Here is a 55,481-nt window from a genome sequence, read left to right as displayed (position 1 = left end):
TTTTTATTACTATTACTTCTATATGTAAATAAACATGGCTCATCAGTCAAAGGAGAGTTTGAGTTACTGTTCACTGACAATATTCCGCGAGGTTTTTTTGTGAACAAAGTTCACAGAAAACCCGAGAATTGCAGCGCGAAATCATGCGAATGCATGATTTCTGTGCATCGCGAAGCGTGTTACTGGTCACGGAGTGGACAGTAACGAGTTTGATTTTGGAGGATTTATATATGGATATCAATCTTGAATTATACAAATGCTTTTACTACGTTGCCACCACCTTAAGCTTCTCTGAAGCCTCCCGCCAGCTGTTCATTTCCCAGTCTGCAGTAAGCCAGGGAATCAAGACTCTGGAAAAAAAGCTGGGACGGGAACTGTTTTTCCGAAGCACCAAGAAGGTTTCCCTTACCCCTGAGGGAGAAATACTTTTCCAGCATGTCAAACCGGCCCTGGAAATGCTTTCCCAGGGGGAGGCACAGCTTCTTGAGGAAGACAGACTTCAGGGGCAGCTGCGGATCGGGGCAAGCGATACCATCTGCCGGTACTTTCTGATTGACTACCTGAAGCGATTTCATCAGGATTATCCGGGAGTGCGGATCAAGGTCACAAACAGCACCTCCATGGGCTGCGTGGAGCTTCTGGAAAACCGTCAGGTGGACCTGATCGTAAGCAATCTTCCCAATTCCCGGCTTACCGCACACACAAAAGTACAGGTGGTAAAAGAATTTCGGGATATTTTTGTTGCCAATCCGGACTTCTTTCCACTTGAAGGAAAAGCCCTGGAAATAAAGAAGCTGATGGAATATCCTCTTCTCACCCTTTCGTCCAAAAGCACAACAAGTGAATATCTTCATCAGTTTTTTGCATCCCACAGACAGAATCTGATTCCGGAGGTTGAGCTTAACAGCAATGATCTGCTCATTGATCTGGCACGCATTGGTCTTGGAATTGCCTGTGTTCCGGATTACATGCTGGCTTCTTTGCGGGGACAGGAAACCTCTCTGATAGAGGTCAGCCTGAAGCAGCAGCTTCCCCCCAGACACTTAGCCCTTGTATATCACGAAAGCCTTCCTTTATCCCAGGCTGCCCAGAAGTTTTTTGACTATTTTTCATCAAAAAGCACAAAAACTACTTCTTTTTAGCATATTTTGATAGCTAAATATTACCATATCATGTACAATGTAGATGTATAAAAAAACAATGGGAGGTATTAAATTTTATGGATCTTTCAACTTTGGTAAAAATGTCAAACACTTACGGAAGCAATCCAGCTTACGTTCTTGCAGGCGGTGGAAATACTTCTGTCAAAGATGAAACCACACTGTATGTAAAGGGCTCCGGTACACAGCTTGCCACCATTAAGGCAGAGGAATTCGTTGAGATGAGCCGCGCCCGTCTCAATGAGATCATGAAAACAGAGTATCCGGGAAATGACACTGAGCGTGAAGCTGCCTATCTTGCAGATGTAATGGCGGCAGTAACAGATGCAGATAAGACCAAGCGTCCAAGCGTGGAAGCATTACTCCACAATTTATTTGCATATACCTATGTACTGCATGTTCATCCTACTCTTGTAAACGGTCTGACCTGCGGCAATGGCGCAAAGGCACTTTCCGAACAGCTACTTGGTAAAGAGGTTCTCTGGATCGACATCTGTAAACCAGGATACACACTTGCACGTATCTGTTATGAGAAAATGAACACTTACAAAGAAGAATTTGGAAAAGATGTGCAGGTTCTTCTGCTTCAGAATCACGGTATTTTCGTAGCTGCAAATACCGTAGAAGAAATTGGTGTTTTATTTGATGGCGTAATTTCCACCCTTGAAAAACAGGTAAAACGAACAGCTGACGTCAGTGATGCTGTTACTCCTGAAAAAGAGGCTGCTGCACAGAAGCTTTCCCAGCTGCTCGGACATGCTGTAGAGGTTGTACCGGCTGCTGAAGCAGATAATTTTGTAAAAAATAAAGAAGCTGCCGCACCGCTTCTGAAGCCATTCACCCCTGATCACATTGTATATTGCGGTCCATATCCTTTATTTGTTGAAAACATTGATCAGGCAAAAGAAGCACTGACTGCGTTTATGACTGAAAATGATAAAGAACCAAGACTGATCCTGGTTCAGGGCGTTGGTGCATTTATTATGGAAGATGACAAGGGGAATGCTGCCAAGGCTCAGCTTCTTGCTAAGGATGCCATCAAGCTTGCTGTCTATGCAGAAAGCTTCGGCGGTCCGCTTCAGATGACAGATGAGATCACTTATTTCATTACCCATTGGGAAGCAGAAGCTTACCGCAGTAAGAAATAAAGAAAAGAAAAAGATTCTGGTAAAAACAGGATGTTACAATCTTGTTTTTACACAGAATCTTTTTTTGCAAATTATATGCCACAATTTGTGTGATTTTCTATAGTGTTCTCAGCCTCTTACTGTGGCAGAACCCCATCTGCTGCTTCAATATACGGATTATCGATCTCATCAAAGGCGCCCTCGTCAACCTTGGCTGCATAAGCCGGGTCGATTGGCATTTTGCCAAGAACCGGAACATTCAGGGATGCGGCAATCTCATCAATGTGGCTTTCGCCAAATACTTTCAGTTCTTTGCCACAGTCTGGACATTTCACATAGCTGTAGTTCTCTACAAGGCCCAGAACCGGCACCTTCATCATTCCAGCCATATTGTATGCCTTCTTCACGATCATGCTTACAAGATCCTGTGGAGAGGTTACGATCACGATTCCCTGAATCGGAAGGGACTGGAATACAGTCAGCGGAACGTCTCCTGTTCCTGGTGGCATATCTACGAACAGGTAATCTACATCACCCCAGATAACATCTGTCCAGAACTGTTTTACCATGTTGCCAAGAATCGGTCCCCGCCAGATTACCGGAGTGTCCTCAGTTGGAAGAAGCAGGTTAATGGACATAACCTTGATTCCGTTTTTGGTCTCCATAGGGAAAATACCGCTGTCGTTTGCCTGGGCAGCACCTTTCAGGCCGTACATTTTCGGAATGGATGGTCCGGTAATGTCTGCGTCAAGGATTCCTACTTTATAGCCTTTCTTTGCCATTCTGTTTGCAAGAGATGCTGTCACGAAGGATTTTCCAACGCCGCCTTTACCACTTACAATACCGATCACATGCTTTACATTGGACATTGCATTCATTGCAGCCTGCATGCTCTGCGGATTTTTCTTGCTGGCACAGCCTTCACAGCTTGATTTGTCGCAAGTCTTGCTGTCACATTCTTTTGCCATTTTTATCTATCTCCTTTTTCCTTATTTATTTCATAAACCTGTCAATTGCACGTTCCAGTTCCTTGATGGCGTCCTTGTCTCCATGCTCTACCGCATCCACAATACAGTGTTCAATGTGATCCTGTAAAATAATCTTGCCTGTATTATTAATAGCAGATTTCACTGCGGAAAGCTGGATCAGCACTTCGCTGCAGTCCCGGCCGTCTTCCACCATACGTTTGATGGATTCCAGGTGCCCGATTGCACGGGAAAGCCGGTTCAGTACAGCCTTGGTCTGTGCATGACTGTGGTGATGTCCGTGTTCTCCATGGGAATGCATGACAGTGGTGCCATCTTCCAGAACATGGGTATGCATATGCTCTTCCTCGCCTTCATGCAGGTGGTTCTCTAAATGTTCTTCTATCATGTCATCCTCCTGTATTTGCCAACCATTTCGCATATCCAACAGTGTTCTGTGGATGGTTTCTGACTGGTGTAATTCTTTTGAAGCACGTCCGTTTATTATAACATACTTCCCTTAAATATGCACTATTTCTGATGATTGTATTAAAAAATATGCCTTAGAGCCTGTTTGAAAAATCATTCCCGCAATCTGCACGCCCCACTTTGCGGTATATTTTGTCTGAATTCGGTTGCCGTAGCCCGCTACGGCGCCCTCATCCGGACAAAATCTCCCACAAATTGTGACGCACATCTTGCGGAAAGCCTTTTTCAAACATGCTCTAAGGTCGTTGTTGTAAGCAGTAGCTTAAAATCCGCTTCGTGACCTGCAGCTTATATTTCCGTAAAGGAACATCTCTGTTTGATCTGGGAGGTCTGGATGTCAAATATGATGGTGCCATCTTCCAGAACCGTCTTCTCATAGGTTACTTCTTTTCCCTTAAATTTATTCTTTACATATTCTTCCGGGTCTTCTATCTCCACCTCATCTACAAACACATCCCGCATCTGATTCCTGGGGCATTTGTTGAAAATTTCCCAGATTACTTCATACTCTTTCATATTCTCACCTGCTCTTTTTTGTAAAACTATCTGCTCCTTTGTCATCTCCCGCATTTGCATTACTGTTTATCCGGCTGACTGCAGATGTTTTTCACAATAAAGCTAATCCTTTTTCCATAAATTAATTTCATTATAGATATTTTGTACTTTTTTGTCAAAAATAATTGAACTTCTTCAGAGAATGTCGTATCATAGAAATACTAAAATCGAAACGACATGAAGCGAAAAGGAGATATAGCCATGCAGCTTTTAAAAGAACGTATTCTGAAAGATGGCGTTGTGAAACCAGGCAATATATTAAAGGTAGACAGTTTCCTGAACCACCAGATGGACATTGACCTGATCAATGAGATTGGTAAGGAGTTTAAGGCGCGTTTCTCAGACTGCCCCATCACCAAGATCCTCACTATTGAAGCTTCCGGTATTGGCATTGCCTGTATTGCAGCACAGTATTTTCATGTTCCTGTAGTATTTGCCAAGAAATCCCAGAGTGTAAACCTGGACGGCGAGATGTACTGCACCAAGATTGAATCCTTTACCCATAAGAAGGTTTATGATGTTATTATTTCCAAGAAGTTCCTTAGTCCGGAGGATCACGTACTTCTTATTGATGATTTCCTTGCAAATGGCTGTGCTCTTCTCGGACTGATCGATATTGTAAAGAAATCCGGAGCTACTCTTGAAGGTGCCGGAATCGTAATTGAGAAGGGCTTCCAGCACGGCGGACAGCAGATCCGCGATATGGGTGTCCGTCTGGAATCTCTGGCTATCATTGATTCCATGACAGATGATTCCCTGACCTTCCGCGATTAATTTTTAGGAGCAAAAATACCAGTAATCACCAAACGATTACTGGTATTTTCATTTTACTTACGTATTTTCATTTTACTTCCGTTTTATGCTTTTCCACTACTCTGCAGCTTGCTATTGCTCTCCTGGTTTTCTCCATCCTTTACAGCCGGAACTTCTTCTGTGCTCACTTCAGGCTCATCCTTTGGAATTACCTGGCTCTTTTTCTCAGGCTCACCACCTTCCGGTGTAAGACTCGCCTCCGGCGTCACTGTCACTTCCGGTGTCGGACTTACTTCCTCGGGAACAGGCATAGGAGAGGCTTCCGGCGCGATCATTTCTGCCAGATAGAATCCATTATCCACAAGAATCTGATAATTATCCTTATCGATCAGCTTTCCATCACAGGTAACCGTTCCAATGATCTTCACACCATTATCATACTGGGAATAATTATTGATATCAACGTCATCCCCATTCAGGTAGGTTTCCACCAGCTTCGTCAGGGCTTCTGCCAGATCCCGGCGATCCAACATGACTGTAAAACCGATTTTTTCTTCTGCCACACTTTTAACAGCATCTGCATCTGCATTTACACCTGTGATCAGAGGCCAGTTCTCATCACCAGGCTGGAGCTGCTCTTTTTCCAGAAGCTCCAGAGCTGCCAGAGCAAAATCATCAGAAGCAGTGCAGATAATATCCGGAGTTTTCTCCAGAGAATAAAATTCGTCTATCTCAGATTTCAGCTGCTTCTTCGCAGTATCTGTATTCTGATCCATAATGCTGGTTTCATCAAAAGTCACACGGCCGGAACGGCAGATCAGGGTACCATCGTCAATATACTCCTGCAGAACCTCCATTATTCCGTTAAACAGGAATAACGAGGCGTCATCATCCGGAGAGCCCATAAGAAACTCTATGGTACGGGCACCTCTGTCTTCCCGGACTTTATCCAGTTCTTCTTTCTCTACAATATTTTTGGCAATCTCTTTTCCAATCGCCCGCATATTAAAAGTGACAAAGTATTTCACGTTTGGCGTATCCATGATCAGATTGTCATAGTCAATCACCGGAATTGAGAGCTCAGAAGCCTCTTCCAGTACATCTGTAAGACCATATGGATCAACAGGTGAAATTACCAGTGCTTTCAGTTTCCCATCCTGAAGAAGCTCCCTGATCTGTTCTGCCTGGGTGTCAGAATCGTCCCCGGCAAAATACATAGCAGCTTCATAACCTGCCTCTTCCAGACGTGATTTCAGTTCTGTACGCTCCAGACTGCTGTTGATATCCTCTCCCTCTTCCGGAAGCAGAACCCCCACCTTATCAAGATTTTCCTCCGGGGCTTCCGTTGTCTCACTTTCTTCTGAATTTTCATCACTTTTATCACTGTCCTGTTTATCGGACTTTCTATTCGTATCCTTTTTGCTGTCAGCGTCCTTCGTGTCTCCAGTGCCCTCATTTTCGTCCTCAACGCTCTCTTTTACAGCCTCGGTGGCTTCATTTTTACCACAGCCTGTGAGAAAAGCACTGCACACCAGAAGTCCGGTAAGAAGTCCTGCAATTTGCTTTTTCATAAAAATTCCTTTCTATGTAACTTCATATCATTCTCTATTTTCAAGCTTTTTCAAATAGTATTCTTACTTATATTCTTTCAGGATTCCCTTCAGATAATCACGGTAAGCCTGAACTGACTTCTTAGGCTTCATAAGGATTACATCTTTCCCCATGCCTGTAAGCCATCCGTAAAACTCAGAGGTCTCATCCACCTGCACTGCAGCAACGAAAGTATCCTCTTCTTTCTCCTTGTACTGGGCATAATTTCCAAGTGCTGCCATGACTTCTTTCTTTTTCTTATTTCTGCAAAGAAGCTTCACCGGTTTATCCTCCTCAGAATCTGACGGTGGAAGCAGCCAGGAATTTTTCGCTTTTTTATGAGCCTCGCTGGAAAATACACTCCCCTCAGTCTCTGCTCCAACACTATTTGGAGCAAAGTTTTGCGGATTTGCACCATTCTTTTCGGTAATAGCTGCACTTACGCTTTCTGCGGCTGCCTCTCCGGCAACATAATATCCGGTATACTTTCCTCTTTTAAACTTAATGTCCATGCCAAAGCTTCTCAGCACTTCCATATCGTCATAAATACTTTTTCGCTCAGCACTGACTCCGTTTTCCTGAAGTTTTCCGATAATTTCCTGCATAGTGCACGGATGTGTTTCACTGGTCTCTCTCAATATTTTTTCAAGATAAAGGATTTTCCCTTTTTGATTGATTCCTTTTGCCATATCGTTCCCCTTATTTTTATCTGTACATATCAGAGCATGTTTGAAAAAGGCTCTCTGCAAGGCAGGAATGATTTTCAAACAGGCTTTGGAGCTTGTTTGTATCAGTTCTCTTTTACAAAGCGATGATATACGTAATCATTTGCTGCCTTCTCTTCTGTATCATCCAGCGGCGCAAGCTGGACTTCCTTTCCATATTTCTGCTCAAGAGCATGTGCGATCAGCCAGTCTGCCAGCTGCGGGTTCTTGGGAAGAAGCGGACCGTGAAGGTACGTTCCGATCACATTCTTGTAAACCACACCCTCATAGCCTGTTTTTCCATCATTTCCAGATCCATAGAGTACTTTTCCCAGAGGCTTGCAGTTATTAATACAGGTTCTTCCTCCATGGTTCTCAAATCCAACCACAGGCATATCAAAAAGGTCGCTTTTCAGCACAATATTGCTGATCAGACGTCCCTCTCCCTGTTCAGTGTAAAGGTCTACCAGAGCAAGCCCTGTAATGGTTCCCTGATCTGTCTTATAATATTTTCCAAGAAGCTGGTAACCACCGCAGATAGCGATAACTACGCCTCCATCTTCCACATATTTCTTAAAATCCGGCTGAATTTCCTTCAGCTTCTCACAAACCAGCATCTGCTCCCTGTCGGAACCACCGCCCAGGAGCACAATATCCAATCTGGAAAAATCAATCTTGTCCCCCAGTTCAAAAGCAATGGTCTCTGCCTCAATTCCACGCCACTGACAGCGTCTCATAAGGCACTGGATATTTCCTCTGTCTCCATACAGGTTCAGGAGATCAGGATATAAATGTCCGATTGTCAGTTTCATTCCTTTTCTCCCTCCATTTTCTTAAGAATATTATGAGTGCTGAATAATGCAGTGTAGTTTACCAGAACGTAGAGATTGCCTACGCCGTCTTCAATCCTTTTTCGGATCGCTGTTTCCACATTTTCCTCAAGCATAACCGGAATGTCCACATATTTCATTCGAAGGCGCATATCCTGGCAGCGGATACCGCTGACTGTAATGGAATGAATGCTTGCATCGCCCAGAAGGTCAAAATCCACATCCCAGAGCCAGGAAATATCTGTACCATCCTGTGCATTGTCGTTGATGGTGATAATAATATCTTTCTGGGTTTTATCCTGCATAACTGCAGAAATATTCTGGTTAAAACCGGCAGGATTCTTTGCAAGATTCAGCATAACACCAGTTCCTTTAATGCGGAACTGTTCCATACGTCCATTTTCCGGATTGAATTTCTGAAGCATATTCTGGAAATGCTCACCGGAAAATCCAGCTGTACGGAGTCCGGCATAGGCAGCCAGAATATTGTATACATTATAGAAGCCTTTGTAATTGGCTGTAAGGTGCTTATCCTCCACCTGAAAGGACAGCTGGTCACCAACTTTTACATCGTGGGCATCATATTTGATTTCTGGTCTTGCAAAGCCACAGGATGGGCACTTGTAATCACCCAGCTGACTATAGTGGTAAAAACTGTATTCCAGCCTGGCACCACACTTTTTACAAAAACGACCTTCACGTATCTCGTTTGCCGCGCTCTTCTGGACAGGTTTACTGATTCCATATGTGATATACGAATTGCCGCTGTCCATAGCAAGATACGCAGAAAGCGCATCGTCGGCATTTACGATTACCTGCATTTTCGGTACTGTGCGGATCATTTCTTCCAGAATGTTCATGGTAATATCAATTTCACCGTAGCGGTCCAACTGGTCACGGAACAAATTAGTCAGAAGCATGTAGTCTGGCTTCAAACCTGGAAATACATGGCGGGTAGAAGCCTCGTCTACTTCAATGCAGGCGTAATCTGCATCCAGCCTGCCTGTAGGTCCTGCAGCCAGCACAAAGGCTGCTACAACACCGTTTAACATGTTAGAACCGGTGTGATTGCAGACTACTTTCTGCCCTTCATTTTCAAGGGCTGCGCAGAGCATGTTGTTGGTGGTTGTCTTACCGTTGGTTCCACAGGTCACAAATATTTTCTTTCGCACCTGAGAAGAAAGATCTTCCAGGATGTCAGGATTGATCTTTAATGCGATCTTGCCCGCCCAGGTCACTCCCTGGCGTCCCATTTTCCTGCATATAAAGCCTGCAGATTTCGCTGCAAAAACAGCAGCCATTGTTCTGATTTTCATGTGTATTTAATCCTTTTTCACTACTATTCATAGGGTAAAGCTCAAAAAGCAATTATGAATGAGCCAATGAATGGCAGTCCTTTTCAAGTATTATTTTCGTATGTTATATAATTAGACAGTGCAGCTTAATTCAGGTTATCTGTGATCAGTACATCTGTACAGACACCTTGCGCCCCATTCGCCAGATATCTTCTGGCTTCCTCTTTGTCATTTATGGTATAAATATATACCAAAATGTCCCGTTCGTCAAAAATTTTCTGCACTTCTTCGGACCAATAGTCACGATAAATGGTTACAGCCATGATTTTATTGGTTTGACAGAATTCTGCAATATCGTTCAATTCTTCTGTGGTATATTCCTGCCACAGAGAATAGATATATGCAGGAAATTTATACAAAAGTGCTGTTCCAGGATACATGGCTGAATTGTATATTTCCGGGATGATCTGTTTAAGCGTATGCTCGATACCAGCTTTTATAGAGATTTCCCTGTACTGTGCATAATCCTCAAGAGTACGCTGGTAATTGCGGACAGAATATTGTTTGGAATCTATCATTACAAATGCATCCGGATATTCGTCCAGCAGTTTCAGAAGGTCTTCAAAGGTCATAGGGGTGTATTTCCCATATATAGGCGTATTTAAAAATTCTTCTGAGGATAGAACTTTTCGTTCTTCTCCTTCCCATTGTCCAAGAGACTCTTTCCAGTTATGGCGGCACACCCATACTCCATCACTGGTCTGCGTCAGATCCACCTCAAACAGGCGGCAGCCTTTATCATAATAATTGATAAAGCTTTCTCTGGAATTTAAGTATGTGAGACCGTCAATCCCACCCAGAGCATGCGTTATAATATTGTAATTTTCCCAGTCAAATTCCGGTGTATTCACTGGAATTTCTTTTTTCGCTTCGTACCGGGCGGAGCCTGTCAAAAGCCAGGCTAACAAACAAATTTCTATTAATAAAAGTAACTTTCTCACATTGGTATCCCTAAATTAAGAAAAAAGAGATATCTACGAAACGTAAATATCTCTTTTCTTATAATCAGTAATTCTGTTTCGGATTAAACCAGCTCGATGAGCACTTCCATAGCGCCATCACCTTTACGCTGTCCAATCTTAACGATTCTGGTGTATCCACCGTTACGGTTAGCGTATTTTGGTGCGATTTCCTCGAACATCTTCTTAACCATATCTACATCTTTGGTGTTTTTCTTCTTGCCAGCGCCCTTAGCCGGAACTTCTTTAACCGGGTAGAACACTTTCATCATCTGACGACGAGCGTGAAGTCTGGATGGAGCATCTTTTGTGATCTGCTTCTCAACTTCATCGTAAACAGTTTTCTTCTTACCGTCTACAACTTCTTTCACTCTCTTGCCTTCAGCGTCTTTTCTTGCAACTTTAGCTGTTACAGTAACAGTCTCAAAGTTGTCTTTCTCGCGAACAGCCATAGCTACAAGGCCTTCAGCGATCTTACGGATCTCTTTAGCTTTAGCTTCTGTTGTAACAATTTTTCCATTGTATAACAGATTTGTAACCTGGTTTCTTAACAGAGCTTTTCTCTGGTCAGCTGTTCTGCTTAATTTTCTATATTTTGCCATTTAATTTTCCTCCATCTGTGGGACAGCAGTCCACGCTTGTTCGGTCTTACTGGGCTGCTGCTTAGCAAATCCCCACTCTAATAATCTTACGCGATACCTTTATGGTTATCTTACTCTTCTGTTGGCTGAAGCTGTAAGCCCAGCTCTTTCAACTTGGCAAGTACTTCCTCTAAAGACTTACGTCCAAGGTTACGTACTTTCATCATGTCGTCAGAAGTCTTATTGCAAAGCTCCTCAACAGTATTGATGCCTGCTCTCTTCAGACAGTTGTAAGAACGAACTGAAAGCTCAAGCTCATCAATGCTCATTTCAAGAACTTTCTCTTTCTCATTGTCTTCTTTCTCGATCATAACCTCAGCGGTCTTTGCATTCTCGGAAAGGTCAATGAAAAGGCTCAAATGCTCGCTTAATACCTTTGCTGCAAGGCTTACTGCCTCATCAGGATCCAGCGTGCCGTTTGTGTATACATCAAGTGTCAGTTTATCAAAGTCTGTAACCTGACCCACACGTGTATTCTGCACAACCATATTGACTCTCTCAACCGGGCTGTAGATTGCATCAACTGCAATTACACCGATTGGCATGTCATCTGATTTGCCCTTATCCGCACTCACATATCCGCGGCCTTTTGTAATGGTAAGTTCCATTGCAAGTCTGCAATCCTTACCACCGTTTAAGGTAGCGATTACCTGATCCGGATTCATGATCTCGATATCCTGATCTGCCTGAATATCAGCAGCTGTCACAACACCTTTGCCCTCACACTCAATGTATGCGGTCTTCGGCTCATTGTCAGCACTGTTATTCTTGATTGCAAGACTCTTAAGATTCATGATGATCTCTGTCACGTCTTCTTTTACTCCAGGGATGGAGCTGAATTCATGAAGAACACCATCGATCTTAACCTGACTTACTGCAGCTCCCGGCAGGGAGGACAGCATAATTCTTCTAAGAGAATTGCCAAGTGTAGTACCGTAACCTCTTTCAAGAGGTTCTACAACGAATCTTCCAAATTTTTTATCTTCAGATATCTCGGTAATTTCGATTTTTGGTTTATTAAAATCAAACACTATAAATTTCCCTCCTTCTGGGTTGTATGCAATTGAGGGTATTATCAGGGCTCATTATTTGGAGTACAACTCGACGATAAGCATCTCGTTTACAGGAACGTCGATTTCTTCTCTTGTAGGAAGCTCTTTTACAACGCCCTTAAGATTCTCCTGGTCAGCCTCAAGCCAGTTCGGAACAAGTCTTCCGCCTGTTACCTCAAGGATTCCTTTGTATCTCTCAGAACCTTTGCATTTCTCTTTGATCTCGATGCTGTCGCCAGCTTTTACGAGATAAGAAGGAATGTTAACGCATTTTCCGTTTACAAGAACGTGCTTGTGGTCAACGATCTGACGAGCTTCTTTTCTTGTTCTTGCAAATCCCATACGGAAAAGAACATTGTCAAGTCTTGTCTCAAGCATGATCATCAGGTTCTCACCAGTCTGACCTTTCATTCTGTCGGCTTTCTTGTAGTAGTTACGGAAAGGTTTCTCCAGAACGCCATAAATGAATTTTGCTTTCTGTTTTTCTTTTAACTGAAGACCGTACTCAGATACTTTACGGTTTGCACGTTTTAACTGTCTTGTGGATTTTTTATCAATTCCTAAATAAATTGGATCCATTCCAAGGGATCTACATCTTTTCAGGACCGGTGTTCTATCTACTGCCATCTTGGCTTACCTCCTAATTCAATTAGACTCTTCTACGTTTTGGTGGACGGCATCCGTTGTGCGGAACCGGAGTTACGTCACGGATACTTGTTACTTCAAGACCGCATGCCTGAAGGGCACGGATAGCAGCCTCACGACCTGATCCTGGTCCTTTAACCATTACGTCTACTGTTTTTAATCCATGAATTAAAGCAGCCTTTGTTGCAGTCTCAGCTGCCATCTGTGCTGCATAAGGAGTAGATTTCCTTGAACCTCTAAATCCCAGACCGCCGGCACTTGCCCATGAAAGAGCGTTTCCTTCGTTGTCAGTCAGAGTAACAATTGTGTTGTTAAAAGAAGACTGGATATGTGCCTGTCCGTGTTCAACGTTTTTCTTGACACGACGTTTTGTTGTCGTTTTTTTAGTTGTTTTTGCCATTTTAAAACTAACCTACGCTTTCCTTAATCAATCAAAATTTATAGTTAGGATACTGAATTATTTCTTCTTATTTGCTACTGTTCTCTTCGGACCCTTGCGTGTTCTAGCATTGGTCTTGGTCTTCTGACCACGAACCGGAAGTCCTTTACGATGACGGATTCCTCTGTAGCATCCGATTTCCTGCAGTCTCTTAATGTTCAGGGCGATTTCTCTACGAAGATCACCTTCTACCATCATTGTCTCATCAATGACAGCCTGAAGTCTCTTAACTTCATCATCAGTCAGGTCTCTGACACGTGTGTCAGGATTTACATTTGCCTGAGCAAGGATTTTGTCTGCACTTGGTCTTCCGATACCATAAATATAGGTAAGACCGATTTCGATTCTTTTCTCTCTTGGTAAGTCTACACCAGCTATACGAGCCATGTACTGTTTCCTCCATTTTCTTTACTGAAAGTTCTGCGTCTTCGTACATCACTTGTATCAGATACAAGGTGAAATGGGATGCATCCATACGCACTCTTTCTTAATTCTTAGTTCCTAATTGGGGTGCCTCGGTATAACACCCAGCTGCTTTTGGCGATTCGCAGCCTTTCCGAAATTTGCGGCCAACGGGCCAACGTTGCCTCCGGTATTAGGCAATACATGCTTAGTTCATTATATGTCAGATGATACAACCCGTCCGGGTGTTTCACCTGCAGCCGCATTCACAAACAATGGATCAATCAACCCTGACGCTGTTTGTGCTTTGGATTCTCACAGATAATTCTGATAGAACCTTTTCTCTTAATGACCTTGCATTTCTCGCAGATCGGTTTTACAGATGATCTTACTTTCACTGGAAATCCTCCTTCCGTAAAATATAGCATTAAAATCTGCAGTTTAGGGCGCAGTTATACACACGTACAAGCGCGTCCGCATTGTATTGTAGCATTATGGTCTACAAAATGCAAGCAGTTTTTTAAATTTTTTTTACATTTTTCTAATTTTTTTAGTTTCCTGAAGTTTGAAACATTTTTTCTGTGTTCAGTTTCTTCTATAATAGAAGAAACTCCTGTACCATAGAAGCATTTTCTCAGGCACAGGAGTTTTATATTCATTAATCCGAATTTGCTATTAACGAATCTGAATTACTTATCTCGCCAGATGATTCTTCCCTTGGAAAGATCATATGGGGAAAGCTCCATTGTTACTTTGTCTCCTGGAAGAATACGAATAAAGTTCATGCGCAGCTTGCCGCTGATATGAGCAAGTACAACATGTTTGTTTTCAAGTTCCACTTTAAACATTGCGTTTGGCAGCTTCTCTAAAACAGTGCCTTCTACTTCAAGTACATCTACTTTTGACATTTTATACCTCCTGTATCGCCTTAATGATAATGATTAATACTCTGTGAGTGTCAGAATCTCCGGTTCGCCATCTGTAATCAGTATGGTGTTCTCATAATGTGCGGAAAGGGAACCATCCATGGTCACCACTGTCCATTCGTCATCCAGCCAGCATACATCTGCTCTGCCCATATTGATCATGGGCTCTATGGCAAGTGTCATGCCTGGAAGTAATTTCACTCCCCTGCGTTTCTGAGGGAAGTTGGGAATCTGCGGATCTTCGTGAAGATGAGTACCAATCCCATGTCCCACCAGATCTCGTACAATACCATAACGGTATTTCGCCGCATACGCTCCGATTGCCTTGGAAATATCATTGAGATGATTTCCTGCTTTCGCGAATTTTATTCCTTCAAAGAAGCACTGCCTGGTTACATCCATAAGCTGCTTGGCTTCTTTGGAAACTTCTCCGACTGCATAAGTACGGGCCGCATCAGAATGATATCCTTTATAGATCAGTCCTGCATCAATCTTTACCAGATCACCATCCTGGATAATTTTGTCCTCCGAAGGAATTCCGTGGACCACTTCATCATTCAGGCTGATGCAGAAGGAGCCAGGAAAGCCTCCATAATTCAGAAAATTGGGAATGCATCCCATGGAACGGATCATATCTTCGCCGATACGGTCGATCTCCTTGGTACTCATTCCTGGTTTAATATAAGGGATCAGCCCGTCATGGACTTTTTCCAGAAGATGTCCGGATTCCCTCATAAGTTCAATTTCTTGTGCTGTTTTTATTGAAACTGACATTACTTCTTATCCTCTATTCTATTCGCCAAGGATCTTCACAATATCACCAAATACCTCATCCAGGTTCTTGGTGCCATCTACAGTTTTCAGTACGCCCTGACCAGTATAGTAGTCGATAAGCGGCTGAGTCTGCTCATGATATACATTCAGACGCTTCTGTACAGTCTCCGGCTTGTCATCGTCACGAAGCACAAGATCCTCACCGCATGTATCGCAAACCCCCTCTGTCTTCGGAGCTGCAAATACAACGTGGTAGGTTGCACCACATTTTACGCATGCGCGTCTTCCACCCATACGGTTCACGATATTCTCATCCGGAACATCAACATCAATAGCATAATCAATCTTGCTTCCCAGCTTGCTTAAAGCATCGGTAAGGCATTCAGCCTGTGGGATTGTTCTTGGAAAACCGTCCAGAACATAGCCGTTCTTGGCATCCGGCTGCTGGATTCTGTCCACAACAAGGTCGCAGGTAAGTTCATCCGGTACAAGCAGTCCCTGGTCCATATAAGTTTTTGCTTTTTTCCCAAGTTCTGTGCCATTTTTGATATTGGCACGGAAAATATCGCCTGTAGAGATATGGGGAATACCATATTTCTCAGCAATTTTCTTAGCCTGGGTTCCTTTTCCTGCACCTGGTGCACCTAACATGATAATTCTCATAAAAAGCCCTCCATTTTCTCATACTACGAATTAAGGCTGTGACGCATATAAGCACCACAACCTTTATTCTTTTAGTTGTTCAGGAAGCCTTTGTAATTGCGGACAAGCATCTGTGATTCAATCTGTTTCACAGTCTCCAGGATAACTCCAACAATAATGATGATGGAAGTACCACCGAAGGATACGTTTGCACCGAATACTCCATTGAAGAAGAACGGAATAACCGCAACGATAATCAGGCCTACTGCACCTATAAATATAATATAATTTAAGATTTTAGTCAAATAGTCTGACGTTGGTTTTCCTGGACGGATACCAGGAATGAAACCACCCTGCTTTTTGATATTGTCTGCAACTTCCAGCGGGTTGAATGTGATGGAAGTGTAGAAATATGCAAAGAATACGCAAAGTACAATATACAGAAGCAGTCCCCAGCTATACTGTGGCTGACTTGGATTACACCAGTTATTGGATGATAATCCTCGAATAATCTCACTGCCGATGCCGGTTCCATTAGCTTTTCCTGCAAGCTGTGCGATTACGCCTGGGAAAGACATAATTGAGGAAGCAAAAATAACCGGAATAACACCAGCGGTGTTAACTTTCAGCGGTATATTGGTAGTCTGACCACCCATCAGCTTTCTGCCGACCATTTTTCTGGAATACTGAACAGGAATTCTTCTCTCTGCACCGTTAAGGATCAGTACAAATACCACCATGACAACGATTATTGCAACAATGATAACCCCTGCAAGCAGTCCTTTTGCAATTGTTTTTCCTTTGATGAAGTTCTCATAAAGAAGAGATAAGTCACTTGGAACACGGGAAACGATGTTAATGGTCAGGACGATGGAAATACCATTTCCAACACCCTTCTCAGTAATACGCTCACCGATCCACATCAGCATGGCAGAACCAGCTGTGAGGCAAGCAACTACAGTTAAGCCTTTAAAGAAGTTCATGTTCGGGATCAGACCCTGGCGACCAAAACCGATTGCCATTGCCACAGACTCAAACAACGCAAGACCAACAGTTACATAACGGGTAATGGCAGTAATTTTCTTTCTGCCCTCTTCTCCATCTCTCTGCATCTCCTCCAGAGCCGGAATAGCAATTGTGAGAAGCTGCATGATAATGGATGATGTAATGTATGGCGTGATGTTCAATGCAAAGATTGACATCTGGGTAAATGAGCCACCAGTGAACGCATCAAAGAAATTGAATGCGTCACCAGTGTTTTTAGCAAACCACTCTTTAAAGAAATCGCTATCTACTCCCGGAACAGGAAGCTGTGATCCGATACGGATGACAAGAATCATCCATAATACATAGAGGAGTTTACGTCTCATCTCTTTTACTCTGAAAACGTTTTTGAGAGTTTCAAACATTTGATCACCTCTATTAGATCAGCTCTACTGTACCACCTGCAGCTTCGATTTTAGACTTTGCAGTCTCACTTACAGCATTTACTTTAACTGTAAGCTTCTTGGTAAGCTCGCCGTTTCCAAGGATTTTAACGCCGTCACCAGCTTTGGAAATTGCACTGCTTGCAAGTAAGCTCTCAACTGTAACCTCTGCACCATCCTCAAAACGGTTCAGAACATCAACGTTGATTGCAATGATCTCTTTAGAGTTTCTGTTTGTGAATCCTCTCTTAGGCAGACGTCTGTATAAAGGCATCTGTCCACCTTCAAATCCCGGTTTCTTGTGTCCGGAACGTGCTAACTGTCCTTTATGGCCTTTACCGGCTGTTTTGCCGTTTCCAGAACCATGTCCACGGCCTCTTCTGAAGTTATCGCTGTGCTTAGAACCCTCAGCTGGTCTTAAGTTTGATAATTCCATTATGGCACCTCCTTTTTGTAATTATGCTTCTTCTACTTTTACCAGGTGCTGTACCTGCTGAATCATTCCTCTTGTTGCCGCATTGTCTGGCATCTCAACTGTTTTGTGCATTTTGGTAAGACCCATTGCTTTAACAGTAAGTTTGTGCTTCGGAACTGCGCCAATCGGAGATTTTACTAAAGTAACTTTTAATGTATTTGCCATTTTAATATTCCTCCTTAAGCCAGAATCTCATCAACAGATTTTCCACGAAGTTTTGCAACTTCTTCCGGAGTTTTTAACTGTCTTAAGCCTTCGATGGTTGCAAGAACAACATTCTGCTTATTTCTGGATCCCATACATTTTGTACGGATGTTTTTGATACCAGCTAACTCGATAACGGCACGAGCCGGGCCGCCGGCGATAACTCCAGTACCTTCCGGAGCTCTCTTAAGAAGCATGGAAGCGCTTCCGTAAGAACCTACGAAGTCATGTGTAATGGAACCATTCTCATCTCTTGCTACGGTTACTAATTTCTTAATAGCATCCTCTTTTCCTTTGCGGATTGCTTCCGGAATCTCGGCTGCCTTTCCAAGTCCTGCACCAACGTGTCCATTGCCGTCACCTACAACAACTAAAGCTGTGAAACGGAAGTTACGACCACCTTTAACAACCTTGGTAACACGCTTGATTGATACTACTTTATCTTCTAACTCTAACTGACTAGCATCAATAAGATTACGTTTCATGTGTTTCGCTCCTCCTTATTAGAATTTCAGTCCAGCTTCTCTTGCTGCGTCTGCCAGTGCTTTTACTTTACCGTGGTAAATGTATCCACCTCTGTCAAAAACAACTTCCTCGATGCCGGCTTCCACTGCCTTCTTACCGATTACAGTGCCAAGATATGCTGCTGCTGCAACATCGTCGGTGTTCTCAAGCTGTGCTTTTACGTCTTTCTGAAGAGTAGAAGCAGATACTAAAGTCTTTCCAACGGTGTCATCGATAATCTGTGCATACATGTGTTTATTGGAACGAAATACTGCAAGACGCGGAGTTGTTGCAGTGCCATTTAAATGATGACGTAATCTTCTATGCTTTTTCTCGCGAATTTCCGCTCTAGATGCTTTATTAACCATTTTCTCACTCTCCTTAATTATTTCTTACCAGTCTTACCAACTTTGCGTCTGATAACCTCAGTATCATACTTAATACCTTTACCCTTATATGGCTCAGGTCTTCTCTTATCTCTGATCTCAGCTGCAAACTGTCCAACTTTTTCCTTGCTGATACCGGAAACGATAATCTTGTTACCGTCTACTTTGGTCTCAATACCTTCCGGATCTTCCATTTCTACCGGGTGAGAATATCCAAGGTTTAAAGTAAGCTTCTTGCCCTGCTTAGCGGCTCTATAACCAACACCGTTAACTTCAAGAGTCTTGGTGTATCCTTCGCTTACACCAACAACCATGTTGTGGATAAGGCTTCTTGTTAAGCCGTGAAGGGATTTCATTTTCTTTAAGTCGTTTGGTCTTGCAACAACTACATGACCATCTTCAACTTTGATTTCCATCTCTGTTGGAAGCGCTCTCTCAAGTGTTCCTTTTGGTCCTTTTACGGTTACTACGTTTCCTTCTGCAACAGATACTTCAACTCCTGCCGGAATAGCAACCGGAAGTCTACCGATACGTGACATACTATGTGTCCTCCTTACTTAGATTATCGGAGAGGTTTTCGCAACCTCTCTGTTTTCAGTGTTTCGTCTACTTCTTGAATGAATGGAGCCGAAGCTTACCATACAAATGCAAGAACCTCGCCGCCTACCTGAAGTTTACGAGCTTCTTTATCGGTGATAACACCTTTATTAGTGGAAAGGATTGCGATTCCAAGTCCTCCAAGAACCTTCGGAAGCTCTTCCTTACCAGCATAAACACGAAGACCCGGTTTAGAGATTCTCTTTAAACCTGTGATGATCTTCTCGTTTTTGTCTTCGCCATATTTCAGTGTGATATGGATGTTTTTAGCAACACCATCTTCAACTAAATCGTATTTTGCAATGTATCCCTCATCAACAAGGATGTTTGCAATTGCAATTTTCATCTTGGATGCTGGTACATCTACTGTGTCGTGTTTTGCAGTGTTTGCATTACGAATTCTTGTAAGCATGTCTGCGATTGGATCGCTCATTGTCATGTTAGTTTCCTCCTCATATTCAGACTTTACATGTCATAGTATATTTATATAAATTTACGTGTTACCTGTGTAACATCATCCCGTGCTGAACTGGTACTGCACCTTGCGGCTTGCACTCGTTAAGGTTTGGGATGGACTTTGCACGAAATTCATGTTCGCCTTACGGCTTACATTCATTAAGCGACTTTCAGCTTCGGCTTACCAGGAAGCTTTCTTAACTCCCGGGATCTGTCCTTTGTAAGCTAACTCACGGAAGCAGATTCTGCAGATTCCGTATTTTCTTAAATATGCATGTGGACGTCCACAAATTCTGCAACGGCTATATTCTCTTGTAGAAAATTTAGCTGGACGCTGCTGTTTGATTTTCATTGCTGTCTTAGCCATGAATCGTTCCTCCTATATCAGATCTGCTGACCCCGGCAAGGAGCCGGCGGTCAACTTTGGAATGTTCCTCTACTTATTTCGCAAAAGGCATGTTGAACAGCTTCAGTAACTCACGAGCTTCCTCATCAGTATTTGCTGTTGTAACGAAGATAATGTCCATACCTCTTACTTTGTCAACTTTATCGTACTCAACTTCTGGGAAGATAAGCTGCTCTTTGATACCAAGAGCGTAGTTTCCTCTTCCATCGAATGCGTTAGGATTAACGCCACGGAAGTCACGTACACGTGGAAGTGCCAGGTTGATCAGACGATCAGCGAACTCATACATCTTCTCGCCTCTTAATGTTACTTTACATCCGATCGGCATTCCCTCTCTGATTTTGAAGTTAGCAACAGATTTTTTAGCTTTTGTTGCGATAGCTTTCTGTCCTGTGATCAGCTCCATATCTGCAATAGCTGCATCAAGAAGCTTAGCGTTCTCTTTTGCTTCACCAACACCCATGTTAATTACGATCTTGTCGAGTTTTGGCACTTGCATAACGTTTTTATATCCGAATTTTTTGGTCATGGCATCCATGATCTCATTAGTATAAAGTTCTTTTAATCTACTCACTTATGTCTGCCTCCTCTCTCAATTAATCGATAACCTTACCTGTTGCTTTGGCAACGCGGACTTTTTTGTCACCATCCATCTTAAAGCCAACTCTTGTTGCTTTTCCATCTGCCATAAGCATTACGTTGGAGATGTGAAGCGGAGCTTCTTTTGTGATGATTCCACCATTCTGGTTTGCAGCTGATGGTTTGGTGTGTTTTGTAACCATATTAACGTTCTCTACTAATACGGTATTGTCTTTTACGTTAACGGCAAGGACTTTGCCTTCTTTGCCTTTATCTTTACCAGCGATTACTGTAACAGTATCACCTTTTTTAATCTTCATAGCTGACATTAGGCACCCTCCTATAATACTTCCGGAGCTAAGGAAACGATCTTCATGAATTTTTTCTCACGAAGCTCTCTGGCAACTGGTCCAAAGATACGTGTTCCTCTCGGAGTTAAGTCGTCTTTAATGATTACGGCAGCATTTTCATCGAAACGGATATAGGATCCGTCTTTACGACGAGCGCCTTTTTTGGATCTAACTACAACAGCCTTTACTACGTCACCTTTTTTAACAACGCCGCCTGGTGTTGCATCTTTAACAGTAGCAACGATTGTATCGCCGATGTTTGCATATCTTCTTGTAGAGCCACCCATAACACGGATACAAAGGATTTCTTTTGCACCAGTGTTGTCGGCAACTTTCAGTCTTGTTTCCTGCTGAATCATACTGGTTATCCTCCTTATTTAACTCTCTCTACTACTTCAACCAGTCTCCATCTCTTGTCTTTGGACAGCGGTCTGGTCTCCATAACTTTTACGGTATCACCGATGTTGCACTCATTGTTTTCGTCATGAGCTTTTAATTTATATGTTCTCTTCACGATTTTCTTGTAAAGAGGATGTTTTACATGGTCTTCAATTGCAACTACGATGGTCTTATCCATCTTATTGCTGACAACCTTACCCACGCGGGTTTTTCTCAGATTTCTTTCCACGATTATGTCCTCCTAAATTCACTATTTGGAAGCGTTAGCTTTCGCAGTGATCACTGTCTGGATTCTGGCAATATTTCTGCGAACCTCTTTGATTCGTCCTGTATTGTCTAATTGATTGGTTGCATTCTGAAATCTCAGATTGAAAAGTTCTTTCTTAGCAGCTACTAATTCTTCGTTTAATTCTGCAGCTGATTTTGCCTGTAAATCTTCTACGAATTTATTAATTTTCACTGTTATCACCGCCTTCTAACTCTGCACGAGAAACTATTTTGCATTTACATGGTAACTTGTGCATTGCAAGACGTAATGCCTCACGAGCGATTTCTTCTGAAACGCCTGCGATCTCAAACATAACACGTCCTGGTTTAACAACTGCTACCCAGTATTCCAGGGCACCTTTTCCGGAACCCATACGAGTTTCTGCTGGTTTTGCTGTTACTGGTTTATCTGGGAAAATCTTGATCCAAACCTTACCACCACGTTTGATATAACGGGTCATAGCAACACGGGCTGCCTCGATCTGATTAGATTTGATCCAGCAAGGCTCGGTAGCAACAAGACCGAATTCACCATAATTGATCTGATTACCTCTAAGGGCTTTTCCTCTCATGGAGCCACGGAATTGTTTACGACGTTTAACTCTTTTTGGCATTAACATTATTTATCGCTCCCTTCCTTAGTTCCTTTAGTTGGAAGAATCTCACCATTGTAGATCCATGCCTTTACACCAACTTTGCCATATGTGGTGTCTGCTTCTGCGAAACCATAATCGATGTCTGCACGAAGTGTCTGAAGCGGAATAGTTCCATCGCTGTAGAACTCTGTACGAGCCATATCAGCTCCACCAAGACGTCCGGATACGGATGTTTTGATTCCCTTTGCTCCAGATTTCATTGTACGCTGCATTGTAGATTTCATAGCACGTCTGAAGGAGATACGGTTCTCCAGCTGAAGAGCGATGTTCTCTGCAACAAGCTGAGCGTCTCTGTCTGGTCTCTTAACTTCTTTGATATCAACGATAAGCTTCTTGTCTGTGTATTTAGCAAGTTCAGCTTTCACTTTCTCGATCTCAGCGCCGCCTTTACCGATTACGATACCAGGTTTAGCTGTGTAAATGATAACTTTGACTCTGTCAGATGCTCTCTCGATCTCGATCTTGGAAACACCTGCGCTGTATAATTTCTTTTTGAGGAATGTTCTGATGTTGTAGTCCTCTACCAGATAGTCTGCGAAATCGCTCTCTGCATACCATCTTGAATCCCAATCCTTGATAACACCGACTCTAAGGCCATGTGGGTTAACTTTCTGTCCCATGTCTATCCTCCTTATTTCTCATCCAGCACGATGGTAATATGGCTTGTTCTCTTCTCGATTCTGTAAGCTCTACCCTGTGCTCTTGGCTGGATTCTCTTCATTGTAGGTCCTTTATTTGCATAGCAGGCTGCAACGACGAGATTGTCTGCGTTCATTCCGTTATTGTTCTCAGCGTTAGCAATAGCTGATTCCAGTAACTTTTTGATTACGCTGGAAGCGTATCTTGGGTTGTATGTCAGGATACCAAGTGCTGTCTGCACATCTTTGCCACGGATTGCATCTAAAACGTAGCAGGCTTTCTGAACAGAAATTCTTGCATAAGATAATTTTGCAGACGGTCTTGTCTCTCTATTATTCTCATTTCTGGCTCTCTTAATCTGGCTTCTATGTCCTTTTGCCATTTTAAAGTGCCTCCTTTCGTCATATTCAATATTCAGGTAAACACCTGGGTTGCCCGGACCGCTTCTTGCGATCAGGCAGCCTGGTGAAAAGTACTAACTAGCGAACACCGGATTTCTTTTCGTCTTTTCCGTGTCCTCTGTAGGTTCTGGTAGCAACAAACTCACCAAGTTTGTGACCAACCATATCCTCAGTAATATATACCGGCACATGTTTTCTTCCGTCATGGACAGCGATTGTATGTCCAACAAAAGACGGGAAGATTGTGGAACGGCGTGACCAAGTTTTGATTACGGATTTATCATTTGCAGCGTTTAATGCATCTACTTTTTTAAGTAAGCTCTGATCTGCAAAAGGTCCTTTTTTCAGTGAACGAGACATTCTTAATCCTCCTTATTATTTGCTTAAAGCTTTTCCATCGCGTCTTCTTACGATGAGCTTGTTGGACGCTTTGTTTTTCTTTCTTGTCTTCAGACCAAGAGCAGGTTTGCCCCAAGGTGTACACGGACCTGGACGTCCAACCGGAGCGCGGCCCTCTCCACCACCATGTGGATGGTCATTCGGGTTCATAACAGAACCGCGAACTGTAGGTCTGATTCCCATGTGACGCTTACGACCAGCTTTACCGATGTTGATCAGGTTGTGATCACCATTTCCGATAATACCTACTGTAGCACGGCAGATGATCGGAACCATTCTCATCTCACCAGATGGGAGACGAAGTGTAGCGTATTTGCCTTCTTTAGCCATAAGCTGAGCACCATTACCAGCGGAACGAACCATCTGTCCGCCCTTTCCTGGGTGAAGCTCAATGTTATGAACCATAGTACCAACCGGGATAAGCTCTAACGGTAAGCAGTTACCTACACGGATTTCAGCTTCCGGTCCGTTCATAACTTTCTGTCCAACTTTAAGTCCTTCCGGAGCAAGAATGTATGCTTTCTCGCCATCTGCATAGCAGATAAGTGCGATGTTTGCTGTTCTGTTCGGATCATACTCAACAGATTTAACTACTGCCGGGATTCCATCTTTTCTTCTCTTGAAGTCGATGATTCTATATTTTCTACGGCTTCCGCCTCCCTGATGTCTTACAGTGATCTTACCCTGGTTGTTACGTCCAGCGTTTTTCTTTAAAGACACGGTAAGGGATTTCTCTGGTGTTGCTTTCGTAATCTCAGAGAAGTCGGAACCAGTCATATGTCTTCTAGACGGGGTATATGGGTTATAACTTTTGATTCCCATTTCTTTTCTCCTTTCAAATTTGTTCTCACGCTTTTGAATGCGTATATTCGCGATATTCAGAGTGCCAAGGATTCAGAAGAAGCAGGTCGTCATGCTTGCATGTAAGACCGGATTCTTATGAAGACTTGAAAGCGTGTAACGCGACCGAGGAAGCAAAGCTTCCGAGGTGCACTCGTACGAATCGCAAGCTATCAATTAAAGACCCTCGAAGATCTCGATGTCTTTGCTGTCCTCTGTAAGGGCTACGATAGCTTTTTTGGATTTAGCAGTTTTTCCAACTACCATTCCACGGCGTTTTTTCTTACCATCAAGATTCATGGTATTTACGCTTTTAACTTTTGTTCCATCGAACATTTTCTCAACTGCTTCTTTGATCTGAGCTTTGTTTGCTTCCGGATGAACAAGGAAAGTATATTTCTTCTCACCCATAGCAGCCATGGATTTTTCAGTGATCACTGGTCTTTTGATCACGTCGTAATATTTAATATCTGCCATTATGCGTATACCTCCTCGATGGATGCTACAGCGTCTTTAGTTACTACTACAGTACCGTGGCTCATAACATCATATACGTTGATGCCGTTAGCAGCTACAGTCTGTACGTTCTCGATATTTCTTGCAGAAAGGATTACGTTCTTGTCTTCCTGTGCTGTTACAATAAGAGCTTTCTCTGCTTTCAGGTTTGTAAGGACCTTCTGCATTTCTTTTGTCTTTGCATCAGCAAGTGCAAGGCTATCAACAACTACGAATTTATTGTCCTGAACTTTGGAAGTCAGAGCGGATTTAAGAGCTGCTCTTCTTTCTTTTTTGTTCATTTTTACTTCATAATCTCTTGGAGTTGGTGCGAAAATAATTCCGCCGCCTGTCCACTGTGCAGCACGGATAGATCCCTGTCTAGCATGACCGGTTCCTTTCTGTCTCCAAGGTTTTCTTCCGCCACCGCTTACTTCAGAACGAGTTTTCGCTTTCTGAGTACCCTGGCGTTTATTTGCAAGCTGACGAACAACAGCAAGGTGAACAAGATGCTCATTGACTTCAACGCCAAATACTGCATCGTTCAGCTCCATTGTTCCAACTTCATTGCCTTCCATATTATAAACAGTTACGTTTGCCATTTGTGTGCTCCTCCTTTCTTATTATAAGGACTTTACTGTCTCTTTGATTGTAACCAAGGATTTCTTAGGTCCTGGAACAGCACCTTTAACTAACAGTAAGTTATTCTCTGTATCTACGCGTACGATCTCAAGATTCTGAACAGTTACCTGCTCGCTTCCCATATGACCTGGCATGTGTTTTCCTTTGAATACCTTGCTCGGATCAGAACAAGCACCATTGGAACCTGCATGACGATGATATTTGGAGCCGTGAGCCATAGGTCCTCTGGACTGTCCATGTCTCTTGATTGCGCCCTGGAAGCCTTTACCTTTTGAAACTGCTGTTGCATCGATGTGATCTCCAGCTGCAAAGATATCAGCTTTAATTTCCTGTCCTACCTCATATTCAGCAGCGTTCTCAAAACGGAATTCTTTAACGAATCTCTTAACTGCAACGCCTGCTTTTGCAAAGTGGCCTGTTTCCGGTTTGTTCACCAGTTTCTCTCTGATGTCGCCGAAGCCAACCTGAACTGCTGTATATCCGTCGTTCTCATCTGTTTTAACCTGAGTTACGACACATGGACCAGCCTGTAAAACGGTTACCGGAATTAACATTCCATCTTCGTTGAAGATCTGAGTCATTCCGACTTTGGTAGCTAAAATAGCTTTCTTCATCTTTCTTCCTCCTATAGCGGATTGCCCTTTCGGGTAATCATATAATAAATAGCTAAATGCTTATGCATTTACAAGATTAATTATTTTGCCTTCATCTTGATGTCGATATGAACACCAGCAGGCATTTCCAGTCTGGACAGTGCATCAACTGTCTTCTGGGTCGGAGCAATGATATCAATCAGTCTCTTATGTGTTCTCTGCTCAAACTGTTCTCTGGAATCTTTATATTTGTGAACAGCTCTTAAGATTGTAACAACTTCCTTCTTAGTTGGAAGCGGAACCGGTCCGCTAACTGTTGCACCATTCTTCTTAACAGTGTCGATGATCTTTGCAGCAGATGCATCCACTAACTGATGATCGTAAGCTTTTAATGTGATTCTCATTACCTGATTTGCCATAAAAAAAGTCTCCTCCTATTCGTACTCACTATCAGTACGACAAGCGGCGACTGTACACATCTCCGTGTGTGTCCTAAAACATCTTCCTGCTACGGACATTCTCTCACACGTCCCATCCCAAGATGGCTATTGAACTTGTACAGTGACTTGTCGTCAGTTTCCTAACTTGACATTCGCTCCACGGAAAACCCGCCTTACTCGGCGGCAACCTCGCGCTTCATTGCTATCATGTCACAGCAGTTATTAGTATACACAAAGGTTTTAAAAATTGCAAGTGTTTTTTTCAAAAAATCCAGATGTTTTTTTGTATTATTTTAAATACAATCTAGGGTGTATCTGAAAAAGGCTTTCTGCAAGATGTGAGTGTGTATATTCCAGTTTTTTCTTTCTTCCTATTATATAGTGCTTCTAATAGTTGTCCGTTATACTCCTGCTGGCAACTGTCAATCAGCTTTCATTAACAGTGGTTCTAAAGCCTCGCGAAGTCATTGTCTTTTCCTTAATAAAAAAAGAGAAGAGGCATCATCATCGAATGCCTCTTCTTTCCTATTATAATAATGAATCAATCTTCATCATCATAGTATTCATCTTCGTCCTCATCTTCGTCAGCAAAGATATCAGAATAATCAAACAAAGTAACCTTTGTTATCTCATCCTTCACAATGTCAGGAGCATCTCCTTCTTTCTTTGCTTTCGCAGCAAGCTGCGCCGGTGAATATCTTGGGATTGCCAGTTTCTTGATCTCCACTGGTTTATCCTCTTCTTCCTCATGAATCTCCGGAGCTGCTTTCTTCTTCGGTGCTGCCTTCTTAGTCTGTGTTGCAGGCTTAGCAGACTTCCTGACTGGTTTGGAGTCCTTTGCGGTAGCTGCTGCTACTTCTTTCTTCAGAAGTTCATGTGCTTCACTTGTAGCACTCTGTACAGCTCTTTGTGGCGCTTCCTCTTCCTCTACATCAAAATCGTCTTCATCGATTTCATCCACAAAGCCACCGGTACGGATCTTACGCTTCTCTTTCTTGCTGCGCTTGCCCTGTGCTTTGATCTCACGCTCTTCATCACGGTACTCACGCTCTTTACGCTTTTCTTCTTTCTTCAGCTCTTTACGGCTCTTCACGTATCCTGGTTCTGTATCCTCCGGATAGTCGTCATAATCATCCTGATCTTTTTTCCAGAGTTCTGCGATTACATAAAGAATAATCAGAAACAGAACGGTAAGTCCAAGAACAATCAGCCCCTCAATACTCTTGGTAGCTGCCATCAGATATCCGATAAACGGAATTGTTACAACAATTTTCGGAAGGTAGCTTCCAATTGCCACATTAATCGGCTGTCCCTGAGAAACAGTTGGATCCATAGCAGTACCTGTACCATTTGCGACATCAGCGCTGGCCAGTGTATAACGATACACTGCATTCTCATCATTTACAAGGATCGGTGTACCCAGAGCTGCTTCTTCGGTTTTAACCGAAATTGCATATGTAACAGATCCCATTGCCAGATTTGACTTGACTGTGGAGTCGTCTCTGATTTCAGTCGTCACTCCAAAGAATGGAGGAACCGCTAATGCAACCACACAAAGTATGGTACATATTACAACAAAATGTACTATAAATTTTAAAAACTTAGACATTGGTAACCATCCTCACTTTTTACGGCAGCCTTTACTGGTTGCTCAGATACTGTTCAATACTGCTCATCGCAGCTTCTTCATCTTCACCATTAGCAGAAAGTGTAATCTCCTCACCGGCGTCAAGTCCCAGTGTCATCATACCCATAATACTCTTGGCATTCACTTTCTTCTTACCTACTTCTACGTAGATTTCACTGTTGAACTGACTTGCCACCTGTACCAGCTGTGCAACGGGTCTGGCTTCAAGCCCTGTGGACAGGTGAATGGTGATTGGTTTTTTAATCATAATAACTCCTCCTTGTTTTCCCTCAGGTCATCTGCAAGCAGGCTTAATTTACGAAGCCGGTGATTTACTCCAGACTTTCCAACCTGTGGGTTCAACATCAATCCTAGTTCTTTAAGTGTTGCTTCCGGATACTGCAGCCGCAATCTGGCGATCTCTTCAAGTCCTTCATTCAGACTCTCCAGGCCCACCTTTTCCTCAAGAAGTCTGATATCCTCGATCTGCTTCACTGCTGCATTAACCGTCTTATTTATATTAGCAGTCTCACAGTTTACCTTCCGATTCACAGAATTGCGCATCTCTTTCAGGATACGGATATTCTCCAGATCCATAAGAGCTACATTTGCTTCCATAATAGCAAGCATGTCTACAATCTGCGCCCCTTCCTTCACATAGAGTACATAAGACTTCTTACGCAGAACCATCTTGGCATCTATATGAAAGCTGTGAATAATTTCCTGCAGCTGCCCGCTGATCTCCTGGCTGGGACATACAATTTCGAAATGGTATCCCTTCTGAGGATCACTGATCGAACCTGCCGAGAGAAAAGCACCGCGTACAAACGCCCTTTTGCAGCAATCCCTCTGATATACAATAGAATTGGATACAAGTGGCATCCCTCCGCTCACTCCCGAAAATTCCAGCTTGGCAGAATCCAGTATTTCCTTTACTAAAAACTGATCAATAATGGAAATACAATAAAGATTTCCCTTTCTGAAACGGTCAATCCGGGAATTTGATACATCTGTCTCTATATTAAATGTTTTTTGCAATAATGTAAAGCCTTTTCTTGAAAGTGCCTCATTTTCTGTCTGGATACGCAGGGATTTTCTCCCATCAGTTCCAGCCTCCAGGCTGCCGCAGAAAGTAAAGATTGCAGCCAGTTCCGCAATCCTGCAGTGTCTTCCGGAGCCGATATGCCTGGAAAGTTCTTCTTTCACCATCCCTGAAAAAGACATTCCACGATCTCCTCTTTCTATTTTTTCAATAGGCGATCTTTATCCACATCTCTGTGCTCCAATCGAAAACCATATTCACCATTTCTGGCAATCCGGCTGTACAACTCCCTTGCAATGGTAACAGAACGGTGCTTGCCCCCTGTGCAGCCAACTGCAATTACAAGGCTTGTTTTACCTTCCTGTGCATACTTAGGAATCAGGAACTCCACCATATCTTCCAGTTTATTTGCAAAAATCCTTGCGGTCTCATTATCCATTACATAATTAAACACGCTCTCATCCATACCGGTAAGGGGACGTAATTCATCCTCATAATATGGATTCGGAAGAAAACGCACATCGAATACCAGGTCTGCATCTGCCGGAATTCCATACTTAAATCCAAAAGACAGAACCGTGACCATCATATTACAGAATTTTTCATTATTTACAAAAATCTTCTCAATTTCCTGGCGCAGCTCCCTTGTAAGAAGGTGACTGGTATCAATAATATAATCAGCTCTCTTACGAAGAAAATCCATTTTCTGGCGTTCCAGACGGATTCCGTCATCTACCCTGCCGTTACTGGCAAGCGGATGGCTGCGTCTGGTTTCCTTATAACGCTTTACCAGCACGGAATCTTCTGCATCCATAAAAAGAATCTCAAAATCATATCCAGCTTCTTTCATATGATCCAGAACCTGTGCCAGTTCTTCCAGAGAGTGACCGCTTCTGGCATCAATACCAAGAGCCGCATTCTGGACTCCTTCTTCATGTACTTCCAGCATCAGGGAAGCAAATTTCTCCACCAATGGAATAGGAAGATTGTCCACACAAAAATAGTGGGCATCCTCCAGCATTTTCAGCACAGTAGACTTACCTGCGCCGGAAACGCCTGTAACAATTACAAATCGCATAATTTATCTCCTGCCGGGCAAAACAGTGTCACTGCTCACGGCCTGACCAGTAGCAGTAAAACGGACTCTTCTGCCTCTTATGTATCTTAAATCCATTCCAAAGGATTCTTCATGGCTCTAGAATTCTCCCAGAAACTTCACCTCTGGTTCAAGCTTCACACCAAATTTCTCCATAACAATTCTTTGAACATCAGACATCAACGTGGTAACATCTTTCGCTGTGGCATTTCCTGTATTGATCACGAAACCGCAATGCTTCTCAGAAACCTGGGCACCGCCTACCTGATAGCCTCGCAATCCGCTGTCCATGATCAGTTTGCCTGCAAAATAGCCCTCTGGCCGTTTGAAAGTGCTTCCTGCACTTGGATAAGAAAGTGGCTGCTTGCTGGTTCGCATCCCTGCTAGCTCCTGCATACGGCTGCGAATCTCCTCCTGATCACCCTTTTCAAGAGAAATGACAGCTTCCAGAACAATATAGCCTGCTTCTTTTATCACACTGGTTCGATAACCCATGTGAAGTTCATCTGCCTGCAAGGTCAGGACTCCGCCCTCTGGAGTAAGAACCGTGACTTCTTTCAGAACATCCTTCATTTCTCCGCCATACGCTCCTGCATTCATCACCACAGCGCCGCCTAAGGTTCCCGGAATTCCCCCTGCAAACTCAAAGCCAGTCAGCGATGCCTCTCTTGCAGCTGCAGCAATTCCAGATAAAAGAGCTCCTGCCTGGGCATGGATCCTGCTGTCTTCAACTCTGATCTGTCCAAAGTTTCTATACAGCTGCACTACTACTCCCTGATAGCCCTTGTCGCTTACAAGAAGATTGCTTCCATTTCCAAGAATAAAATACGGAACATTTTTTTCCTTACAAACAGCTATGATTTTCTTAATCTCATCAGCATTCTCCGGTACCAGAAAGAAATCTGCCGGACCGCCAATTCGGAATGTAGTATGCCTGCTCATAAGCTCCGCTTCCAGTATCCGGTTATCTTCCAGAATTTCCTGGAACCGCTGTTTTAAATTTACATTCACAGATTTACATCCTCTATCTTTCTATACTCAACTTTTCTATCAAATGATATCTGCGCCAATCCTATTCTTTCCATTGCCGCATCGTTTTATTATACTATTTAACTTCACAAATGTACAGAAAAAACGCATATTTTCCAAGATTCTTTCCATACTAAATGTTGTTATGACAGTTGCAAAACAACAAACTTTTCTCAGCGACAGGTTCGTTTCGTGAAAGGAGATCTCACCCATGCTCCAGCAAATTTTCCTATCCATAGTTGGCTTCTGCTCTGGAATCATCATCGCAGGCGGTGTAGTTGGCCTGCTTATCGGTCTTTCCATCGTTCCCCGCTATGCCGGTATCACTCATACAGGAAAACATATATTGTTATATGAAGATATTACGCTTCTTGGCATTGTATGTGGTAATCTTTTTTTCCTCTATGGCTGGCACATTCCAGGCGGAACCTTTACTCTGCTCCTTTATGGACTTTTTTCCGGTATCTTCCTGGGCGGATGGATCATGGCACTTGCTGAGATGGCAGATGTTTTCCCCATCTTTTCCAGAAGGATCAAACTGACCAATGGAATCCGATGGGTCGTGATCGCAGTGGCCTTCGGAAAAGCTTTGGGATCTTTGTATTATTTTTATAAACGGTGGTTTCCCTGAATTGCGTAAAAAAATCAACGCAGCTAATTTTCTATAATAAATAAGAAGGAACGTTTTTACCAGACTTTCCTTTTTTATCCTTCTTTGACACCTTGGCGCTTTCTTCTTTATTTTCTCCGGTGATTATCGGACATTCATCTGACAGGTCACGGTACCATTTCCGATAATCTGCAGGAGAACAGCCCATCTCTTTTCGGAAAGTCTCTGAAAAATAGCTTGCTCCTGCAAAACCATTTTCCACTGCAATATCTCCCATGGAAGCTGTCTTCTCCAGAACTGCATCCATACTGTTCCAAATTCTGCATTTCTGCAAATATTCGAATGGAGTCATCTCCATATGTTTCTTAAAGAAACGGCAAAAATCACCAGTGCTTACCTGACATGCTTCTGCCATAGCAGAAAGAGTCAGTTTCTCGTTACAATGCTCAGTGAGATATCCTGTCATACGATTCAGTTTCACCCGTTCTCTGATCACTGCATTCTTACATTCCGGACGCGGCTGGGCAAATTTCTTATAAAGACTTCCCCATGCAGTGAACAGCCAGCTCTTCATATCCAGTTCATAGGCCATATCCCTGCCTTCTGCTGTCTGCGCAGCGGCGAGAAGTGCCTGAAGAAGAATGTCTTCATCTGTATCTTCCTCAGCTGACGGCATAAACCTGCAATAAGCGAAGGATTCTGCTTCTGCAACCGGTGAAATATATTTATTCTGAAGGCTCTCATCTCCAGCTGCCAGATACTCTCCAGCCACCTCAATTATATAAAAACTGCTGCTTTCCTTCTCACTTCTGACCAGACGATAGGACTGTCCTGCATTGATAAATAACGCCTCGCCAGCTTCCAGATCTACTTTTTCCTGATTTATCTGACACTGTATTTCTCCTTCTTCTGCCAATAGAAAAGTGAATGCATTCCCACTGATGCATGGCATATGTCCAAATTCCGGCTGAAGCAGTCCCAGCTTATAGATTCTGATCTTATTCTCAGTTTCCTCTGTAAGGAGCTGTACTCCCTTCCCTATAAAATATTTTCCCATAAGGTACCTCTCTTCTTCGGTTTATAATATGAGGCTACTGTCATTCTGTTTATGAGCAATAGCATCATCTTCCGTAATAACTATAACAATACTATCATGATAGTATAAATTCAGCTAAAAAGAAAGTATATTTTACATATTTTTTCACATAATAATAGAAACCAAAAGGTTACTGTACTCTAAGCAAGCAATTCCATTCATCATAGCTACAGGAGGCATTTATGAACAGTTCCATACCAAAAGCAAAGCAGAAACAATACGCCGACTATGTAAAACAGATCACCCCTACCCACAGTCTTCCCATGAACATGGCAAAGGCTTTTCTCACAGGCGGTGTAATCTGTGTCGTTGGGCAGATTATAACAAATTTTGCAAAATCCAGAGGATTAGACCAGGATATGGCCGGTACCTGGTGTTCTGTTACCCTGGTTTTCATCAGTGTTATTCTTACTGGATTTAATATTTATCCAAAGATTGGAAAATTTGGCGGAGCGGGAAGTCTGGTTCCAATCACCGGTTTTGCTAATTCCGTAGCCGCCCCTGCCATTGAATATAAAACGGAGGGTCAGGTCTTTGGAATCGGCTGCAAGATTTTCACCATTGCAGGTCCTGTAATCCTTTACGGAATCATGAGTTCCTGGATTGCCGGAGTGATCTACTATCTTCTGAAAATAATGGAGGTGATTTCATGAATCCACAGACACCAGCCAGACTTACCGGTTCTGCCAGTATGAGCTTTCAGAATCCGGTTTACGTTGTAAGCTGTGCTTCTGTAGTTGGAAAAAAGGAAGGGGAAGGACCTCTTGGAAGCAAATTTGATCTGGTCTGCGAAGAACCTATGTTTGGAGAGGCTACCTGGGAAGCTGCGGAAAGCACCATGCAAAAAGAAGCAGCCGCATTGGCCCTTGGAAAAGCCGGACTTACTCCAGGGGATATCCGCATGACCTTCGCAGGTGATCTTCTGGCTCAGACTACCGCCTCTTCCTTTGGAATTGCCGGAATGGGAATCCCATTTTACGGACTTTTCGGTGCATGCTCCACCATAGGGGAATCCCTCTCTCTTGGCGCCATGTCTGTTGCAGCCGGATACGGAGAACATATTCTCTGTGCCACTTCCAGCCATTTTGCCAGCGCAGAAAAAGAATTCCGATTTCCTCTGGCTTACGGAAACCAGCGTCCTCTCTCAGCCACGTGGACGGTTACCGGGAGCGGTGCCTGTGTTCTCTCCGGAACTTTGCCTCTTCCGGAAATTCCGGAAAAGACTGATCCGCTAATTTCAGCAGAAGGATGTGTCCAAATAACAGGACTCACCACTGGAAAGCTGATTGACTTTGGACTTAAGGATTCTCTGAACATGGGTGGATGCATGGCACCTGCCGCCTGCGATACCATTTACCGGAATTTTTGTGACTTTGACCGAACACCTGATGATTATGATGCAATCTTCACCGGAGACCTGGGAGCTGTTGGAAAACGGATCCTGCTGGATCTGTTAAAAGAAAAAGGATATGATATAGAGTCCATTTATCAGGACTGTGGACTTTTAATCTTTGATGGTGAAACACAGGATACTCATTCTGGTGGAAGTGGTTGTGGATGCAGTGCATCTGTGCTGGCTGCTTATATTCTGCCGGAACTGGCAAAAGGAACCTGGAAAAAGGTGCTCTTTGTTCCTACAGGAGCATTGCTTTCCAAAACAAGTTTTAATGAGGGAGATTCCATTCCGGGGATTGCACATGCTGTAGTATTAGAGCATGTTTCAAAAAAAGATCAAAAGCAGTAAACTAAATAATTGTGCGTACTTCCTGTATAATTGCAGTCCTATAAGCCGTACTGTATTAATTATAATCTGTCTCTACCAACTATCTTTTTCTGTATCTATGAGGAGATGATTTCATGGACTATTTTAATGCATTCTGGGTAGGTGGCCTGATCTGCGCCCTTGTCCAGATTTTACTTGATAAAACCAAACTTATGCCTGGACGTGTCATGGTTCTTCTGGTATGCACCGGCTCTATTCTTGGCGCCATAGGCATTTATCAGCCTCTGATTGATTTCGCCGGTGCCGGTGCTGCTGTGCCATTACTTGGTTTCGGGAATACACTATGGAAAGGTCTGAAAGAAGCCATCGACACAGATGGTGTCATCGGGCTTTTCACAGGAGGCTTCACCGCCTGCGCAGCTGGTGTCTCTGCAGCCCTGATTTTTTCTTATCTGGCAAGCTGGTTTTTTAAACCGAAAATGAAAGAATAACAACGTACTTTATCCTTGCCTGAAACCAACATTTTTTACAATGGGAGTGAATTTCATGAGTGACACACTATACATCCAAACCGAAGAAAACGTGGAGGTTCATCACCCCCATGTCTATCTTCAGGACATTGCCAAGCTATCCTGCACCAATTCCAAAATTTTAAATCACCTAAGGGTTCTCCCGGTAGCAAACCTGGATCCGGACAAGACAGGCCGGTATGTGATTTCTGTTATGGATCTTATAAATGATATCCAGCTCAAAGAGCCTGATCTTGATATTACGCATATTGGCGAACCAAACTTCATCATCACCTATCAGAAGGAAGGAACTGTCAATATTGTTATAAGATGGTGCAAAGTCATATTTGTCTGCCTCGCCACCTTTTTCGGTGCAGGCTTTTCCATTATGACCTTTAACAATGACGTAGACATCCCCGCTCTATTTGAGCAGATCTACACCCAAGTCACCGGACAGCCCACAACCGGCAATACTGTTCTGGAAATCTCCTATTCCATCGGTATCGGTCTCGGCATCCTGTTCTTCTTTAACCACTTCGGAAGAATGAAACTCACCAACGATCCCACACCTATGCAAGTGCAGATGCGTCTGTATGAAGATGACATAAATACCACGATCATTGAAGATATTTCGCGAAATAAGAAGTGACCGCTCACAGTAACCCGTTCTGTTACTGTTCACTGGTAACGTTCCGCGAGATGTTTTTTGTGAACAAAGTTCACAGAAAACCCGAGAAGTGCGGCGCGAAATCATGCGAATGCTTGATTTCTGTGCATCGCGAAGCGCGTTACTGTGAACGGAGTGAACAGTAACCCGTTCTGCAGGATGTACGTCACAATTTGCATCAAGCCGTTGCTATTTTTATAAAAAAATGATACTATATCTCTATGTGAACGCTCTCTGTGAACACTTCTCCACAGGGAGCTTATTTTACCAGATGAGGAGGCACATCATGAACAATTACAGAATGGGAACAAAATGTGTTCAGGCTGGATATAAACCTGGCAATGGTGAACCAAGACAGATCCCGATTATTCAGTCAACAACATTCAAATACGACACCAGCGAGGATATGGGAAAGCTTTTCGACCTTGAGGCTGAGGGCTATTTTTACTCCCGTCTTCAGAATCCCACCTGCGACCATGTAGCAGCCAAGCTTGCATCAATGGAAGGTGGAACCGCAGCTATGCTTACTTCTTCCGGACAGGCAGCTAATTTCATGGCACTATTCAATATCTGCGAGTGTGGAGACCATATTGTAGCTTCTTCCTCCATTTACGGCGGAACCTTCAACCTGATCTCTGTTACCATGGCCAAAATGGGAATCACCGCAACCTTCGTTTCCCCAGATGCTACAGAAGAAGAATTAAACGCAGCTTTCAAGCCAAATACCAAAGTTATGTTCGGCGAAACCATTGCGAATCCGGCACTTACCGTCCTGGATATTGAACTTTTTGCAAAAGTTGCTCACGAACATGGGGTTCCCCTTGTAGTAGATAATACCTTTCCTACACCAGTAAACTGCCGCCCCATCGAATGGGGTGCTGACATTGTTACTCACTCCACCACCAAATACATGGATGGACATGGTGCAGCATTAGGCGGTGCTATAATTGATGGCGGTCACTTTGACTGGATGGCGCACAAAGACCGATATCCGGGACTTTGCACCCCAGATGAAAGCTATCACGGAATTACATATGCTGAGAAATTTGGAAAAGAAGGCGCATTCATCACGAAATGTACCGCTCAGCTTATGCGTGATTTCGGTTCCATGCAGTCCCCGAATAGTGCTTTCATCCTGAATCTTGGACTGGAGTCCTTGCATGTACGCATGCCGAAGCATGTGGAGAACGGACAGGCTGTAGCAGAATTTCTGGAAAGCCATCCGAAGGTAGCTTACGTAAATTACCCTGGACTTCCATCTAATAAATACTATGACAGAGCGAAGAAATATCTGCCAAACGGCGGCTGCGGTGTTGTTTCCTTCGGTCTGAAGGGCGGCCGTGAAGCAGCTTCCACTTTTATGCAGAACTTAAAGCTTGGCGCAATTGAGACTCACGTAGCAGATGCAAGAACCTGTTGCCTGAACCCTGCCACCTCTACCCACAGACAGATGACAGACGAGCAGCTCATTGAAGCTGGCGTACCGGCAGAGCTGATCCGTATCAGCCTTGGTCTTGAGGATAAAGAGGATCTGATCGCGGATATTTCCAATGCGTTGGATGCAATTAAATAATTGCAGGCTTTCCACAATAACGGATTGAAATTATAGAGTTTTACACTTTTTATAACTATTCCTACACATAAATCCCCATAACAGACCTTAAATTTGATCTGTTACGGGGATTTTTCTTTCCCTCACTAAAGCATATACCACGTCAATTATTTTCGATGGAGAACTTCCATGTTTTTTTTCCATATTATTGAACTTCGAATAAGCAATAACTTCTCCATCTCCATCTCCATCTCCATCTCCATCTCCATTTTTACATTTTTACAAATGCTATGCCAGAATTTTTTATTGTAATTCCAGGGCAGGTATGATACAATTTATCCGGTTAACGGAATGCAGCACCAGGGGGAGCGCCCTTGTGCTGCGGTCAGAATTTGTGATGACGAAAACCAGATTGCGAGGGAGCCCGTAAGTCCGGGTTGAGAGGATCCCGTCAGGATCGACCGAAACCTGTTCACCTTTTTTTGCAGGTGGATTGTCAGCATCTGCTCGAAAGTCATTTTCGATACATGCTGGGAGGCATGTATTTTTATTTATATGAATAATGAGCCCTTCTCACCATGGCATATTTGAGAATCCATTGCTGTAATCTCTATTCCCAGCTTTGCAGAAAATTTTTTCAAACATTCTATAGTAAGAAATTGGGCAATTTTCTCGTTATAACCGACTTCCAGCAGAAATAAAGTTACTGCTCGTTTTATTCGCAGCGATTCGCTTTGCGTAACATTTCAAATGCACAGTAACACATTATATGATCAAACAAAAGCATGGAGGTATTTCACTATGAAGAAACACATTGTATCCGCACTTTCCCTGGCATTATGCCTGGGACTTACCGTTGGGAGCACTGTCACTGTTTTTGCAGAGGACACCAAAACCATTGATTCTCTGAAGATTGCATTTTCCCCATATGCAGATTCCGACACCATCACCACTGCTACCGAGCCGCTGGAAGATTTACTGAAGGAAACATTGCTCACCAAGGGGTATGACGTGGAGAACGTGGACATGACAGTAGGTACAAGCTACACCGCTGTTGGCCAGGCTTTAAGTGCTGGAAGCGCAGATATCGGATTTATTTCAGGCGGAAATTACGTACTTTTCTCTGATGACTGTGACGTTCTTCTTACCGCCCTTCGCTATGGAATCAACAAAGATTCTGATGATCCGAAAGATTGGAATGATGGTACAATCGAAGAAAACACCGATGAGATGTCTACCTATTACCGTTCTATTATTCTGGCAGGTCCAAGCGAAAAGGGACAGGCTTTACTGGAAAAGGTAAATAACGGCGAAGAGCTTACCTGGGATGATCTGAACGATGCTACCTGGGCTATTATGGGACCAACTTCAGCTTCCGGTTATATTTATCCAAGCTTATGGCTGAACGAAAAATATGGAAAGGGAATCAGTGATCTGGCAAATGCGGTAGAATCTGATTCTTATACAACCTCTCTTGCACGTCTGGCTTCCGGACAGGCTGATGTGATGGTTTCTTATGGCCACATCCGTACCAAATACGCACCGGAATGGAAAGAGACCTTCGGAGGTACAGATGATATGGTAAATCAGACTGGTGTGATCGGAGTTACAGATAAGATTTACAATGATATGATTGCCTACAGCAAGACTTCTGAAGTTATGCAGGATGAAGATTTCCGCCAGGCGCTTGGAGATTCCTTTATTGAGATTGCGAATACGGACGAGGGAAAAGATATTATCAGTGTGTTCAGCCAGGTTGGATATGAATGGGGCGATGACTCCAATTACGATGGCGAGCGCGAGGCGCAGGAGCTGCTGAAGTCTATGGAATAGACTTCAACTTTTCTGAATAGTTACAAAATATTTTAAACTGCCGGGGCAGATTATTTGCCTCGGCAGTAGTTTTAAACGAGGTCAATTTTATCTATGAATTTACAGATTCAGCATATCGCAAAAAAATTTCATAATGGCACAAAAGCCCTGGCAGATGTGGATTTCTCCGTCTCACAGGGGGAATTTGTCTCGGTGATCGGGCCTTCGGGGGCGGGGAAGACAACGCTCTTTCGCATTCTCAATGGAATGATGGAGTGCACTGGCGGACAGGTGCTTCTGGATGATAAGCGCTTTGATTCTCTAAAAGGAAGGAAAAAACGTAAACTGCAAAAATCCATTGCAACTATTTATCAGGACTTCTGTTTGGTGGAGAATTCTACCTGTCTGAAGAATGTGCTGACTGCCGGACTTCCGGATATGGGATTTTTCCAGGGCGTGTTTGGACTTTATGGAAAAACACGTAAAGAAGAAGCTCTGAAACTGCTGGATCGGGTTGGACTTCTGGAAAAGGCAGAGGAACCGATTAAGAATCTGTCTGGCGGACAAAAGCAAAGGGTGGCAATTGCAAGAGCACTTATGCGGCACCCGGCGATCCTGCTGGCAGATGAACCGGTGGCGTCTCTTGATCCAGTTACCGGGAGACAGATTCTAGAGTTGCTGAAGAGTATTCATGAGACTGATGGTGTCACCATTTTAATGAACAGCCATAATCTGGAATTCTCCCAGGAGTTCTCCGACCGACTTATTGGTCTGAAAGATGGCAAGGTTGTATTTGACGGTAAGACTGCTGATCTGACTGATTCTATCACTACACAAATTTATAACAAAAATGATACTCAGATAGAGAATAAGCGAGGTGTCGCTTATGAATGATAACAAAACAAGCAAAAATTCCATTGTGGCAAAATTTGCTGTTCCAATTTCTTTTCTGATTTTGTTTTTCCTTGCAGCAAATTTCACAGACTGTGACCTTGTAACTTTCTGGAAACGAAGGAACCACCTCACCGACCTGGTCGTGGATATGATCCCGCCAGATTTTTCTTATATTCAGAAGATCCTGCTACCGCTTTTTTACACCATTCAGATGTCTGTTACCGGAACGGTACTTGGCACCTTTTTTGCCCTTGTACTCTCGCCTTTTGGCGCTGCAAACTTAGGATTTCCAGCTGTAATACGACGGATACTTAGAATTGTAATCCAGATTCTCCGTTCTTTTCCAGCCTTGATTCTGGCGCTTACTGCTACCTTTCTTTTCGGGCTTGGAACCTTTGCAGGTACTTTTGCCATTACCTTGTACACCTTTGCCATTATGACAAAACTTACCTACGAGGATGCAAGTGCCGCCGATGTAAAAGCTTACCAGGCACTTCGGGCTATGGGTGTTTCAAAGTATGTAGCTTATATCCATGGAATTCTACCAGAGATCATTCCTGGATTTCTCACCAATGCACTTTACCTGTTGGAAACCAATGTACGGCACAGCTCCATTTTAGGATATGTGGGAGCTGGCGGTATCGGACTGCTTCTCAATGAGAAGATTTCCTGGTTGGAGTATGACAAAGTGGGGACCATTCTGCTGATGCTGTTTCTAACAGTGTGTGTGATTGAATATTTCAGTCGGTATCTGGCCGCCTTGATACGAAAAGAGCGCACAATAAAAAAAGAGCAGGCCAGACTGCTGCTTCTGTTTCTGGCTGCCCTGTTTCTGATCTGCACGTTTACCCTTTCCCTGCCGGATTTTTCCAGAACCAGTCCACAGACTTTGCGAAATATGTTTGCTGGCTTTCTGCAGCCAGACTGGAGCTTCTTTTTCTCGGCTGAAAAAGATGGGCTTGGGTATCTTTTACTGGAAACAGTGTGCATTGCTTTTATTGGAACGGTAATCGGAGCCATTGTATCTGCACCGCTGGCTTTTCTAAATACCAAACGTTTCGTACCTGCTCCTGTGTCCTTTCTTTTTAACCTGGTGATCATGGTAATCCGTTCGGTGCCTTTTCTGGTGTATGGACTGATTTTCATCCGGGTATCCGGGCCAGGAGCTTTCACAGGAGTGCTGACATTGGCCGTATGCAGTATCGGACTTCTCACCAAAAGATTTACAGAAGCACTAGATGCCCTGGACCCTCGTCCCTATCATGCGCTGCTGGCCATGGGGGTCCGTCCTCTTCCCGCCATCTGCCACAGTGTCCTGCCGCAGCTGAAGCCTGTTTTCACCTCTATCATCCTCTACCGGTTTGATGTAAACATCCGTGAAGCTTCCGTTCTCGGTCTGGTAGGCGCAGGCGGAATCGGAGCGCCCCTTATTTTTTCCATGAATCAATATGCCTGGGAAAAAGCTGGTGCAATCATGCTGGGATTGATTCTGTTTGTGTGGTTTATCGATATGGTATCTGAAAAAATCGGAGCTGGCAATTGATGGCCAGCTCCGATTTTCTGTCTTCTGGATCCTGTTTAAAAAATCTTTTAAACCTCGTCGTGAAATTTCCAAAGACTTTCAAGGGATCTTTTCATTCTGTTATTTTTCTAATTTTCTATAATTCTCAGCCTTATCGTACTCCTTATGCACGCCATCATCCTCGTACAAAGTATAACTGCTGCCTTCATATCCCAGCATAGTGAGTTTGGAAGTATCAATATCCTTCACACACTCCGCAGCCTCTGCAACCGGAATACACTTACCACTACGGATAAACAGAGGCACTTCATTTAAGGCAACCTCCACATAATGAACGCCCTTTTCCAGAATCTCCTCAGAAATGCTTCCGTCTGTCAGAAATTTCACAAACTTCATTTCTTCCGGAAGGTAAACATAACGCCCTCTTGCGTTCTGCTCGTAAACCGGTGCGATCATAATCTCATTTCCAAGGATCAGCTGGTCTTCCACCCGGATTGCCATCTTATCATCCGGATAAACAAAGCCAAGTGGTTTGAAATACATATCATCGTTTAAAGCGGCCTTCATGTATTCGCTGTACAGATACGGAACAAGGCGGTATCTCGTATTTACCACATTTCGGAAATCCTCAACATTCTCAAACTGATAGCACTCTTGCTCTCTTGTTCCGATTGCGGAATGGTTACGCATAAGCGGAGTAAATACCCCAAGTGCCATATGGCGAAGCACCAGGTCTCTTGTTGCATCCGCACCAAATCCACCAAGATCTGCTCCTGTGTAAAGGAATCCGCACATATTCAGAGACGGCAGCATTTTCAGGTTCAGAAGAATGTGTGACCACCAGGATTTATTGTCTCCCATCCAGATTCCGCCGTAACGGTGCATTCCAATATAGGAGGAACGGGAAAACATCAGGAAACGCTTCTCCGGATCAATGCGGTCGAATGCTTCGCCTGCTGCTCTTGTCATATTGTAGCCAAACAGGTTATGTACCTTGTCGTGACGGATCTTTTTGCCATCCACATTATGATAAAATCTGCGGTAATCTTCTGGGTTGTTTGCGAGTCCGTTTAGCTCGCCCTGCATTTTCCAAATGTGGATCTTACCTTCTTTATCCTGGTAAAACTCTCCGGCAAGTTTCTTCGCCTCTTCCATTCCCTCTGAGGAATAGAAAATAGCAGGCTCATTCATATCGTTCCAGAAGCCTTCAATCCCCTGTCTAATAAGGAAGCTGTATTTGTCTCCAAACCACTTTCTGGCATCCTTGTTCAGAAAATCCGGGAAATGAGTATCCCCCGGCCATACGGCTGCCACAAAATCACTTCCGTCCTCCCGCTGGCAGAAGTATCTTTTTTCCACACCTTCCTCGTAAACCTCATAGCCGCTTTCCACTTTTACACCAGCATCAATAATAGGGATCAGGCGTAGCTCCTGGTCTTTCATCTCTTTTACAAAATCCGGGAAATCAGGGAAATTCTCCGGATTCAACGTAAAGTCCTTGTAGGAATCCATATAATCAATATCCATGTAGATCATGTCCAGGGGAATGTGATTCTCACGGTATCCTGCTGCCACCTTGCGAAAATCCTCCTTGGTGGTATATCCCCATCTGCTCTGTCCGAAACCAAATGCAAATTTCGGGGGAATATAGCTGCGTCCGATCACATGGCGAAACTGCTTTACAATATCATAGGCAGATTCACCTTCAATCACATACACATTCAGATCTGCATCTGCGCATGTCACTTTCAGGGTGTCCATTCTGGTATATCCAATATCAAAGGTCAGTTCAGAAGGGTAGTCGAAAAACAGTCCAAATGTTGTCTTTCCGCTTACAATGATAAAGTTGTGGGCACCATACAAAGAACGCTTGTCTTCCGTATGGTTTGGATCATCGGTACAATTGCTGATATAGCAGTATCCTCTTTTATTGATGCCGCGGTTGGCTTCCCCAAGTCCATAAACAATATCATCCTCATCCATCACATATGTAAAATCAAAGCCCTTTTCCAGGCTGATTTTTCCATAAGGAAAAGCGCCATTCGCTGTTTCAATCTTCTCTGTTACTGCCTCCGTATCAAAAGGAGCTCCGTATCTGTATTTTCTGATCATAACAATCTTCCTCGTCTTTCAAAAAAGAGGCAAAAAATTTTGCCCCTTTAAGTCTGGTTATGCTGCTGTCCGTTTCTCGTCCAGTAACCTGTTTATTTATATAACACAAATGCCTCATAAGGTTTCAGCACGATTTTACCCTTAAATACTTTTCGGTCAAGGTTTGTAATCAGGCACTGGGAACCTTCAAATTCTGCAGGAACTTCAAATTCTGCAGACTGCTCACTGAAATTGCAGACTGTAAGAAGTCTTTCCTCATCCAGCTTTCTTGTATATGCGAAAATCTGATCATCCTCACGGCAAAGAGGTTCAAACTCACCGTACACAATAATATCTTTCTCCTTGCGAAGAGCGATCAGTTTCTGATAATAATGGAAAATGGAATCCAGATCATCCAACTGACTGGCTGCATTGATTTCTTTACAGTTTGGATTTATTTTAATCCACGGCTCCCCATCTGTAAAACCTGCTTTTTCTGAACCGTCCCACTGCATAGGTGTTCTTGCATTATCACGGCTTCTGAGCATCAGACATTTCATCATGTAATCCGGCTCCATCAGCCCTGCATCTGTCAGCTCTGTATAATACTGAATGCTCTCAATATCCTTATAATCTTCCAGCTTATGGAAATATGCGTTTGTCATGCCAAGCTCTTCTCCCTGGTATACATAAGGGGTTCCCTGCATCATATGAAGACAGGTTGCCAGCATTTTTGCAGAAGTCTCTCGGTATGCCGGATTGTCATTTCCAAATCTGGAAACGCTTCTTGGCTGATCATGATTTCCCAGGAAAAGACTGTTCCATGCTTTTCCCTGAAGTTCCTCCTGCCATTTGATCATCGTCTTTTTGAAAGCCTTAAAGTCATATCTGTCAGTGGTCCATTTGCCAAACTCCGCATGCGGGGAAGCATCTTCTACATGTTCAAACTGGAACACCATATTCAGCTCGCCACTGTCTTCCCCGGCATATTTCTGTGCCTCTTCAATGGTAACACCAGAAGTTTCCCCAACTGTCATGATATCATATTTAGACAATACCTCACGGTTCATTTCCTGTAAAAATTCATGGACCCGCGGACCGTGAACGCTGTATGGACCGAAATCTCCATACAGGCCGCTTTTCACTTCTCCATCCGGGAAAGCCTGATCCTTTGAAATCATACTGATCACATCCATACGGAAGCCGTCGATTCCCTTGTCACACCAGAATTTCATCATATCGTAAACTTCCTGGCGCACTTTCTCATTTTCCCAGTTCAGATCCGGCTGTTTTTTGGAAAACAGGTGCAGGTAATACATCTGTGTCTCATTGTCGTATTCCCATGCAGAACCGCCGAATGCACCGCCCCAGTTATTTGGCTCTTTTCCGTTTACCGGATTTTTCCAGATGTAATAGTCACGGTACGGATTATCCTTGGACTTTTTGCTCTCCAGGAACCACTGATGTTCGTCTGAAGTATGATTTACAACCAGGTCCATCAGCACCTTGATTCCACGCTCATGCGCCTGAAAAAGTAACTCCTCGTAATCCTGCATGGTTCCGTAATCTTTGTAAATTCTGCGATAATCTGAAATATCATAGCCATTGTCATCCTGTGGGGACTCCAGCATAGGTGAGATCCACAGAACATTTACCCCAAGTTCCTTCAGATAATCAAGTTTCTCTATAATTCCTCTGATATCACCAATTCCATCCCCATTGCTGTCATTGAAGCTTTTTGGATAGATTTGGTATACAATACTTTCTTTCCACCAGTTCTTCTTCATTTCCTGGCTGTCCTCCTGATATTCTATATTTATTTTCCCACAGAATATTCTTGCCCGGTACATGACCGCAGTGAAATATTCCCATGGCGCGTATTTGTTTTCTCTATTTTACTGCACCGGCTACTACACCATTCATGATCCATTTCTGACAGAAAATATACACAATCAGCACTGGAAGCAGAACAAGCAGATAAGAAGCAAATGCCAGATTATAATCAACAGAAAACTGTTTTTTAAATACATACTGGGCAAGCTGCAGTGTCTGTTGGCTTTCATCACTTAACAGTACCAATGGCATGGTAAAGTCATTCCAGGTCCACATGAAGGAAAGGATCGCTACTGTAGCTGTGGTAGGCTTCAGAACCGGGAAAATAATCCTGGAAAAAATCTGAATCGGATTTGCCCCGTCAATCATGGCTGCTTCGTCAAGTGCCTCCGGGATTGCCTTTACTGCCCCTGTATAAAGGAACGTATTCATAGGAAGACCGAAAATAATGTACAGGAATGTAATTCCGAAAATATTATCCAGGTGAAAAGCATTTGCCTGCACAACCAGCGGAAGCATGATTACCTGGAACGGTATAAACATGGCACTGATAAAGTAATAATACATGAGGGAAAAGAATTTGCTCTTTTTACGGTTTCTTGTGATGGCATAAGCGGCAAAAGAGTTTGTGATCAGTGTAAAAATCAGATTCACCACTGTGATAAATGCTGTATTAAGAAACTTTCTTGGAAAATTTGTCATTACCCAGGCATCTGCAAAGTTCTGAAGTCTGATTTTTCTTGGCAGTGCCAGAATGTTGTTCATATCTGTTGGATCCTTGATGGCAATCATCAGTGCCATATAAAGAGGCAGCAGGATGACAAGTACGATTCCAATGATCAGAAGGATCGTAACAGGCCAGTTGTAACGCTCTTTTACTTTCACTGTATTCTGTTTCATCCTAATTTTTCCTCCCTCTTCTCAAGTACACGCAGCTGGAATACGGAAATCAGTACTACTACCACAAAAAGCATAACCGCATTGGCTGACTGATAAGCGAACTGTCCGCCTCCGAAGCCCTTTTTGTAGATCAATACTGCAATAGATGTTGTGCTGGTTCCAGGACCGCCATCTGTCATAGCCATGATCTGATCGTAAACCATCAGATAACTCTTTGCGGAAAGTACCATATTGATGGTAAAAGATGGTGCCAGCAGAGGGAACGTGATTTTGCTGAATCTTTTTAAGCCGGTCGCTCCATCCAGGTCAGCAGCCTCATATACATCTGTGTCAATGGACTGAAGTCCTGCAATGTAGATCAAGGTGTTAAAAGCGCATCCGATCCATAAGGATACCGCAACAATTCCCCAGATAGCATAATTGGTTCCAAGAATATTTACACTTAAAGCTTTGATTCCAAGGCCTTTTCCCAGCTGTGGAATCAGGTTCGCAAAAATATAGTTGAAAATAAATCCTACGATCAGACTTCCCAGCATATATGGAAGGAAATAAAAAGCTTTGATTGTGTTTTTAAACTTGATCTTTGCATTTAATGCACAGGCCAGGATCAGACTGATCACGTTTACCAGAATAGTAGTGATCACCGCAAATTTGAATGTAAACAAATATGCATTTCCTGTATCCACATCAGAAAACATATGGATATAATTTCGAAGTCCTACAAAATTCCACTCTCCATATCCTCTCCAGTCTGTAAAACTGTACATAACACCTTTTAAGAATGGAATGGTGTGGAAAGTGAAAAACAGAACTGCAAGAATTCCTACATAAATGTAGTAAACCCGGTTAACAGCAGGTTTTTTCCGTGGGGCTTTATTCTTCATGGAATCCTCCCTTATTTTCTTACAAGGCTGCTGTTCACTTAGTGGCCAGCAGCCTTACAATTCATACGGATCAAAAGGTGACAGTTCACGTTCTTCACCTTTCGCCTGTATTTTCCATCAGTCACATAGATCAGTCTACATTTGCAATGTCATATTTCTCATCGCACTGTGCAAGGAACTGATTTATGTTCTCCTCGTTGTCCATTCCGTTTGTGTAGTTCAGGCACATTTCGGTCAGAAGTGCGGACATATCAAATCCGGATGGATAGTAATGATCTGGGAAGTTTGCAACCTTTCCAGCTGCAATATCTTCTTTCACACCTGCCACTGTCTCATTCTCCTGCTCTACACCTTTTACAGCTGAGAAAGCAAACTGATCATCAATGTACATTTTTGCATTTTCCGGCTCAAGCATAAAGGATACAAATTCTTTTGCCACTTCTTCATTTGCACTGTCTTTGCATACACCAAGAAGTACATCTACACCAGAGGTTACATAGTTCTGGGATTTCTCATTGGAAGCCGGGAGTGCAAACATATCCACATTGATATCTGCATTTGCATTTTTGTACTGGTTGATTGCCCAGTTTCCATTGATGATCATGGCTGCTTCGCCATTTGCAAAAGCTTTATTTCCATCATCATAGGTAAGTCCCATAAAATCATCCTGAGCATAGTCAAGAAGCTTCATATATTTTTCTGCAATTTCCTCGTGTGTTCCAACGAATGTGGTCTTGCCGGCTTTACGGTCATCATTGAAGCTCTCCGGAGCAAGGTCAGATGCAATACTGTTCCATGGGCAGTTACTTGTCCAGGCATCTTTGTATGTCATAAGAAGTGGCTGTTCACCTGCATCCTGAAGTTTCTCGAGCACATCAATGAATTCATCCCATGTTTTTGGAATCTCAATGCCATGTTCTTTGAATTTGTCAACGTTATAAATGACACCGGAAGCGTTTGTTGCATAAGGAACGCCATATACCTTCTCTTCTTTGTCCTTGTTTACATCATATACCATCTGAAGGTAGGATTCCTGAATGTTGGAAACGTAATCTTCGCTGCTTAAGTCTACCAGCATTCCGGCACTTTCCACCTCTGTATAGTTGTTGTCACCGCCCATTGCTACGATATCAGGCATATCATTCTTTGCCATTCTGGTCTTTAATACAGTTCCTGCATCTGCCGGAGCTGTGATCTTGATTGTCACGTCCTCATGTGTCTCATTAAATTTGTCTACCAGCTTCTGAAGAATATCCTTGTTCTCTGCCTTGCTGGAAAAAAGCTCCAGTTCTGTTCCTTTTGCAGAAGAATCTCCCTCAGAGGAACTGCCGCAGCCGGTAACTGTACCAACCAGCAATGTACCTGCCATTAATGTGCAAATAAGTTTCTTGTTCATCTTTCTTTCCTCCATTATTTTACTCAATGAAGGCTGCGCAGCACTTGTTTATTGAAAGCTTTCCTGGACACGTCTGTCCTGCTTTCCTTTCGGTGGCTTCATAATATCGTAACTTTCCAGCAAAATCAACAGGTTTCTCGAGAAACTTAAATTGTAGACAAACTTTTATTTTGTATTTTGTGCATATTGTATATTTTTTTATCATGCAGATTCATGAGTTCTTAGATTGTCCCCCCTGTCTTATAATTTCCCCGGATAGCAGAGATTTCATGCAAATTGTTTTCTTTATGTAACAGGGAATCCAAACGTAATCTTCTGTTACGAAAAAAACAGTCAGGCTCCAGAGCGTGTTTGAAAAAGGCTTTCTGCAAGATGTGCGTCACAATTTGTGGGAGATTTCGCCCGGATGAGGGCGCCGTAGCGGGCTACGGCAACCGAATTCGGGTGAAATCTCCCGCAAAGTGGGGCGTGCAGATTGCAGGAATGATTTTTCAAACAGGCTCTATAGCCTGACTGTCTTCTCTTCAAATTCTTTTGAACGATCTGTTCATATTTTCACAGAATCTCTTTTTACAAGGTACACCGGACTTTTTATATTAAACTCTTTTAACTGCTCCCCGGCAACCATCCGAAGCAGGCGGCTGAACGCCAAATGTGCCTTCTGACCTACATCCTGATGAACTGTTGTAAGTCTTGGACGGACCATTCTGGCATAGATACTGTCGTCGAAGCCGGTAACAGATACCTGTTCCGGAACCTTAATTCCATGATCTGACAAAAAGTTCATGGCCTCAATTGCTGCATAATCTGAGGAAAATGCCACTGCTTTTACCTGCAGAAAACGCGGAAGAAGTTCTTTATATTTCTGAATACGGCGGTTTCTTTCCCCCGGGATCACGATCAGACGAGTGCGGCTACAGAACTTTCCTTCTTTTTCCATAGCCTGCTTAAAGCCCATCCAACGGCTGTAATCACTGTCAATATCTGTTTCTGCAAGAAACAAAGCTTTGTCAAAACCGCAGGAACAGAGGTAACTTCCAATCTGATAGCCGCCTGAATAATCATCCACTCCCACATTCTGGAAAAAATATTCTCCTGCGGGATAGGCATCTATGAGAACCATTTTCTTATTCAGCTTTCTGGACAATTTCCGATATTTTTCATCATTATATCCCAGAATGATCAGTCCTTCTACATTCCATCTGGAAGCAATATCCACCACGTTCTGGATGTTCTCCCCTCCGATCAGCATGACATAGTATCCTTTCATTTCAGCTTCCATCTGAATGGTTCCTACCAGTTCTCCTACAAAGGAGTCCTGCAGGGAGTACATTCCATGAGCCTGGGCAAAACCAAGTACCACGCCTATGATCCTGGAACCATGTCCGGACAGCATAACGGAACCCATATGCGGAACATAATTCTGTTCTTTCAGGATTGCCGTTATTTTATCAATGGTTTCCTGGGAAACTCTTTTCGTATTACCATTTATTACATTGGATACGGTAGTCCTGCTCACTCCCGCCATATCCGCAATATCCTGAAGCCGGATCATCTGATTTTCCTGCTCATATCATGCCATTCTTCCCCGCCCCAAGCGGAACCGGAAATTCCGTTGTCGGTGTAGTCCATTTTTTTGTACATCTCTACTTTGTTATCCAGACAGGTCAGGTACAGGCATTCGCGTCCTCTTTTTTGTTCTCTTTTCACATATTGTGTCATGATTTCACGTGCAAGCCCCTGGTGGCGATACTCTGGAAGAACGTCAAGACCAAGGAGCATAACGTTCTTTCCTTCCGGATTGTGAAGAGTACTATCCGTAAAAAATTCATCACGAAAAACTGCTTCGTCTGTTGCCACCCCATTGAGAAAGCCGGCAACTTTACCTGTTTCTTTATCCACTGCAACCATAAATGTCTCTGGTGCATTTGCCACTCGTTCTCTCATACTCTTGGCAGAGCAGGCCTCATTTGGCGGAAAACAGATCTGCTCGATCTGAATCACCTGATCTAACTCCTCTGGAAGAATGTCTCTAAATTCGTATTTGGTTGTCATTTTTTCCTCATCCTTTTATATTTCATGCGCTCTCTCCACTTTAATAGTGAAAAGACCGTAAACTCCTTTTTATTATACCTCTGCGTCTTTTTTCCGTCAATGTAATAACGGCAAACGGCATACCTTGAAATATCCCTTGAAGTGTCCCGGAGGACTTCATTACCGTACTTATCGATCATCCGTACCAGAAAATCAATGCACCGCTCAAATTCAATATTCTGTTGCATAAGCTCCTCCCGTCATTGTTTTGATCTGAGCTTATTTTACAGAACCTGCTGGAAAACCACATTGAATAGAAATTGATTGTAAATTGACACAATCACTTTAAAAATATCCGCATTTTCTCAAATCGAATATACGTTCGTGTTATGATAGATATACTCAATCTTAACTACGAAAGGGGAATTTCTATTGAATCAATGCGATTTTTCTTCTATTAGCACTTGTTTAAAAAACCATATCAGCGAAAGTAATCAAATGAGTCAGCCTGATTTTTTATACGAATTATTTGAAGATTTTATGGATGATCCGGCAAATCAGGATTTTTCAATGGACAACGGTCTGGTTTGCCGCTGGATGACTGGTCAGACTAAAATCAGTCCTAAAATATCCGCTTACTATTCCAAGCCATCCAACCAGAGAAAATTAGCCCATATGTTTAATGCATGGAATGGAAGTAGATTGTTACAAAAAGCTATTTCAAACAATAGGAAATATCTTAGATCTGATTGAAAAAGATGTGCGATACCCAAAGTGGCTTGCAACGGTTAGAAGATTTGCCGGAGCACCGCCGGGATTCTGTTCGAACAATTTTCTCCCATCCTGACTGTGTCCTGCTTCCGTAAAATCAATCAGCAATTCTCCCAATGCCACGATATCAACTTTTTCTTCCATTTTTCAGTTCTTCCACAATCTCGTTATAACGTTTTTTATTTAACCGGTAGAAAAATAATACAACCGCAGTCACAATCCACAGTGCACCTGGAATCGTCGTAAATGCATGTTTCATAATTGAAAGTACAATTGCATTTTGTGTCTGATTTGCAATATAACCATATTTTCCAAGTAATCCTGCTAAAAGTGCTGTTCCAACTGCCATTCCGACTTTATTTCCAAGTGAAATAAATGCATACTGAAAACCATCATTTCTAAGTCCGGTTTTCCACTCCCCATATTCCACACAGTCTGGAATAATTGCATAGATTGCGGTATTAAATCCAGAGAAAAAAAACTGTGTGAGACCAGATAATGCATAAAAAATAGCCGGTGATTCTTTGGCATTGAAGAAAAACATAGTCAACATGAAAATTCCTGTAAATAAAGCAAAGAGAGATGCTGTTCTTCCTTTGTTATTTAACTTGCGGAATAATGGTTGAAAACAGGCTGCCCCGATGATAGAAGGAATAATGATGCACATCGAATAAGTTGTGTAGTAGGAGGCATTCCCTTCCACATATGTAAAGTAATACAGAATATCTGCGTTTCTACCATACAGTGTAAATCCAAATAATATCTGTCCTGCCAATGCAAGAAGATATGGTCTGTTCTGCATGACTGCTTTCAATTGTATCTTTACAGAAATTTTTTCTTTTTCCGGAGTAAGCACTGCCTCTTTCGTCTTCGCAAAGCAGAAGAAATGACAGGCTGTAAAAATACATCCATATATGACCGCAACCGTCAGATATCCTGTCTTTGCACTATGACTGCCGAATTTGCTGAGCAGTGGAACTGTGATAATATTTATCACACCAATTGCAATCATCGCTGCAACCGAACGGGATGTATTTATTTTTGCACGTTCATCAATATCCTGTGTCATAGCACCACACAAGGTTCCATATGGAATATTCACACAGGTATACCCCAAAACCAGCAGACAATATGTAATTACCATATAAATGATCTTTCCATTCTGCGGCCAGTCGGGTCTTGCCCAGAATGTCATAACAAGAAGAATCGCTGTGATTGGTGCCGCTACTAACAGCCATGGACGGTACCGTCCCCATCTCGATTTTGTTTTATCTGTAAGTCCCCCGACGATTGGATCATTGATTGCATCCCAGAATCTTGAAAAAAGCATAAGTGCTGACACAGCCGCCATACTGATTCCGAACACGTCTGTATAAAATATCATCAGAAAATTACTGACGAACATCCAGCTGAAATTACATCCAACATCACCAAACCCATATGCAATCTTACTGATCAGCGGTACTTTTCCATTTTTGTTTTCGCTTCCCATATGTCTCTCCTATTTTTATCAGAGTTTCTGACAGAACTCTATTCTTTCCTCATTTGGGCCCTTAATCATAAAATACTTCACACCATTTTCCCAAAATGGTAGTTCTTCGATTCCGTCTGTAATAATTGTGTATTTTTCATTGCAGATTTTCTGATACATACTTTCAATGTCTTCCACATCAAGTGCAACATGTTGGTATGCACCGTCTGACATTGCCGCCTGCCCATTTTCAAAAGTCTCTATACAGTAATTTTTTATCTGTAAAAATGCCACTTTTTCCCCTGCTTTTTCATTATAAGACTGCATAATCACTTCAAATCCAAGACTCTTATAAAACTCAACTGTTTTCTGTAAATCGTTTGTCGGAAGCCCGACATGGGCAACTCCGACAATTCCATATTTATTTTCCATACGAACTCCTTACTTTTCACTGACGTTGATAATTACTTTCATCGTTGTCTCGCGGTTATCATCAATATACTGGTATGCTTTCAGATAATCTTTAAAAGCAAATGTCTTTGAGATGAGCGGTTTCAAATGAACTTTGCCCTCATTTACCAATCTGATTCCATCTATATAATCATCATGGCGGTACATCATCGTGCTCTTAATGTCAAGTTCGTGGTCATTTGCCACTGCAAGATCTACTTCTGCCATTCCTGCAAAAACAGCCACCAGTACAATCGTGCTTCCTTTTCTTGCATATTTAATTGCCTGTCCCATTGTGATATTGTTTCCGGCACAGTCGTAGATCACATCCGCCTTGTCCGGTCCAAATGCTTCGAGCATTGCCGCACTGAAGTCTTTATTTTTGGTATTCACACACACATCAATTCCACATTCTTTTGCCTTTGCCAGTCTAAGATCACTGATATCTGTGATCATCACTTTCGCTGCCCCCATTCCTTTTGCTGCCTGTGCCACGAGATTTCCAATCGGTCCTGCTCCAAGAACTGCAATATTCATGCCAGCCACATCACCTATCTGTTTTACACCATGAACTGCCACAGCAAGAGGTTCAATCATAGCGCCTTCTTCATAGGACATATCTTCTGGAATAGGTGTTACTTTAGATGCATCCACTGCAAAATACTCAGATGCTGTTCCTGTCGTCTGAAATCCCATTACTTTTAATTCCTCACAGAGATTATACTTTCCATGACGACATGGATAGCAATGTCCACAATATACCTGAGGCTCTATCGTCACCTTCTGTCCCACATGAAACTCTGTGACATTTTTTCCAAATTCTGTAATCTCACCGGAAACCTCATGTCCTTGTGTTACCGGATATTTTGTAAACGGATGTTTTCCATGATAAACATGAATATCTGATCCACAAACACCAATATTCATAATCTTTACCAAAACCTGATTTTCCTTTACCTCCGGAACCGGAACCTCTCTGAAAATAATTTCTCCTGGATTTGTCATTACCTGTTGTAACATAATTGTTTCCTCCTTTTTCATGTCGTTTTATTTTATGTTTTATAAAATGTTTTATTAAAGCAATTACATTATTACAATGTAAACACAATTTGTCAATATGTTTTTTCATATTTTTATACATTTCATAATTTTAAAATACATTTTTTGTATATTTTTCACAATTAAATCGAGTAGGAGGCGGTGACTAACCGCCGTCCTCTCACACCACCGTGCGTCAGACTGTCTAACAATTCAAAAATTCAGTCTGATGTAGACGGTATTTTTATCTTCGATTTTTTTAATACCATTT

General features: G+C 42.9%; 70 protein-coding genes and 3 pseudogenes. 15 read left to right on the top strand and 58 right to left on the bottom strand.

Annotated features, from left to right (window positions below; all coding sequences use genetic code 11):
* Positions 1–230: 230 nt before the first annotated feature.
* Together I4V84_RS15435 and I4V84_RS15430 are read left to right on the top strand one after the other, a co-directional pair.
* Positions 231–1,142: a LysR family transcriptional regulator gene (locus tag I4V84_RS15435; RefSeq protein WP_195992814.1), complete on the top strand. Its 912-nt coding sequence runs from the start codon at positions 231–233 to the stop codon at positions 1,140–1,142.
* Between the two features lie 77 nt (positions 1,143–1,219).
* Positions 1,220–2,308, top strand: coding sequence for a class II aldolase/adducin family protein (locus tag I4V84_RS15430; protein WP_195992812.1), 1,089 nt, complete (start codon positions 1,220–1,222; stop codon positions 2,306–2,308).
* 116 nt (positions 2,309–2,424) lie between these two features.
* Here I4V84_RS15430 and I4V84_RS15425 read toward each other — a convergent pair whose 3' ends face one another.
* The 3 genes from I4V84_RS15425 to I4V84_RS20850 form a co-directional block, all read right to left on the bottom strand.
* Positions 2,425–3,255 (bottom strand): Mrp/NBP35 family ATP-binding protein, encoded by an 831-nt coding sequence (locus I4V84_RS15425; protein ID WP_118581151.1) that lies wholly within the window; start codon positions 3,253–3,255, stop codon positions 2,425–2,427.
* A 25-nt stretch (positions 3,256–3,280) separates the two neighbouring features.
* The gene (locus tag I4V84_RS15420; RefSeq protein ID WP_118581323.1) at positions 3,281–3,610 is read right to left on the bottom strand and encodes a metal-sensing transcriptional repressor; all 330 of its coding nucleotides are present in this window, start codon (positions 3,608–3,610) and stop codon (positions 3,281–3,283) included.
* Between the two features lie 162 nt (positions 3,611–3,772).
* Positions 3,773–3,937 (bottom strand): DUF6783 domain-containing protein, encoded by a 165-nt coding sequence (locus I4V84_RS20850; protein ID WP_308768419.1) that lies wholly within the window; start codon positions 3,935–3,937, stop codon positions 3,773–3,775.
* On the opposite strand from I4V84_RS20850, the gene I4V84_RS20845 reads away from it, so the two are divergent.
* On the top strand, positions 3,869–4,021 hold the full coding sequence (locus I4V84_RS20845; RefSeq protein WP_308768418.1) for a DUF6783 domain-containing protein: 153 nt from the start codon (positions 3,869–3,871) through the stop codon (positions 4,019–4,021). The genes I4V84_RS20850 and I4V84_RS20845 overlap by 69 nt on opposite strands.
* 8 nt (positions 4,022–4,029) lie before the next feature.
* On the opposite strand, the gene I4V84_RS15415 is transcribed toward I4V84_RS20845, so the two are convergent.
* Complete coding sequence (locus I4V84_RS15415) at positions 4,030–4,257, bottom strand: hypothetical protein (protein ID WP_118581326.1); 228 nt, start codon at positions 4,255–4,257, stop codon at positions 4,030–4,032.
* A 240-nt stretch (positions 4,258–4,497) separates the two neighbouring features.
* Here I4V84_RS15415 and I4V84_RS15410 point away from each other — a divergent pair, with 240 nt between their 5' ends.
* Positions 4,498–5,070, top strand: coding sequence for a xanthine phosphoribosyltransferase (locus tag I4V84_RS15410; protein ID WP_118581157.1), 573 nt, complete (start codon positions 4,498–4,500; stop codon positions 5,068–5,070).
* Between the two features lie 83 nt (positions 5,071–5,153).
* On the opposite strand, the gene I4V84_RS15405 is transcribed toward I4V84_RS15410, so the two are convergent.
* The 41 genes from I4V84_RS15405 to murB form a co-directional block, all read right to left on the bottom strand.
* Positions 5,154–6,620 carry a substrate-binding domain-containing protein gene (locus I4V84_RS15405; RefSeq protein ID WP_195992810.1) on the bottom strand — a complete coding sequence of 489 codons (1,467 nt, stop codon included), beginning with the start codon at positions 6,618–6,620 and terminating at the stop codon, positions 5,154–5,156.
* A 63-nt stretch (positions 6,621–6,683) separates the two neighbouring features.
* Positions 6,684–7,328 (bottom strand): WYL domain-containing protein, encoded by a 645-nt coding sequence (locus I4V84_RS15400; protein WP_195992807.1) that lies wholly within the window; start codon positions 7,326–7,328, stop codon positions 6,684–6,686.
* Positions 7,329–7,429: 101 nt separating this feature from the next.
* Positions 7,430–8,155, bottom strand: a complete 726-nt coding sequence (locus I4V84_RS15395; protein ID WP_195992805.1) for a glutamine amidotransferase — start codon at positions 8,153–8,155, stop codon at positions 7,430–7,432.
* Positions 8,152–9,489, bottom strand: coding sequence for a Mur ligase family protein (locus tag I4V84_RS15390; RefSeq protein WP_195992803.1), 1,338 nt, complete (start codon positions 9,487–9,489; stop codon positions 8,152–8,154). Before I4V84_RS15390 ends, I4V84_RS15395 begins: the two co-directional genes overlap by 4 nt.
* A 125-nt stretch (positions 9,490–9,614) precedes the next feature.
* Positions 9,615–10,379 (bottom strand): phosphatidylinositol-specific phospholipase C/glycerophosphodiester phosphodiesterase family protein, encoded by a 765-nt coding sequence (locus I4V84_RS15385; RefSeq protein ID WP_272113503.1) that lies wholly within the window; start codon positions 10,377–10,379, stop codon positions 9,615–9,617.
* A gap of 173 nt (positions 10,380–10,552) precedes the next feature.
* Positions 10,553–11,089, bottom strand: a complete 537-nt coding sequence (locus I4V84_RS15380) for a bL17 family ribosomal protein (RefSeq protein WP_118581175.1) — start codon at positions 11,087–11,089, stop codon at positions 10,553–10,555.
* Positions 11,090–11,199: 110 nt separating this feature from the next.
* Positions 11,200–12,159 carry a DNA-directed RNA polymerase subunit alpha gene (locus I4V84_RS15375; protein WP_118581178.1) on the bottom strand — a complete coding sequence of 320 codons (960 nt, stop codon included), beginning with the start codon at positions 12,157–12,159 and terminating at the stop codon, positions 11,200–11,202.
* 54 nt (positions 12,160–12,213) lie between these two features.
* The gene (gene rpsD, locus I4V84_RS15370; RefSeq protein WP_118581181.1) at positions 12,214–12,807 is read right to left on the bottom strand and encodes a 30S ribosomal protein S4; all 594 of its coding nucleotides are present in this window, start codon (positions 12,805–12,807) and stop codon (positions 12,214–12,216) included.
* A gap of 22 nt (positions 12,808–12,829) precedes the next feature.
* On the bottom strand, positions 12,830–13,225 hold the full coding sequence (gene rpsK / locus I4V84_RS15365; protein ID WP_148461639.1) for a 30S ribosomal protein S11: 396 nt from the start codon (positions 13,223–13,225) through the stop codon (positions 12,830–12,832).
* A 57-nt stretch (positions 13,226–13,282) separates the two neighbouring features.
* Complete coding sequence (rpsM, locus tag I4V84_RS15360; protein WP_117852568.1) at positions 13,283–13,651, bottom strand: 30S ribosomal protein S13; 369 nt, start codon at positions 13,649–13,651, stop codon at positions 13,283–13,285.
* 299 nt (positions 13,652–13,950) lie between these two features.
* Positions 13,951–14,064: a 50S ribosomal protein L36 gene (gene rpmJ / locus I4V84_RS15355; protein WP_003022746.1), complete on the bottom strand. Its 114-nt coding sequence runs from the start codon at positions 14,062–14,064 to the stop codon at positions 13,951–13,953.
* 291 nt (positions 14,065–14,355) lie between these two features.
* Positions 14,356–14,574: a translation initiation factor IF-1 gene (infA, locus tag I4V84_RS15350; protein WP_117852566.1), complete on the bottom strand. Its 219-nt coding sequence runs from the start codon at positions 14,572–14,574 to the stop codon at positions 14,356–14,358.
* A 33-nt stretch (positions 14,575–14,607) separates the two neighbouring features.
* Positions 14,608–15,366, bottom strand: coding sequence for a type I methionyl aminopeptidase (gene map, locus I4V84_RS15345; protein ID WP_118581184.1), 759 nt, complete (start codon positions 15,364–15,366; stop codon positions 14,608–14,610).
* Positions 15,367–15,384: 18 nt separating this feature from the next.
* Positions 15,385–16,029, bottom strand: a complete 645-nt coding sequence (locus I4V84_RS15340) for an adenylate kinase (RefSeq protein ID WP_118581187.1) — start codon at positions 16,027–16,029, stop codon at positions 15,385–15,387.
* 71 nt (positions 16,030–16,100) lie between these two features.
* Positions 16,101–17,417 carry a preprotein translocase subunit SecY gene (gene secY / locus I4V84_RS15335; protein ID WP_148461640.1) on the bottom strand — a complete coding sequence of 439 codons (1,317 nt, stop codon included), beginning with the start codon at positions 17,415–17,417 and terminating at the stop codon, positions 16,101–16,103.
* A gap of 13 nt (positions 17,418–17,430) precedes the next feature.
* On the bottom strand, positions 17,431–17,871 hold the full coding sequence (gene rplO / locus I4V84_RS15330) for a 50S ribosomal protein L15 (protein WP_118581190.1): 441 nt from the start codon (positions 17,869–17,871) through the stop codon (positions 17,431–17,433).
* Between the two features lie 21 nt (positions 17,872–17,892).
* A complete protein-coding gene (gene rpmD / locus I4V84_RS15325; protein WP_117852555.1) occupies positions 17,893–18,075 on the bottom strand; it encodes a 50S ribosomal protein L30 in 183 nt (60 codons plus the stop codon).
* A 14-nt stretch (positions 18,076–18,089) separates the two neighbouring features.
* On the bottom strand, positions 18,090–18,599 hold the full coding sequence (gene rpsE, locus I4V84_RS15320; protein WP_117852552.1) for a 30S ribosomal protein S5: 510 nt from the start codon (positions 18,597–18,599) through the stop codon (positions 18,090–18,092).
* Between the two features lie 18 nt (positions 18,600–18,617).
* Entirely contained in the window at positions 18,618–18,986 is a 369-nt protein-coding gene (gene rplR, locus I4V84_RS15315; protein WP_118581193.1) for a 50S ribosomal protein L18, read from the bottom strand.
* 17 nt (positions 18,987–19,003) lie between these two features.
* Positions 19,004–19,543, bottom strand: coding sequence for a 50S ribosomal protein L6 (gene rplF / locus I4V84_RS15310; protein ID WP_118581196.1), 540 nt, complete (start codon positions 19,541–19,543; stop codon positions 19,004–19,006).
* A gap of 95 nt (positions 19,544–19,638) precedes the next feature.
* Positions 19,639–20,040: a 30S ribosomal protein S8 gene (rpsH, locus tag I4V84_RS15305; RefSeq protein WP_118581199.1), complete on the bottom strand. Its 402-nt coding sequence runs from the start codon at positions 20,038–20,040 to the stop codon at positions 19,639–19,641.
* A 198-nt stretch (positions 20,041–20,238) separates the two neighbouring features.
* Positions 20,239–20,424 carry a type Z 30S ribosomal protein S14 gene (locus tag I4V84_RS15300; protein WP_117852543.1) on the bottom strand — a complete coding sequence of 62 codons (186 nt, stop codon included), beginning with the start codon at positions 20,422–20,424 and terminating at the stop codon, positions 20,239–20,241.
* A gap of 73 nt (positions 20,425–20,497) precedes the next feature.
* The gene (rplE, locus tag I4V84_RS15295) at positions 20,498–21,037 is read right to left on the bottom strand and encodes a 50S ribosomal protein L5 (RefSeq protein ID WP_118581202.1); all 540 of its coding nucleotides are present in this window, start codon (positions 21,035–21,037) and stop codon (positions 20,498–20,500) included.
* A 22-nt stretch (positions 21,038–21,059) separates the two neighbouring features.
* A complete protein-coding gene (rplX, locus tag I4V84_RS15290) occupies positions 21,060–21,371 on the bottom strand; it encodes a 50S ribosomal protein L24 (RefSeq protein ID WP_118581205.1) in 312 nt (103 codons plus the stop codon).
* An 11-nt stretch (positions 21,372–21,382) separates the two neighbouring features.
* Positions 21,383–21,751, bottom strand: a complete 369-nt coding sequence (gene rplN / locus I4V84_RS15285; protein WP_022067326.1) for a 50S ribosomal protein L14 — start codon at positions 21,749–21,751, stop codon at positions 21,383–21,385.
* 14 nt (positions 21,752–21,765) lie between these two features.
* Positions 21,766–22,023, bottom strand: a complete 258-nt coding sequence (gene rpsQ, locus I4V84_RS15280; RefSeq protein WP_117852536.1) for a 30S ribosomal protein S17 — start codon at positions 22,021–22,023, stop codon at positions 21,766–21,768.
* A gap of 18 nt (positions 22,024–22,041) precedes the next feature.
* On the bottom strand, positions 22,042–22,251 hold the full coding sequence (rpmC, locus tag I4V84_RS15275; RefSeq protein ID WP_118581208.1) for a 50S ribosomal protein L29: 210 nt from the start codon (positions 22,249–22,251) through the stop codon (positions 22,042–22,044).
* A complete protein-coding gene (gene rplP, locus I4V84_RS15270; protein WP_173771785.1) occupies positions 22,241–22,678 on the bottom strand; it encodes a 50S ribosomal protein L16 in 438 nt (145 codons plus the stop codon). The genes rpmC and rplP overlap by 11 nt, the downstream gene beginning before the upstream one ends.
* Entirely contained in the window at positions 22,678–23,334 is a 657-nt protein-coding gene (rpsC, locus tag I4V84_RS15265) for a 30S ribosomal protein S3 (protein WP_117852529.1), read from the bottom strand. The genes rplP and rpsC overlap by 1 nt, the downstream gene beginning before the upstream one ends.
* 11 nt (positions 23,335–23,345) lie before the next feature.
* Positions 23,346–23,735, bottom strand: a complete 390-nt coding sequence (gene rplV, locus I4V84_RS15260) for a 50S ribosomal protein L22 (RefSeq protein WP_117852663.1) — start codon at positions 23,733–23,735, stop codon at positions 23,346–23,348.
* 97 nt (positions 23,736–23,832) lie between these two features.
* Positions 23,833–24,114 (bottom strand): 30S ribosomal protein S19, encoded by a 282-nt coding sequence (rpsS, locus tag I4V84_RS15255; protein ID WP_015526921.1) that lies wholly within the window; start codon positions 24,112–24,114, stop codon positions 23,833–23,835.
* Between the two features lie 15 nt (positions 24,115–24,129).
* Positions 24,130–24,975: a 50S ribosomal protein L2 gene (gene rplB / locus I4V84_RS15250; RefSeq protein WP_118581211.1), complete on the bottom strand. Its 846-nt coding sequence runs from the start codon at positions 24,973–24,975 to the stop codon at positions 24,130–24,132.
* A gap of 195 nt (positions 24,976–25,170) precedes the next feature.
* A complete protein-coding gene (rplW, locus tag I4V84_RS15245) occupies positions 25,171–25,470 on the bottom strand; it encodes a 50S ribosomal protein L23 (protein ID WP_117852524.1) in 300 nt (99 codons plus the stop codon).
* Positions 25,470–26,090 (bottom strand): 50S ribosomal protein L4, encoded by a 621-nt coding sequence (gene rplD, locus I4V84_RS15240; protein WP_118581214.1) that lies wholly within the window; start codon positions 26,088–26,090, stop codon positions 25,470–25,472. Before rplD ends, rplW begins: the two co-directional genes overlap by 1 nt.
* A 21-nt stretch (positions 26,091–26,111) precedes the next feature.
* A complete protein-coding gene (rplC, locus tag I4V84_RS15235; protein WP_117852520.1) occupies positions 26,112–26,744 on the bottom strand; it encodes a 50S ribosomal protein L3 in 633 nt (210 codons plus the stop codon).
* Positions 26,745–26,824: 80 nt separating this feature from the next.
* Positions 26,825–27,142 (bottom strand): 30S ribosomal protein S10, encoded by a 318-nt coding sequence (gene rpsJ / locus I4V84_RS15230; RefSeq protein ID WP_117852518.1) that lies wholly within the window; start codon positions 27,140–27,142, stop codon positions 26,825–26,827.
* A 562-nt stretch (positions 27,143–27,704) separates the two neighbouring features.
* Positions 27,705–28,772: a hypothetical protein gene (locus I4V84_RS15225; protein ID WP_195992801.1), complete on the bottom strand. Its 1,068-nt coding sequence runs from the start codon at positions 28,770–28,772 to the stop codon at positions 27,705–27,707.
* 31 nt (positions 28,773–28,803) lie between these two features.
* On the bottom strand, positions 28,804–29,058 hold the full coding sequence (locus I4V84_RS15220; RefSeq protein WP_118581220.1) for an HPr family phosphocarrier protein: 255 nt from the start codon (positions 29,056–29,058) through the stop codon (positions 28,804–28,806).
* On the bottom strand, positions 29,055–30,014 hold the full coding sequence (gene whiA, locus I4V84_RS15215) for a DNA-binding protein WhiA (protein WP_118581223.1): 960 nt from the start codon (positions 30,012–30,014) through the stop codon (positions 29,055–29,057). Before whiA ends, I4V84_RS15220 begins: the two co-directional genes overlap by 4 nt.
* A gap of 17 nt (positions 30,015–30,031) precedes the next feature.
* On the bottom strand, positions 30,032–30,910 hold the full coding sequence (gene rapZ, locus I4V84_RS15210) for an RNase adapter RapZ (RefSeq protein WP_118581226.1): 879 nt from the start codon (positions 30,908–30,910) through the stop codon (positions 30,032–30,034).
* A 117-nt stretch (positions 30,911–31,027) separates the two neighbouring features.
* Positions 31,028–31,939 (bottom strand): UDP-N-acetylmuramate dehydrogenase, encoded by a 912-nt coding sequence (gene murB, locus I4V84_RS15205; protein ID WP_118581229.1) that lies wholly within the window; start codon positions 31,937–31,939, stop codon positions 31,028–31,030.
* Positions 31,940–32,168: 229 nt separating this feature from the next.
* On the opposite strand from murB, the gene I4V84_RS15200 reads away from it, so the two are divergent.
* The gene (locus I4V84_RS15200; RefSeq protein WP_173716322.1) at positions 32,169–32,588 is read left to right on the top strand and encodes a stage V sporulation protein AB; all 420 of its coding nucleotides are present in this window, start codon (positions 32,169–32,171) and stop codon (positions 32,586–32,588) included.
* 31 nt (positions 32,589–32,619) lie between these two features.
* Here the strand turns inward: I4V84_RS15200 and I4V84_RS15195 are convergent, their stop codons facing one another.
* Positions 32,620–33,624, bottom strand: coding sequence for an AraC family transcriptional regulator (locus tag I4V84_RS15195; RefSeq protein ID WP_118581232.1), 1,005 nt, complete (start codon positions 33,622–33,624; stop codon positions 32,620–32,622).
* 221 nt (positions 33,625–33,845) lie between these two features.
* Here I4V84_RS15195 and I4V84_RS15190 point away from each other — a divergent pair, with 221 nt between their 5' ends.
* From I4V84_RS15190 to phnE, 8 genes are all read left to right on the top strand, one after another.
* The gene (locus I4V84_RS15190; protein WP_118581234.1) at positions 33,846–34,316 is read left to right on the top strand and encodes a SpoVA/SpoVAEb family sporulation membrane protein; all 471 of its coding nucleotides are present in this window, start codon (positions 33,846–33,848) and stop codon (positions 34,314–34,316) included.
* Complete coding sequence (locus I4V84_RS15185; protein WP_195992799.1) at positions 34,313–35,407, top strand: stage V sporulation protein AD; 1,095 nt, start codon at positions 34,313–34,315, stop codon at positions 35,405–35,407. The genes I4V84_RS15190 and I4V84_RS15185 overlap by 4 nt, the downstream gene beginning before the upstream one ends.
* Before the next feature lie 113 nt (positions 35,408–35,520).
* Positions 35,521–35,877: a SpoVA/SpoVAEb family sporulation membrane protein gene (locus tag I4V84_RS15180; RefSeq protein ID WP_118581240.1), complete on the top strand. Its 357-nt coding sequence runs from the start codon at positions 35,521–35,523 to the stop codon at positions 35,875–35,877.
* Positions 35,878–35,932: 55 nt separating this feature from the next.
* Entirely contained in the window at positions 35,933–36,544 is a 612-nt protein-coding gene (locus I4V84_RS15175; protein ID WP_118581243.1) for a stage V sporulation protein AA, read from the top strand.
* Between the two features lie 304 nt (positions 36,545–36,848).
* The gene (locus I4V84_RS15170) at positions 36,849–38,135 is read left to right on the top strand and encodes an O-acetylhomoserine aminocarboxypropyltransferase/cysteine synthase family protein (protein WP_118581246.1); all 1,287 of its coding nucleotides are present in this window, start codon (positions 36,849–36,851) and stop codon (positions 38,133–38,135) included.
* Between the two features lie 780 nt (positions 38,136–38,915).
* The gene (locus I4V84_RS15165) at positions 38,916–39,947 is read left to right on the top strand and encodes a PhnD/SsuA/transferrin family substrate-binding protein (protein WP_195992797.1); all 1,032 of its coding nucleotides are present in this window, start codon (positions 38,916–38,918) and stop codon (positions 39,945–39,947) included.
* A 93-nt stretch (positions 39,948–40,040) separates the two neighbouring features.
* A complete protein-coding gene (phnC, locus tag I4V84_RS15160; protein ID WP_195992795.1) occupies positions 40,041–40,820 on the top strand; it encodes a phosphonate ABC transporter ATP-binding protein in 780 nt (259 codons plus the stop codon).
* Positions 40,813–42,363, top strand: coding sequence for a phosphonate ABC transporter, permease protein PhnE (gene phnE, locus I4V84_RS15155; protein ID WP_148461653.1), 1,551 nt, complete (start codon positions 40,813–40,815; stop codon positions 42,361–42,363). The genes phnC and phnE overlap by 8 nt, the downstream gene beginning before the upstream one ends.
* Before the next feature lie 99 nt (positions 42,364–42,462).
* Here the strand turns inward: phnE and I4V84_RS15150 are convergent, their stop codons facing one another.
* From I4V84_RS15150 to I4V84_RS20840, 6 genes and pseudogenes are all read right to left on the bottom strand, one after another.
* Positions 42,463–44,454, bottom strand: a complete 1,992-nt coding sequence (locus tag I4V84_RS15150; protein ID WP_148461654.1) for a TIM-barrel domain-containing protein — start codon at positions 44,452–44,454, stop codon at positions 42,463–42,465.
* 92 nt (positions 44,455–44,546) lie between these two features.
* Entirely contained in the window at positions 44,547–46,220 is a 1,674-nt protein-coding gene (locus I4V84_RS15145) for an alpha-glucosidase (protein ID WP_195379431.1), read from the bottom strand.
* Positions 46,221–46,323: 103 nt separating this feature from the next.
* Positions 46,324–47,166 carry a carbohydrate ABC transporter permease gene (locus I4V84_RS15140; protein ID WP_173769318.1) on the bottom strand — a complete coding sequence of 281 codons (843 nt, stop codon included), beginning with the start codon at positions 47,164–47,166 and terminating at the stop codon, positions 46,324–46,326.
* Positions 47,163–48,050, bottom strand: a complete 888-nt coding sequence (locus I4V84_RS15135) for a sugar ABC transporter permease (RefSeq protein WP_195992794.1) — start codon at positions 48,048–48,050, stop codon at positions 47,163–47,165. Before I4V84_RS15135 ends, I4V84_RS15140 begins: the two co-directional genes overlap by 4 nt.
* Positions 48,051–48,180: 130 nt before the next feature.
* Positions 48,181–49,446, bottom strand: a complete 1,266-nt coding sequence (locus I4V84_RS15130) for an extracellular solute-binding protein (RefSeq protein WP_195992793.1) — start codon at positions 49,444–49,446, stop codon at positions 48,181–48,183.
* A 333-nt stretch (positions 49,447–49,779) separates the two neighbouring features.
* A pseudogene (locus tag I4V84_RS20840) lies at positions 49,780–49,881 on the bottom strand (DUF6783 domain-containing protein); the annotation flags it as partial.
* On the opposite strand from I4V84_RS20840, the pseudogene I4V84_RS20835 reads away from it, so the two are divergent.
* A pseudogene (locus I4V84_RS20835) lies at positions 49,858–49,959 on the top strand (DUF6783 domain-containing protein); the annotation flags it as partial. The pseudogenes I4V84_RS20840 and I4V84_RS20835 overlap by 24 nt on opposite strands.
* Positions 49,960–49,993: 34 nt before the next feature.
* Here the strand turns inward: I4V84_RS20835 and I4V84_RS15125 are convergent.
* Positions 49,994–51,001: a LacI family DNA-binding transcriptional regulator gene (locus I4V84_RS15125; RefSeq protein ID WP_118581269.1), complete on the bottom strand. Its 1,008-nt coding sequence runs from the start codon at positions 50,999–51,001 to the stop codon at positions 49,994–49,996.
* Positions 50,998–51,501, bottom strand: a complete 504-nt coding sequence (locus I4V84_RS15120; RefSeq protein WP_173735081.1) for a GNAT family N-acetyltransferase — start codon at positions 51,499–51,501, stop codon at positions 50,998–51,000. Before I4V84_RS15120 ends, I4V84_RS15125 begins: the two co-directional genes overlap by 4 nt.
* A 411-nt stretch (positions 51,502–51,912) precedes the next feature.
* Between I4V84_RS15120 and I4V84_RS15115 the strand changes: the two genes are divergently transcribed.
* A complete protein-coding gene (locus tag I4V84_RS15115; protein WP_173735065.1) occupies positions 51,913–52,233 on the top strand; it encodes a hypothetical protein in 321 nt (106 codons plus the stop codon).
* Here I4V84_RS15115 and I4V84_RS15110 read toward each other — a convergent pair.
* The 4 genes and pseudogenes from I4V84_RS15110 to I4V84_RS15095 form a co-directional block, all read right to left on the bottom strand.
* A pseudogene (locus I4V84_RS15110) lies at positions 52,234–52,395 on the bottom strand (carbohydrate kinase); the annotation flags it as partial.
* Positions 52,379–53,743, bottom strand: a complete 1,365-nt coding sequence (locus tag I4V84_RS15105; RefSeq protein ID WP_173735082.1) for an MFS transporter — start codon at positions 53,741–53,743, stop codon at positions 52,379–52,381. The pseudogene I4V84_RS15110 and the gene I4V84_RS15105, both read right to left, overlap by 17 nt.
* 18 nt (positions 53,744–53,761) lie before the next feature.
* On the bottom strand, positions 53,762–54,154 hold the full coding sequence (locus I4V84_RS15100) for a VOC family protein (RefSeq protein ID WP_117760520.1): 393 nt from the start codon (positions 54,152–54,154) through the stop codon (positions 53,762–53,764).
* Positions 54,155–54,163: 9 nt separating this feature from the next.
* The gene (locus I4V84_RS15095; RefSeq protein WP_118581284.1) at positions 54,164–55,192 is read right to left on the bottom strand and encodes an alcohol dehydrogenase catalytic domain-containing protein; all 1,029 of its coding nucleotides are present in this window, start codon (positions 55,190–55,192) and stop codon (positions 54,164–54,166) included.
* Positions 55,193–55,481 lie beyond the last annotated feature (289 nt).

Source organism: Ruminococcus sp. 1001713B170207_170306_F1, assembly GCF_015668065.1.
Taxonomy (GTDB): Bacteria; Bacillota; Clostridia; order Lachnospirales; family Lachnospiraceae; genus Blautia_A; species Blautia_A faecis.
Note: the sequence above shows the minus strand (reverse complement) of the source record. Positions and strands in the feature narration are given on the sequence as shown.

Bases quoted from the DNA above. Each gene is read 5' to 3' on its own strand.
- I4V84_RS15435 (WP_195992814.1), top strand. From the start codon at position 231: ATGGATATCAATCTTGAATTATACAAATGCTTTTACTACGTTGCCACC.
- I4V84_RS15430 (WP_195992812.1), top strand. From the start codon at position 1,220: ATGGATCTTTCAACTTTGGTAAAAATGTCAAACACTTACGGAAGCAAT.
- I4V84_RS15425 (WP_118581151.1), bottom strand. From the start codon at position 3,255: ATGGCAAAAGAATGTGACAGCAAGACTTGCGACAAATCAAGCTGTGAA.
- I4V84_RS15420 (WP_118581323.1), bottom strand. From the start codon at position 3,610: ATGCATACCCATGTTCTGGAAGATGGCACCACTGTCATGCATTCCCAT.
- I4V84_RS15415 (WP_118581326.1), bottom strand. From the start codon at position 4,257: ATGAAAGAGTATGAAGTAATCTGGGAAATTTTCAACAAATGCCCCAGG.
- I4V84_RS15410 (WP_118581157.1), top strand. From the start codon at position 4,498: ATGCAGCTTTTAAAAGAACGTATTCTGAAAGATGGCGTTGTGAAACCA.
- I4V84_RS15405 (WP_195992810.1), bottom strand. From the start codon at position 6,620: ATGAAAAAGCAAATTGCAGGACTTCTTACCGGACTTCTGGTGTGCAGT.
- I4V84_RS15400 (WP_195992807.1), bottom strand. From the start codon at position 7,328: ATGGCAAAAGGAATCAATCAAAAAGGGAAAATCCTTTATCTTGAAAAA.
- I4V84_RS15395 (WP_195992805.1), bottom strand. From the start codon at position 8,155: ATGAAACTGACAATCGGACATTTATATCCTGATCTCCTGAACCTGTAT.
- I4V84_RS15390 (WP_195992803.1), bottom strand. From the start codon at position 9,489: ATGAAAATCAGAACAATGGCTGCTGTTTTTGCAGCGAAATCTGCAGGC.
- I4V84_RS15380 (WP_118581175.1), bottom strand. From the start codon at position 11,089: ATGGCAAAATATAGAAAATTAAGCAGAACAGCTGACCAGAGAAAAGCT.
- rpsD (WP_118581181.1), bottom strand. From the start codon at position 12,807: ATGGCAGTAGATAGAACACCGGTCCTGAAAAGATGTAGATCCCTTGGA.
- rpsK (WP_148461639.1), bottom strand. From the start codon at position 13,225: ATGGCAAAAACAACTAAAAAAACGACAACAAAACGTCGTGTCAAGAAA.
- rpsM (WP_117852568.1), bottom strand. From the start codon at position 13,651: ATGGCTCGTATAGCTGGTGTAGACTTACCAAGAGAGAAAAGAATCGAA.
- infA (WP_117852566.1), bottom strand. From the start codon at position 14,574: ATGTCAAAAGTAGATGTACTTGAAGTAGAAGGCACTGTTTTAGAGAAG.
- map (WP_118581184.1), bottom strand. From the start codon at position 15,366: ATGTCAGTTTCAATAAAAACAGCACAAGAAATTGAACTTATGAGGGAA.
- I4V84_RS15340 (WP_118581187.1), bottom strand. From the start codon at position 16,029: ATGAGAATTATCATGTTAGGTGCACCAGGTGCAGGAAAAGGAACCCAG.
- secY (WP_148461640.1), bottom strand. From the start codon at position 17,417: ATGTTTGAAACTCTCAAAAACGTTTTCAGAGTAAAAGAGATGAGACGT.
- rplO (WP_118581190.1), bottom strand. From the start codon at position 17,871: ATGGAATTATCAAACTTAAGACCAGCTGAGGGTTCTAAGCACAGCGAT.
- rpmD (WP_117852555.1), bottom strand. From the start codon at position 18,075: ATGGCAAATACATTAAAAGTTACTTTAGTAAAATCTCCGATTGGCGCA.
- rpsE (WP_117852552.1), bottom strand. From the start codon at position 18,599: ATGAAACGTAATCTTATTGATGCTAGTCAGTTAGAGTTAGAAGATAAA.
- rplR (WP_118581193.1), bottom strand. From the start codon at position 18,986: ATGGTTAATAAAGCATCTAGAGCGGAAATTCGCGAGAAAAAGCATAGA.
- rplF (WP_118581196.1), bottom strand. From the start codon at position 19,543: ATGTCACGTATCGGTAGACTTCCGGTTGCTATTCCGGCAGGAGTTGAA.
- rpsH (WP_118581199.1), bottom strand. From the start codon at position 20,040: ATGACAATGAGCGATCCAATCGCAGACATGCTTACAAGAATTCGTAAT.
- I4V84_RS15300 (WP_117852543.1), bottom strand. From the start codon at position 20,424: ATGGCTAAGACAGCAATGAAAATCAAACAGCAGCGTCCAGCTAAATTT.
- rplX (WP_118581205.1), bottom strand. From the start codon at position 21,371: ATGTCAGCTATGAAGATTAAAAAAGGTGATACTGTTACAGTAATCGCT.
- rplN (WP_022067326.1), bottom strand. From the start codon at position 21,751: ATGATTCAGCAGGAAACAAGACTGAAAGTTGCCGACAACACTGGTGCA.
- rplP (WP_173771785.1), bottom strand. From the start codon at position 22,678: ATGTTAATGCCAAAAAGAGTTAAACGTCGTAAACAATTCCGTGGCTCC.
- rpsC (WP_117852529.1), bottom strand. From the start codon at position 23,334: ATGGGACAGAAAGTTAACCCACATGGCCTTAGAGTCGGTGTTATCAAG.
- rplV (WP_117852663.1), bottom strand. From the start codon at position 23,735: ATGGCAAAAGGACATAGAAGCCAGATTAAGAGAGCCAGAAATGAGAAT.
- rpsS (WP_015526921.1), bottom strand. From the start codon at position 24,114: ATGTCTCGTTCACTGAAAAAAGGACCTTTTGCAGATCAGAGCTTACTT.
- rplB (WP_118581211.1), bottom strand. From the start codon at position 24,975: ATGGGAATCAAAAGTTATAACCCATATACCCCGTCTAGAAGACATATG.
- rplW (WP_117852524.1), bottom strand. From the start codon at position 25,470: ATGGCAGATATTAAATATTACGACGTGATCAAAAGACCAGTGATCACT.
- rplD (WP_118581214.1), bottom strand. From the start codon at position 26,090: ATGGCAAACGTAACTGTTTATAATATGGAAGGCAATGAAGTTGGAACA.
- rplC (WP_117852520.1), bottom strand. From the start codon at position 26,744: ATGAAGAAAGCTATTTTAGCTACCAAAGTCGGAATGACTCAGATCTTC.
- rpsJ (WP_117852518.1), bottom strand. From the start codon at position 27,142: ATGGCAAATCAGGTAATGAGAATCACATTAAAAGCTTACGATCATCAG.
- I4V84_RS15225 (WP_195992801.1), bottom strand. From the start codon at position 28,772: ATGTCTAAGTTTTTAAAATTTATAGTACATTTTGTTGTAATATGTACC.
- I4V84_RS15220 (WP_118581220.1), bottom strand. From the start codon at position 29,058: ATGATTAAAAAACCAATCACCATTCACCTGTCCACAGGGCTTGAAGCC.
- whiA (WP_118581223.1), bottom strand. From the start codon at position 30,014: ATGTCTTTTTCAGGGATGGTGAAAGAAGAACTTTCCAGGCATATCGGC.
- rapZ (WP_118581226.1), bottom strand. From the start codon at position 30,910: ATGCGATTTGTAATTGTTACAGGCGTTTCCGGCGCAGGTAAGTCTACT.
- I4V84_RS15200 (WP_173716322.1), top strand. From the start codon at position 32,169: ATGCTCCAGCAAATTTTCCTATCCATAGTTGGCTTCTGCTCTGGAATC.
- I4V84_RS15195 (WP_118581232.1), bottom strand. From the start codon at position 33,624: ATGGGAAAATATTTTATAGGGAAGGGAGTACAGCTCCTTACAGAGGAA.
- I4V84_RS15190 (WP_118581234.1), top strand. From the start codon at position 33,846: ATGAACAGTTCCATACCAAAAGCAAAGCAGAAACAATACGCCGACTAT.
- I4V84_RS15185 (WP_195992799.1), top strand. From the start codon at position 34,313: ATGAATCCACAGACACCAGCCAGACTTACCGGTTCTGCCAGTATGAGC.
- I4V84_RS15180 (WP_118581240.1), top strand. From the start codon at position 35,521: ATGGACTATTTTAATGCATTCTGGGTAGGTGGCCTGATCTGCGCCCTT.
- I4V84_RS15175 (WP_118581243.1), top strand. From the start codon at position 35,933: ATGAGTGACACACTATACATCCAAACCGAAGAAAACGTGGAGGTTCAT.
- I4V84_RS15170 (WP_118581246.1), top strand. From the start codon at position 36,849: ATGAACAATTACAGAATGGGAACAAAATGTGTTCAGGCTGGATATAAA.
- I4V84_RS15165 (WP_195992797.1), top strand. From the start codon at position 38,916: ATGAAGAAACACATTGTATCCGCACTTTCCCTGGCATTATGCCTGGGA.
- phnC (WP_195992795.1), top strand. From the start codon at position 40,041: ATGAATTTACAGATTCAGCATATCGCAAAAAAATTTCATAATGGCACA.
- phnE (WP_148461653.1), top strand. From the start codon at position 40,813: ATGAATGATAACAAAACAAGCAAAAATTCCATTGTGGCAAAATTTGCT.
- I4V84_RS15150 (WP_148461654.1), bottom strand. From the start codon at position 44,454: ATGATCAGAAAATACAGATACGGAGCTCCTTTTGATACGGAGGCAGTA.
- I4V84_RS15145 (WP_195379431.1), bottom strand. From the start codon at position 46,220: ATGAAGAAGAACTGGTGGAAAGAAAGTATTGTATACCAAATCTATCCA.
- I4V84_RS15140 (WP_173769318.1), bottom strand. From the start codon at position 47,166: ATGAAACAGAATACAGTGAAAGTAAAAGAGCGTTACAACTGGCCTGTT.
- I4V84_RS15135 (WP_195992794.1), bottom strand. From the start codon at position 48,050: ATGAAGAATAAAGCCCCACGGAAAAAACCTGCTGTTAACCGGGTTTAC.
- I4V84_RS15130 (WP_195992793.1), bottom strand. From the start codon at position 49,446: ATGAACAAGAAACTTATTTGCACATTAATGGCAGGTACATTGCTGGTT.
- I4V84_RS15125 (WP_118581269.1), bottom strand. From the start codon at position 51,001: ATGATCCGGCTTCAGGATATTGCGGATATGGCGGGAGTGAGCAGGACT.
- I4V84_RS15120 (WP_173735081.1), bottom strand. From the start codon at position 51,501: ATGACAACCAAATACGAATTTAGAGACATTCTTCCAGAGGAGTTAGAT.
- I4V84_RS15105 (WP_173735082.1), bottom strand. From the start codon at position 53,743: ATGGGAAGCGAAAACAAAAATGGAAAAGTACCGCTGATCAGTAAGATT.
- I4V84_RS15100 (WP_117760520.1), bottom strand. From the start codon at position 54,154: ATGGAAAATAAATATGGAATTGTCGGAGTTGCCCATGTCGGGCTTCCG.
- I4V84_RS15095 (WP_118581284.1), bottom strand. From the start codon at position 55,192: ATGTTACAACAGGTAATGACAAATCCAGGAGAAATTATTTTCAGAGAG.